This window comes from Photobacterium japonica (assembly GCF_050337005.1).
GTDB classification, from domain to species: domain Bacteria; phylum Pseudomonadota; class Gammaproteobacteria; order Enterobacterales; family Vibrionaceae; genus Photobacterium; species Photobacterium japonica.
Genome location: NZ_JAKJSN010000043.1, coordinates 1 through 52,036, shown reverse-complemented (window position 1 = coordinate 52,036; position 52,036 = coordinate 1). Strand labels below are relative to the sequence as shown.

Here is a 52,036-nt window from a genome sequence, read left to right as displayed (position 1 = left end):
GCATCCGAATGCGGAAGTGGCGAAATTGGTAGACGCACCAGATTTAGGTTCTGGCGCCGCAAGGTGTGAGAGTTCAAGTCTCTCCTTCCGCACCATTCTGCTCTGATTAATAAAGTCTCTGTAAAGAGCATCTGCAGGTCTATCGCCAAGCGGTAAGGCAGCGGCTTTTGATGCCGCCATTCCCTGGTTCGAATCCAGGTAGACCTGCCATATTTTACTTAACGTAGTTATGTATTGATTACTATAATCAACATAAGACGGTAAGTATGCGGAAGTGGCGAAATTGGTAGACGCACCAGATTTAGGTTCTGGCGCCGCAAGGTGTGAGAGTTCAAGTCTCTCCTTCCGCACCATCATTTAGAAACCCACCTTTTGGTGGGTTTTCTTTTATCTGTTGTTTTATTTTCCCGTTCCCCTCTTTTTCTATCTCTATCCTTCTGTTTTTCTCCCTACACACTACACACTACACACCAACAAACACCACACTGTTACACATAGCGTTCTGTTACAAATCACGTTGCCCCATGCTTTACACTTGTGCTCAGGCAAATCACAAACATAAAAAAGCCGAACACTTACGCATTCGGCTTTTCTTTTAATAGCATGAAAGGCTCAGCGGCCGTTCACACGTACCGAGAAACTCACAGCCCCATGCTCACAATCCCATGGCGTACTTCAGTACGTGCTTTTTCAATGGCCCGGTCTGCTCCGCCAGTTTTAATCCCGCATTACGCAAAAACTTCAGTGGCAACAAATCATTACTGAACGTGGTATAGAACAGATCCATCCCCGATTGCATCAACAAATTATCCGGACGGCGACGGCGCTCATACGCCTGCAACACCGCCGGCTGATCCCATTGCTCGCCCGCTTTCTCTATTTCTTCCAGCAACACATTCACATCTTTAAAGCCCAAGTTCACGCCTTGTCCGGCCAAAGGATTGATGGTGTGTGCTGCATCGCCCAGCAAGACCACACGATCAGCACGGTACGTTTGCGCATGACGGCGAGTCAACGGGAAACTGCCGTGATTAAGCACCAAGATCTCGCCCAACTCAGCGGGGAAATGGTGCGTAATATGTTCCGCTAATTGTGTCTGGCTCATGGCGGACAATTGTTTGATCCGCTGTGGGCTGTCATACCACACCAGTGATGCTTGATGCCCGGGTAACGGCAAGAAGGAACGCGGCCCGTTTGGGGTAAACTGCTGCCAGGTAATGTCTTGCTGTGGCAATGCCGTTTCAACATTGATCAGCATACAGTGCTGACGATAATCCCAAGCGGTAATCCCAATACCGGCTTGCTGACGGACTTGCGAATTTGCCCCATCCGCTCCAATCAATAATTGCGCCGCAATCTGCCGACCATCATCAAGCGTGATCACGCGGTGATTTTTCGCGACCGTGGGTGAAACTGAGGTGGCGACCATTTTATGTGGGCAAAACAATGTCAGATTCGGATAGTGCTCAAACTGCTGCCACAAGGCTAACTGAATTACGCGGTTTTCCACGATAAAACCCAGTTGTTCGATGTCCATCTGATCGGCATGAAAGCGAGTGCGGCATTCAGGGTGTTCCCAGGTTTCTAAACGCTTATACGGACACAGGCGCATTGCTTGCATCGCAGGCCACGCCCCTAAACGCGTCAATAGCTCAACCGAATGCGGAGAGATGGCAGACACACGCAAATCCATCGGGGCATCGGCGTCATACGGGGCAGGCGCATGCCCTTCCAGTACTGCCACTCGCATCCCCAGCTGCGCCAGGCCAATAGCCGTTGCAGCGCCAACCATGCCGCCTCCCGCAACGACGACATCAAATCGTTCCATACCGGTTCTCTTCTGTTATGCTCAAAAATCAGACGTGTTCGTCAAACAAACGTTAAACGTTTGTGCAGATTATCACAGCCTGTGTACTGTGGGTTATCATAACAAATTCTGCTGTGCTATCCGTGATCTATCATCACGCCTCCTTCACGGCGTCACCTTTGGAGCCCCCACTGCTGCTATGTTGAGTCGCCTGAAACGTCTGTTGCTTCGCCTCCTGTTTATCCTGCTGCTGATCCCACCGTTATTGGTGGCCGGCGGTATCGTGATTGATCCACCGGTATGGGGCTGGAAAATTTACCGCAGCGTCTTTCCACCTAAAGATTATCCGTCACGCGCCGCGCATGACTGGGTACCACTCAGTCAGATCTCCCCCAACATGCAGCTGGCGGTAATTGCCTCAGAAGATCAGCACTTTCCGACACACCACGGGGTGGATGTGAATGCCATCTTAACGATCCTTAAGCAAACAGGTACGCAAGCCCCCTCGCGTGGCGGCAGTACCATCAGCCAGCAAACCGCCAAAAACGTCTTTTTGTTCCCTTCCCGCACCTTTTTGCGCAAAGGCGTCGAACTCTATTTTACCTTATGGATGGAGCTGCTCTGGAGCAAAGCGCGGATCCTAGAGGTGTATTTGAATGTCATTGAATTTGGCCCCGGCCTTTACGGCGTTGAGGCGGCCAGTCAAACCTACTTCAATCGTTCCGCCAAGCAGCTCACCGCCCAACAAGCGTCACAACTGGCCGCCGTGCTGCCGAACCCGTACCGCATGCAGCCCACGCCCATGACCCCGTATGTGCGCAAGCGTAGCCAGTGGATCCGCCAGCAAATGCGACAACTCGGACAGCAAACCTTGAAGCCGCTCACGCCCTAAGGCGACAGCCGGTAAACCCACAATTTATTCGGGGTGGTGAGGAACTAGTCAGGCAGGGTTTAAAGCAGTACAATACGCGGCTTGCTAATGCTGATGGTCAATAACTGGCCTGAGAGCACAGTGAAGCAATGTAGAATGCAATGAATAAACACGACGAGTGAAGAGTTAGACATGGCTAAAAAACTGCTTATCAAAACCTGGGGCTGCCAGATGAACGAATACGATTCATCAAAAATGGCTGATCTTCTTAATGCAGCCAACGGCTTCGAGTTAACAGAGATCCCAGAAGAAGCAGACGTGCTGCTGCTAAACACCTGTTCAATCCGAGAAAAGGCGCAAGAAAAAGTTTTCCACCAGCTAGGCCGCTGGAAAACACTTAAAGACAAGAAGCCAGATCTTGTGATCGGCGTGGGCGGTTGTGTAGCAACGCAAGAAGGCGATTCTATTCGTAAGCGTGCGCCGTATGTAGATGTGATCTTTGGCCCACAAACCTTGCACCGCCTACCGCAAATGATCAAGCAATCGCAATCGAATGATAAACCGGTCATGGACATTTCTTTTCCTGAAATTGAAAAGTTCGACAACATGCCAGAACCGCGCGCGGAAGGGGCAACAGCGTTCGTTTCAATCATGGAAGGCTGTTCAAAATACTGTACTTACTGCGTGGTTCCCTACACCCGTGGTGAGGAAGTGAGCCGTCCAATTGATGACGTATTGTTTGAAATTGCCCAACTGGCAGACCAAGGTGTACGTGAAGTTAACCTGCTTGGCCAAAACGTAAATGCATTCCGTGGTCCCACCCACGATGGCGACGTAGCAACCTTCGCAGAATTACTTCGCCTTGTGGCCGCGATTGACGGTATCGACCGCATTCGTTACACCACCAGTCACCCGATTGAATTTACTGACGACATCATTGAGGTGTACCGAGACACCCCAGAGTTGGCTGATTACCTGCACCTGCCTGTACAGAGCGGTTCAGATCGTATTTTGACCATGATGAAGCGTCCGCACACGATCCTTGAATACAAGTCGAAAGTGCGCAAGTTGCGTAAAGTGCGTCCGAATATCACCATGAGTTCTGACTTCATCGTCGCGTTCCCGGGTGAAACGGATCAAGATTTCCAAGACACCATGAAACTGATCCGCGATATCGATTTTGATATCAGCTTCAGCTTCATTTTCTCACCTCGCCCGGGTACACCGGCAGCGGATTACCCTTGTGATCTGGCTGAAGATGTGAAAAAAGAACGTCTGTATGAACTGCAGCACCAGATCAATACGCAAGCGATGCGTCACGCCCGCCTGATGCTAGGTACTGAGCAGCGTATTCTGGTTGAAGGTCCTTCTAAGCGTAACATCATGGAATTGCGCGGCCGTACCGACAATAACCGCATCGTTAACTTTGAAGGTGACGCTGAGCTAATCGGTCAGTTTGTTGATGTAAAAATCACCGAAGTGAAGACCAACACACTGCGTGGTGAACTGCTTCGCACAGAAGCCGACATGAACCTGCGTGTAGCGCTATCGCCAAGCGAAATGATGGAAAAAACACGCAAAGAAGATGAATTGGGTGTCGGCGTATATACTCCATAGTAAGCGGTGCGTCTACACGGTTGTAGACCTGCCCTGAACCCAAGGCCACCCAGCTCACTGGGTGGCCCTACTGAGAGGCCAATCTTGAGCAAAGTTATTACCTTAGAATTTAATCTGGAACCCGTCGATAACCAGCGTCTTTCCAGCCTTTGTGGCCCTTTCGACGATAATATCAAGCAACTAGAACGCCGTTTGGGTGTTGAAATTAACCACCGCAGCAGCAGTTTCAGTGTTGTTGGCCAGCCTCACACGGCCACCGCTACGGTCGACATCATCAAATCACTGTATGTCGATACGGCGCCCGTGCGCAATACCATTCCCGATATTGAACCTGACCATGTACACCTTGCGATCAAAGGGTCTGGTGTTCTCGAACAATCGACCGAGTCGAGCATTCCTTACGGCAAAGAAGTGATCATCAAAACCAAAAAAGGGGTGATCAAACCGCGTACACCGAACCAAGCGCAATACATTGCCAACATGGTCCGCCATGACATCACCTTTGGTGTCGGTCCCGCCGGTACGGGTAAAACCTATTTAGCCGTTGCCGCCGCCGTCGATGCCCTTGAGCGTCAGGAAATTCGCCGTATCTTGCTGACCCGCCCTGCGGTAGAAGCCGGTGAAAAACTGGGCTTCTTGCCGGGCGATCTTAGCCAGAAAGTCGACCCGTATTTGCGCCCGCTGTACGATGCCCTGTTTGAAATGCTGGGCTTTGAGCGCGTTGAGAAGCTGATTGAGCGTAACGTGATTGAAGTGGCTCCGCTGGCTTACATGCGTGGCCGTACGCTGAACGATGCCTTTATCATCCTCGATGAAAGCCAGAACACCACGGTCGAGCAGATGAAAATGTTCCTGACCCGTATTGGCTTTAACTCACGCGCGGTGATCACTGGTGATGTCACCCAAATCGACTTACCGCGCGGTGCCCGCTCTGGCTTGCGCCATGCGATTGAAGTGCTGTCAGACGTCGACGAAATCAGTTTTAACTTCTTCCAGGCCGACGATGTTGTCCGTCACCCTGTTGTAGCCCGCATTGTCCTCGCGTATGAAGCGTGGGAAAGCGAAGACCAAAAACAACGCAAGCTGGCCGAACAACGCCGCCGCGAAGAACATACGGCCAAACAAGCCGTCATTGAACCGGAACAAAGCCATTAATGTCTATTTATCTTGATCTGCAAATTGCCACTGAAAATACGGAAGGCATGCCTACTGAGGCGAACTTTCAGCAATGGCTAGAAGCAGCAATTCTTCTTTTTCAACCCAATGCCGAAGTCACTATCCGTTTAGTCGACGAAACAGAAAGCCACACCCTGAACCACACCTATCGCGGCAAAGATAAACCCACCAATGTGTTGTCTTTCCCGTTTGAAAGCCCACCGGGTGTCGAGTTGGATTTGCTGGGTGATATGATCATCTGCCGACAGGTCGTCGAAAAAGAAGCCATTGAGCAGGATAAACCACTCCTTGCCCATTGGGCACATATGGTTGTACATGGCAGCTTGCATCTGCTAGGTTATGACCATATTGAAGATGACGAAGCCGAGGAAATGGAAAGCTTAGAGACAGAAATCATGCAAAAGATGGGCTTTGCCGATCCGTATGCTGCCGAAAAGCTATAATCCCCCCTCGACTGAGTATAAATGGGTGCGGATTTGGCCTCGACCATCGCACCTTACTTTGTGGCACTCGCCACTTAACTGATAGAGAAGTAATTCTTACAAGCAATGAACGAAGATAACTCACAGAATTCTGAAGGTCCGAGTAGAAAGTCCTTCTTTGAACGCATTGGCCAACTTTTCCAAGGTGAGCCACAGAATCGCGAAGACCTCGTAGGTGTATTTCGAGATTCAGAAGAAAACGATTTGATCGACCACGACACCCGCGACATGCTCGAGGGGGTAATGGAAATTGCCGAGATGCGGGTTCGCGACATCATGATCCCTCGCTCACAAATGGTCACCATCGAGCGTTCTCAGAAGCTAGAAGATCTGATTGATTTAATTGTTGATGCCCAGCACTCCCGCTACCCGGTGATCAGCGACGACAAAGATCATGTAGAAGGGATCCTCCTTGCTAAAGATCTATTGCGTTACCTGCAGCCGAGCAGTGAACCGTTCGACATGGACGAAGTATTACGTCCTGCCGTGGTGGTGCCAGAAAGTAAACGCGTAGACCGTTTACTCAAAGAATTCCGCGAAGAGCGCTACCACATGGCGATCGTCGTTGATGAATTTGGTGGGGTATCAGGGGTTATAACCATTGAGGACATCCTCGAGCAAATCGTTGGCGAAATCGAAGATGAATTCGATGACGAAGAAGAGCAGGATATCCGTCAGTTAAGTAAGCATACTTATTCGGTAAAAGCCTTGGCGACCATTGAAGACTTCAATGAGATATTCCACACCCAATTCAGTGACGAGGAAGTCGACACCGTAGGTGGTTTGGTGATGACCAGCTTTGGTCACCTGCCTGCCCGTGGTGAAATCGTTGAATTGGATGGCTACTCATTCAAAGTTACGTCTGCCGATAACCGCCGAGTGATTCAGTTGCAAGTGACCGTGCCTCACGAAGCACATCAACCGACGACTACATCATAACGAATGACAAAAAAAACACTAATGAAGTTGGGACAGCTCTTTGCGGCTGTCCCAGCCGGTGCCTTAGCCACCCTTTCTTTCGCTCCCTATAATTACTGGTACCTCGCTCCCGTTTCCTTGTGCCTCCTGTTTGCCCTGCTCTTGCAACAACCGCCTAAGCGTTCAGCCCTGATCGGTTTTTTGTGGGGATTAGGTCTTTTCGGTACTGGGATCAGCTGGGTCCATGTCAGCATCGCTAATTTTGGTGGCATGCCGTGGTTAGCGGGCTGGTTCCTCATGGCCTTGCTGATCGCCTATCTCGCGTTCTATCCCGCGCTATTTGGGTTCCTGTTCAACCGCTTTAACCGCGGTCGTCCTTTCCACCAACTCATGCTCAGTGGCCCGGTTTTCTGGCTGATCCTCGATTGGATCCGCGGCTGGTTAATGACCGGCTTTCCCTGGCTTTGGATGGGTTACAGCCAAATTGATAGCCCTTATGCCGCCATTGCGCCCATCTTAGGCGTCGAAGGGATCACCCTTGCCTTGGTATTGAGCAGTGCCGCACTTGTCGGTGCCGTCTATTACCGCAACTGGCGCCCGCTAATGGTTGTCGCGCTGGTCGTGGGCATTAGCCTGCTGGCCGGTAAGAAGCAATGGGTTGTGCCTAATCCCGACAAAACTGTGGATGTGGCCATGATCCAAGGCAATGTGCCCCAAGAAATCAAATGGTTGCCAAGCCAACGCTGGCCGACCCTGATGAAATACACGGATCTCACCCGTGAAAACTGGGGGGCCGATTTGATCATCTGGCCAGAAGCGGCCATTCCCGCGCTGGAAACCCAAGTGCCGACCTTCTTGCAGAATCTGGATGCTGCCGCCCGTAATAACCACAGTACGGTGATTACTGGAGTGTTGGATCAAAACGAGCAAGGCCAGTTCTATAACAACATTCTGACCCTTGGGGTGAATGCGGTCGGTCCGTACCAGTACGAACACGCTGAACGCTACAGCAAGCACCACTTGCTGCCGTTTGGGGAATTTGTGCCGTTCGGCGATTTACTGCGCCCTATCGCGCCGTTCTTCAACTTGCCGATGTCATCGTTCAGCCGTGGGGATTACATCCAGCCGAATCTGGAAGCCAATGGCTATTCACTGGCGCCCGCATTGTGTTACGAAGTGGCGTTCAGCGAGCAAGTTCGCCAGAACGTGGACTACGATACCGAGTTCCTGCTGACGCTGTCTAACGACACGTGGTTCGGTAAGTCCATTGGGCCGTTCCAACACATGGAAATCGCCCAAATGCGCGCCCTAGAGCTAGGTAAGCCCCTTCTGCGAGCCACTAACAGTGGATTAACCGGTGTGGTGGATCATAACGGGCACATCATTGCCTCCATCCCCCAATTTGAAACCGCGGTACTGCGTACCAAGGTCACACCAACAGAAGGGATGACACCCTTCACGTCGCTAGGCAGTTGGCCACTGTACATGTATGTACTGTGGGCGTTGACGATGTCGTGGATTTTGGCCCGTCGCCAACAAGGGCGTTTTCGCGATCAACAGCCGGAAATCAATTATCACGATTAATGTGGATACATGACAGATCCTGATGCGTGATGTGCTCCCAAGAGCCTGAATCTAGGCTGACAATCGAACAAAAAAGGTGAAGCTAACCCTTCGCCTTTTTTTTCACCTTGTTAGTATGGAAAGGATCACTAGAACCTGCGCTCAAGGGAAATGCATCGATGAAAATCATTCATAAACTGTTCACCATGCTCTGTGCCGTGGCCCTATTGTGTGTCGCTTCCGGCTCGCTGGCCAAAGAAAGCCTCGAAACACGTGCCGCACTCAACCGCTTTCAAGCCGCCCCACAAACCCAGCCTTTCTTCCAGTCTGCCTATGGCTATGCGGTGTTTCCGTCAGTCGGCAAAGGGGGATTTTGGATTGGCGGTGCTTATGGCACCGGTAGCGTCTATCAACACCATCAACTCACTGGCACTGCCACGTTATTCCAACTCTCGGTCGGCTTACAATTTGGCGGGCAAGCCTATAGCGAGCTCGTTTTTTTCCAAGACAAGCGTGCGTATGAACGCTTTATTAACGGCAGTGTAGAGTTGGACGCGCAAGCCTCCGCCGTCGCCATCAATGAAGGCGCACAAGCCAAAGCCGGAACCGCCGGGTTCAGCGCCAGCTCAGGCCACGATAATTATATCGATGCCAACTACACCAATGGGATCTCGGTCTTTACCTTTGCCAAAGGCGGCATGATGGTCGAAGCCTCGTTAGCAGGCCAAACCTTCCGCTTTGAGCCACTGCCGCTGGCACCCGGCCATGCAGCATCCCACTCACGGCCAGCCCATCCCCCCTCGCAAGCAGCGCCAGTTGCGGTGATGGTCGATACCATTGAGCCACCCGTGCAGTATGAGTAGAAAGAGCAGAATCTAGAAGCGAGTGACTAAAATCTCGGAACTCGGAACTAAATTAGACAATAAAAAACGGGCCGCAGCCCGTTTTTTTCTTTATCAATTATGCTTCATCGCTCATGGCCTTAAGCCGCCCGACTACGGCGACAGCGGCTTACGGGTAAAACGGGTATGCCCGCAGCGTAAGCAGGGCGAAATGGCCTTCACGTGGGTGATTTGCTCATCATGCCCACACTGTTCACACACCAAATGACCCAAGCCGACAATTTCCCCCGCCTCGTAAACTCCTTGGTGTTTAAAATCATCCATCACTTCACGCCATTCAATCTGGGTTTTGTCCGTGGCCTCTGCCAGCCCTTCCCAAATCGTCTCTTTTACCACGCGATAGAATGGGCTCTCCCCAAACGGTTCGGGGCTACTTTCCACATTCTGTGCAAATTCATGAAGATCACGCTTCAGGTAAGCAGAAATCAACGCCAGCTCATCTTTGGTCATGTCACTGGCTGCCTGACGGTACTGCTCGGTGATCGTCGCCCAATGTTTTAATTCATCCGGGCTACGTTTGAGGGCTGCTGTCACCTCTTCAAGCAAGCTCTCATAATCCTTCTTTTGATCCGCCATAACTTCCCCCTCCGTCTCCCCGCCGACCGTAGCAATACGCCGCAAGCCCGCGAGGGTGATGATCAGGCAACAATTCACGGCCGAAATGGCCTCAGCTATTGTTGACACCTTTACCTTTGGTTATTCTATGTCGATTATATTGAATGTGTTTGTACTCAACTCACAAAATCCCGGATGCCATCGATGCAAGAACAATATCGTCCACAGGACATTGAACAGAAAGTTCAGGAACATTGGGACAACAAAAAGACCTTTGTTGTAAGTGAAGACCCAAATAAAGAAAAATTCTACTGTCTCTCCATGTTCCCGTACCCAAGTGGCCGTCTGCACATGGGTCACGTACGTAACTATACCATTGGTGATGTGGTATCACGTTACCAGCGTCTACAAGGCAAAAACGTCATGCAGCCAATCGGCTGGGATGCGTTCGGTCTGCCTGCAGAAAATGCGGCGGTTAAAAACAACACCGCGCCTGCGCCTTGGACATACGAAAACATTGAATACATGAAGAACCAGCTAAAATTGCTGGGCTTCGGCTACGACTGGAACCGTGAGTTCGCAACCTGTACCCCTGAGTACTACCGTTGGGAACAAGAGTTCTTCACTAAGTTGTACAACAAAGGCTTGGTTTACAAGAAAACCTCTTCTGTAAACTGGTGCCCGAACGACCAAACCGTTCTAGCGAACGAGCAAGTTGAAGACGGTTGCTGCTGGCGTTGTGACACGCCTGTCGAACAAAAAGAGATCCCACAGTGGTTCATCAAAATCACTGAGTACGCACAAGAGCTACTTGACGATCTAGATACCCTCGACGGATGGCCTGACATGGTGAAAACCATGCAGCGTAACTGGATTGGCCGCTCTGAAGGCGTTGAGCTTGAGTTCAACGTTATCGGTCAAGACAAACCGCTAGAAGTATACACCACCCGTCCTGACACCCTAATGGGCGTGACGTTCGTGAGCATTGCTGCGGGTCACCCACTGGCAGCACTAGCGGCACAGAACAATGCTGAGCTAGCGACATTCATTGATGAGTGCCGTAACACCAAAGTGGCTGAAGCAGAACTGGCCACCATGGAAAAGAAAGGCATGGCGACAGGCCTAACAGCCGTTCACCCGCTAACAGGCCGTGAAGTGCCAATCTTCGTCGCTAACTTCGTATTGATGGATTACGGCACAGGTGCTGTGATGGCTGTGCCTGCGCACGATCAGCGCGATTACGAGTTTGCGACCAAGTACGCACTTGAAATCATGCCAGTGATCAAACCGGCTGACGACAGCGAGCTTGACGTATCAGCAGTGGCTTACACTGAGAAAGGCGTACTGTTCAACTCGGGTGAGTTTGACGGTCTGGACTTCCAAGCCGCGTTTGATGCAATTGCAGCCAAACTAGAAGCGGAAAACAAAGGCAAGAAAACCGTTAACTTCCGTCTACGTGACTGGGGTGTGTCTCGTCAGCGTTACTGGGGTGCACCCATCCCAATGGTGACCACTGAAGACGGTGTTGTACACCCAGTTCCAGCTGACCAACTGCCGGTTATCCTACCGGAAGATGTGGTGATGGATGGCGTGACCAGCCCAATCAAAGCAGACAAAGAGTGGGCGAAAACTACCTTTAACGGCGAGCCGGCACTGCGTGAAACCGATACCTTCGATACCTTCATGGAGTCGTCGTGGTACTACGCGCGTTACTGTTCACCACAGGCTGACGACATTCTAGACCCAGAAAAAGCGAACTACTGGCTACCCGTAGACCAGTACATTGGTGGTATTGAGCACGCGTGTATGCACCTGCTTTACTCTCGCTTCTTCCACAAGCTACTGCGTGACGCAGGCTACGTGACGTCTGACGAACCGTTTAAGCAGCTACTTTGCCAAGGCATGGTACTGGCTGATGCGTTCTTCTACACCACCGAGAAAGGCGGTAAAGAGTGGGTTGCCCCAACAGACGTAACGGTAGAACGTGATGGCAAAGGCCGTATCGTGACCGCGACCGACAACGAAGGCCGCAACGTTGAGCACTCAGGCATGATCAAAATGTCTAAGTCGAAAAACAACGGTATCGACCCGCAAGAAATGGTCGACAAGTACGGTGCTGACACCGTGCGTCTATTCATGATGTTCGCGTCACCTGCAGACATGACCCTTGAATGGCAAGAGTCTGGCGTTGAAGGGGCAAACCGCTTCCTGAAACGTGTTTGGAAACTGGTGAAAGAGCACACTGAAAAAGGCGACGTTGACGCGCTTGACGTAGCAGCATTGTCTGGCGATCAGAAAGCCCTACGCCGTGACGTACACAAGACTATCGCAAAAGTCAGCGATGACATCGGCCGTCGTCAGACATTCAACACAGCTATCGCAGCGGTGATGGAGCTGATGAACAAGTTGGCGAAAGCATCACAAGACAGCGCACAAGATCGTGCACTGCTTGACGAAGCGCTAAAAGCCATCGTACGTATGCTATACCCAATGACCCCACACATCTGTTTTGAAATGTGGGAAGCACTGGGCGAAAGCAACATCGACAGCGCAGAATGGCCAATGGCTGACGAAAAAGCGATGATCGAAGACGAAAAACTGATCATCGTTCAAGTTAACGGTAAGCTACGTGCCAAACTGACTGTGGCTGCTGATGCAACCAAAGAACAGGTAGAAGCACTGGCTATGGCTGACGAAGGCGTGACCAAGTTCACCAACGATGTGACTATTCGTAAAGTGATCTACGTACCAGGTAAACTGCTGAACATCGTTGCGAACTAATTGCTGCGAACTAAAGCAACGTCCTGATGCCTAAACCTGTGGCTCCTGCGCACTTGCACAGGCGCCACAGATCCTCCGGCTCACACTACCTTTCAAAGTACACCTACGTCAGCCGGTCAGTTTTCACTTATTTTTCATGGAGCAGACTCGGTGAAAGCTTTCTTTTCCCTTAAAAGCACCATCCGAACCTTCTTTGTCGTCGTCATGGCTCTTGCCACGGCGTCTTGTGGTTTTCATCTTCGCGGTAACTATATGTTGCCCGACGACATTGCCAAGCTGTCCCTGACCAGTTTTGACCGCTACGGTCCACTCCAGCGTCAAGTCGCTTCGCAGTTTCAGCTACACGGTATTGAACAAGTCCCACCGTCGAGCACCGTCCCTAACCTCAACCTGATCAGCGAATCCATCAGTGAGCGTACGCTGTCGTTGTACCAGAATGCCCGTGCGGCGGAATACGAACTGACCTACGTGGTGAACTACAGCATTGTGGTGCCCAACAAAGGCATCCAAACCTTTACCACCCGTGTTAGCCGAACCTTCCTGGATAACCCGCTCACGGCGTTGGCAAAATCGGTTGAACGCGACATGATTGAAGAAGAGATGCGCCAGCAGGCCTCCAGCCAAATCATGCGCCAGTTAGCGCGTCTGACCGCCGTGTTTAACCGCATGGAGAAAGACCAATTGGATGCGTTGATCCAAAATAAAGACAACCAAGACACAAACACGTCCATCAGTACGGAAAACGTCAGCGATGAACAGGCCGCTAACACGTTGTCGTACGATGAAACGTCACCAGCGCAGCAGGTTGAAGCAGCGCAATGAGGATCTACCCAGAACAACTGGTGCAGCAACTGACCAAGGGGCTGCGCCCTGCCTATCTCCTGTTGGGCAACGAACCCTTGCTCAAACTGGAAGCCTGCGATCAGATCAAGCAGGCGGCACAACAACACGGGTTTGATGAGCGCCACCGCTTTTCGGTGGATGCCCAGCTTGATTGGAACTTGATCCTCGATTGCTGCCACGCCATGAGTTTGTTCTCTGCACGCCAAATCATTGAACTAGATCTGCCGGACACCGCCCTCAACGCGCAACAAGTTAAGTCACTGCAAGAGGTGATTGACAGCTTGCACGAGGACATTCTGCTGATCATCCAAGGGCCGCGTTTCAATAAGAAACAAGAAAGTGCCAAATGGTTTAAAGCGTTAGAAGCACAAGGGATCTACCTACCTTGCAACACACCGGATGCGCGTCAGCTGCCCCGCTTTATTCAAGGCCGTTGCCAGTCGTTGGGGCTCAAGCCGGATCATGAATCGGTACAAATGCTGGCCCAATGGCACGAAGGTAACTTGCTGGCGTTAGCGCAAAGCCTACAGAAATTGGTCCTGCTCTACCCCGACGGCGAACTGAATGTTGTCCGTTTGGAAAGTGCCCTAAGCCGTCACAACCATTACACCCCATTCCAGTTGGTTGATGCGGTACTGGCCGGACAGGCTAAACGCAGCCAGCGGGTGTTACGTCAGTTACAAGGCGAAGGCATTGAAGCAGTCATCATTCTGCGTACCCTGCAACGTGAAATCACGCAGTTGTATAAAATGCAGGAGATGGGCCAGAAAGGCACGCCACTCAATGTGATTTTTGAAAATTACCGGATCTGGCAAAACCGACGCGAAATGTACATCGGCGCCCTGCACCGTATGCCGCTGAGTGTCATTATTTCGCTGTTACAGCAACTTGCACAAATCGAAGTCCGAGTAAAAACGAATTTTGACTATTCACCGTGGGATGCGCTCGCCACCTTGTGCGCCGAAATGTGTGGGGTACGCACGCATCTGATCCAAAAGCACTAACACCACAAAAGAGTAAGCATGTGCTTACAGGGTGCGCAGGAAAGAGAAAGGGAAAGTGATTCCCTACTTGTCATAAACAAGGACGAGCGTGATATACTGCGCCGCTACAAAGTCACCCGGGTTATCTGGGCGACAAGCAAACAGACCAAATACCTAGATAAGGGGATCCCTTTGCAGCTTCAAGAACTACACGATTTTATTGTTGATAAAGTAGATGACATCAAAGCACAAGACATTGTTACTTTGGATGTACGCGGCAAGTCAAGCATCACTGACTTCATGGTTGTATGTACCGGTACGTCTAACCGTCACGTTGCTTCGATTGCCGATCACGTTAACAAAGAATCTAAGCTAATTAGCTACCCGCCGTTTGGGATCAGCGGTGAAGACGACTCCGAGTGGGTAATCGTCGATATGGGCAGTGTTATGCTACACATCATGCAAAAAGATGCGCGTGATCTGTACCAACTGGAGAAGCTTTGGGGCTAACTGACAATGAAGCTTCAACTGATCGCTGTTGGCACTAAGATGCCCAAATGGGTTGAGGAAGGCTACAAAGAGTATAGCCGTCGCTTCCCCAAAGATATGCCCCTTGAGTTGGTGGAAATTTCTGCTGGCAAACGCGGCAAGAATGCAGACATCGCCCGTATTCTTCAAAAAGAAGGTGAAGCGATGCTGGCGGCTGTGCCGAAGGGCAACCGTATAGTCACCCTTGATATTCCGGGCAAACGCTGGGATACCGAGCAGTTGGCTGAACAGTTAGAAGCATGGAAGCTTGATGCTCGCGATGTGTCTATTCTGATCGGCGGACCGGAAGGGCTATCACCCGCTTGTAAGGCAGCAGCAGAACAAAGCTGGTCGTTATCGCCACTTACCCTACCGCACCCATTGGTGCGCGTTGTTATGGCTGAAAGTTTGTATCGGGCGTGGAGTATCACGGCCAATCATCCGTATCACAGGGAATAAACCACAATGAGACAAAAGCGAACGCAGATCCGCGACCACCGGGCTGAGTCGGCGCTATTTTTTCGCCGGGCTCTTGTCTCATTTATCGGTATTGTCGTGCTGGTCAGTGTCCTGCTCACGAATTTGTACCATATTCAAATTCGTGAACATGATGACTACCAGACACGCTCTAACGATAATCGGATCAAAGTCGTCCCTGTTGCCCCGAACCGCGGTCTGATCTACGACCGTAATGGGGTGCTTCTGGCCGAAAACAGGCCGGTCTACTCGCTGGAAATCACCACCGAAAAAGTCCCCGATCTTGACGATACCTTTGCCCGCCTAAGAACCTTAATGGGCATTACCGATGACCAAATTGCGCGCTTTGATCGCGAACGTCGTCGTACCCGCCGTTTTAAATCCGTTCCGCTGCTCAATCAGATGACAGAAGCACAAGTTGCCCTGTTTTCCGTGAATCAATTCCAATTTCCTGGGGTAGAAGTTAAAGCCTATCTCAAGCGCTACTATCCGTACAGTGAGGCACTGACCCACGTACTCGGCTATGTGGCCAAAATCAATGATCGTGATATCGATCGTCTGGAACGTGAAGACAAGATCAGCAACTACAAAGCAACCCGTGATATCGGCAAACTGGGCGTTGAAAAATATTACGAAGATCTGCTGCACGGCACCTCCGGTTATCAGGAAGTGGAAGTCAACAGCCGTGGCCGGATCATCCGCACCCTGAAATACGTGCCCCCTATCCCGGGCAAAGACATTAAACTCAATATTGATATCGAGCTGCAACTGTACGTGAAAGAGTTGCTGACCGAGCGCGAACTCGATCCCGACACAGGCGAAGAGCTCATCAAGTTCAAACGTGGTTCCGTGGTGGTATTGGATCCACGAGATTCCTCCGTACTGGCGATGGTATCAAGCCCGAGTTACGACCCAAACTTGTTTGTTCACGGCATTTCCGGCAAGCAATACCGCGGCCTGTTAAATAACAAAGATCGCCCTCTGGTGAACCGTGTCACGTTGGGGATTTACCCGCCAGCGTCTACCGTGAAACCGATGATTGCGGTCGCCGCACTGACCGAAGGGGTGATCACGCCACGCACAACCCGTAATGATCCGGGTTACTGGCGTATCCCGAACTCCAATAGCCGTCCGTTCCGTGACTGGTTACGTTGGGGCCACGGGAAAGTGAACATTTACAAAGCGATTGAAGAATCGGTCGATACCTTCTTCTATCAAGTGGCCTACGACATGGGCATTGATCGCCTCTCCACCTGGATGGGCCGCTTTGGTTACGGAGAATACACGGGCATAGATATTCACGAAGAAAGCAAAGCGAACATGCCAACCCGTGAATGGAAACAAGCCCGCTTCCGCCAGCCATGGTATCAAGGTGACACCATTCCTGTTGGGATCGGTCAGGGGTACTGGACCGCCACGCCACTGCAAATTGCCAAAGCCACGACGGTATTGGTGAATAACGGCCGTGTTCAGGCGCCACACTTGCTCAAAGACGTGATTGACGAAAATGTGGAAGTGCCCGCGAAATATGATGATTTCCCGCCGATCGACAATGTGAGTCAGGAAGATTGGGATATCGCGAAAAATGGCATGTACCGCGTACTGTACGGCACTCGCGGTACCGCACGCCGCGCCTTCTATGGCGCCAAATACAAGGCAGGCGGTAAATCCGGCTCAGCACAGGTCTTTGGCTTAGCCGAAGATCAAGAATACAACGCCGATGAGTTGGAAGAGCATTTGCGCGACCACGCCCTCTTCACTGCCTTTGCCCCGTTTGAGAAACCGGAAGTGGTGGTTTCCATGGTGCTCGAAAACGCCGGCGGGGGCTCCTCAAACGGGGGACCGGTGGCACGCAAGATCTTCGACCACATGCTCCTCAAGCCGGGCGAGCAATTGGATCCTTTGGTCGCGATCGTGGACAGAAAAATGGCGGAGGTCACGCAATGAGTGTGATGGCAGCAACCGGACACAAACGGACATTGGGCGATCGCTTGCACTTGGATATCCCCTTACTCTTGGGGATTATCACACTGATGGGCTTTGCTCTGATGGTCATGTACAGTGCCAGCGGGCAAAACTTGGCCATGATGGAACGTCAGGCCGTGCGCATGCTGCTTTCACTCGGGGTGATGTTTATCCTCGCCCAAATTGCCCCGCGCCATTATGAGGCGTGGGCGCCCTACCTGTTTGGGGTGGGGTTACTGCTCTTACTGGGGGTGCTGTTTTTCGGCGAAGCCTCCAAAGGGGCGCAGCGGTGGCTGAATCTCGGCGTGGTCCGGTTTCAGCCCTCCGAGCTCATCAAGCTCGCCGTCCCCTTAATGGTCGCCCGCTTCATCGGCAACCGCCCGCTCCCCCCCAGTTTAAAACATATCGTGATTGCCTTAATCATGGTATTCGTCCCCACCATCCTGATTGCCAAGCAGCCGGATCTCGGCACCTCCATCCTCATCGCCGCCTCCGGTATTTTTGTTCTCTTCTTGTCTGGGATCAGCTGGCGCATCATCAGTGCGTCGGTTGTATTAGTGGGCGCCTTTATTCCCGTCTTGTGGATCTTCCTGATGCGGGATTACCAACGGACCCGCGTGCTCACCTTGTTCAATCCAGAGTCCGATCCGCTCGGCGCAGGCTATCACATTATTCAGTCAAAAATTGCCATTGGTTCCGGCGGGTTAGCCGGAAAAGGCTGGATGCAAGGCACCCAATCTCAACTCGAATTTTTACCTGAGCGCCATACCGATTTTATTTTTGCCGTGATTGCCGAAGAATGGGGCTTAATCGGCGTCACCTGCTTGCTGGCGATCTACCTGTTTATTATCGCCCGCGGCCTGATGCTCGCCAACCGTGCGCAAACCGCCTTTGGCCGCATGATGGCAGGCAGTATCATGCTGAGCTTCTTCGTCTATATTTTTGTTAATATTGGCATGGTCAGTGGCCTATTGCCGGTGGTCGGGGTACCATTACCGCTCGTCAGTTACGGGGGGACCTCCATGGTCACCCTGATGGCCGGTTTCGGCATCCTGATGTCTATTCATACTCACAGAAAAATGTTGTCCAAGGCGACCTAAATGCGCATTACCCCTTTAATTCTTGCCCTGATCCTTGCAGGCTGTAGTTCCACGCCCCCGAACGATGATCGCTATTCGATCGCTGATGATGTGGCGCCGACCTCGTCACCGACATTAGATCATATCGAGGACGCTCAACCACGCTATGAACCTTACAGTTTGGCGGGGAACAAAGACTACACCTTGCGCGGCAAGCACTATCAAATTGTGCGCGGCAACCACGCCTTTACGGAAACTGGCGATGCCTCTTGGTACGGACAAAAGTTCCATGGCCACAAAACCTCGAACGGTGAGATCTACGACATGTACTCCATGACAGCGGCACATAAAACGCTGCCCCTGCCGAGCTACGTCAAAGTCACCAATACTCGCAACGGCAAAGTCGCGATTGTGCGCGTGAATGATCGTGGGCCGTTCCATGACGGCCGTATCATCGACCTGAGCATGGCCGCCGCGACCAAACTGGATGTGATCAAATACGGCACCGCCCCGGTCAAGATTGAGGTTATCCGTATCGATAAACCGGACAATCCGGATGAATGGCAAAGCGCCAACCCTAACGAGTATTTTGTACAGTTAGCGGCGGTGACCAATGCGGAAAAAGCCCAACAAACCGCCAAAACACTGGAAGCCGAATTCAATACCCCTATTGATATTAAAAAAGCCGATAACGCGGAGATCTTCCGCCTTCGCTTGGGGCCTTACATCGACCGTGATGAAGCCATGGCGCAGCGTGACAAGGCCAAAGCCCAACGCTATCCGCAAGCCTTTATCATTACATCGACCCGCGAGTTGGAACCAAAATCCTAAATCCGACTCTGACAAACACCGTGGTCGGTCACCCAGCGTGACCGACCGCACTTTTTTTCACATATTCATGTCAAAAAATGTCAAGAGTCAGCCCGCAATGGTGGATATCCTCGGCCAGTGCTGGCCACTTAATGACAATCTGATATGATGTGTGAAGTTTTTTTGCAATCGACAAATTAAGTTACAACCATCATGAAGAAATCTGCTGCACTTATTCGTTCTGTAGCTGTCTCGGCAACCTTGCTGGCTTCAGTCTCTGCTATCGCGGCCCCAGCCGTTGTTCCCGAAGCCCCGCAAATCGCGGCCAAGGGTTACGTACTTATGGATTACCATTCAGGCAAAATTCTGGCGGGTTACAAAGAGTACGATCAAATTCCACCAGCAAGTTTGACCAAGATGATGACCAGTTATGTCATCGGACAGGAAATCAAACGCGGCAATATCTCTATGGATGATACGGTCGTGGTGAGTAAAAATGCGTGGGCGAAAAACTTCCCGGGCTCATCAAAAATGTTCATTGAAGTGGGCAGCGAAGTGAAGGTCTCTGATCTGAACCGCGGCATCATCATTCAATCGGGCAACGATGCGTGTGTGGCCATGGCGGAACACGTCGCAGGCTCAACGGATTCGTTCGTTGATCTGATGAACGCATGGGCGAAGTCATTGGGTATGGATTCTACTCACTTTGCTAACGTACACGGCTTGGATAATCCGGACCTTTACACCACCCCTTACGACATGGCACTACTTGCGCAAGGTCTGATCCGTGATGTACCGGAAGAGTTCGCGATCTATAAAGAGAAGTCTTTTACCTACAACGGCATTACGCAATACAACCGTAACAGCTTATTGTGGGACAAGAGCCTGAACGTTGATGGCCTAAAAACCGGTCACACCAATAACGCAGGCTACAGCTTGGTCAGTACGGCAACAGAAGGCAAAATGCGCCTGATCTCTGTTGTCATGGGTACCAAGAATCCGAATGCCCGTAAAGCAGAAAGCAAGAAGCTGCTTAACTACGGCTTCCGTTTCTTTGAAACGGTTTCACCACACAAAGCGAATGAAACCTTCGTCACTGAAAAAGTGTGGATGGGTGATGTGAGCGAAGTATCACTGGGTGTCGCAGAAGACACGTACGTGACCTTGCCACGCGGCCAGACCAAAGATTTGGCGGCCAGCTTTGTACTTGAGAAAGAGCTAAAAGCCCCTATCAAGAAAGGCGATGTGGTCGGTAAATTGTACTACCGCGTGGGCGATGAAGAAATCGCACAATACCCGCTGATTGCACTGAATGACGTCAATCAAGGTAGCCTATTTAGCCGTATGATTGATTACATCATGTTGCTATTCAAAGGCTGGATGAGTTAATCCAACCATCAGATATACAACGAAAAGAGGCCGCCCTGCGCGACCTCTTTTTTTTTGCCTCCCTTTTCGGGGCACCGCCCCTTCGCAACATTGCTTGAGAAAAGCGGGCTGAGCCATTAATATGCTCGATTAATATCGCAAAAAAAATGCAATACCTCGGAGTTCAGTATGCAGCAACAAGAACAACCAAAACTTAAAGACCTTTTGGAGTTTCCTTGTAAGTTCACTTACAAAGTTATGGGTTACAACAAGCCTGAGCTCCCAGACTTGGTCGTTGGTGTGATCCAACGTCATGCACCGGGTGACTACATCCCAGATGTAAAACCAAGCGGCAAAGGCACGTACAGCGCCGTCTCTGTGTCAATCCAAGCGACATCTATTGAGCAGGTAGAAACCCTGTATAAAGAGCTAGGCGAAATCGACATCGTTCGCATGGTGCTTTAATTCTAAATCCCCATAAAATTGGCGGCTGAAAATTCAGCCGCCAAGTTTTATAATACCCAACGGTATCCAACACCCATGCGGGGTGTCACAGGTCCAGTCTCTGTTAAATGACAATGTGGGTGTGACTTTGCAAAATACAATCATTATTCGGAACCTTGGTCGTAAAGACTACGAACCTGTCTGGCAAGCCATGCATCAGTTCACGGATGCGCGTACCGCCGAAACAACCGATGAAATTTGGCTGGTTGAACACAACCCCGTGTTTACCCAAGGCCAAGCCGGCAAAGCTGAGCACCTGCTCAACACAGGGGACATTCCTGTGGTGCAAAGCGATCGCGGCGGCCAAGTCACTTACCATGGCCCCGGCCAATTGGTGGCCTACATCCTGATTGATCTACGTAAAAATAAATTGGGTGTGCGCGATCTTGTCTCGCATATCGAAGATACTGTGATCAATACCCTCTCCCATTTTGGGATACAATCAACGGCCCGCCCTGACGCACCGGGTGTGTATGTCGATAATCAAAAGATATGCTCCCTTGGCCTGCGGATCAGACGCGGTTGCTCTTTTCACGGTCTGGCACTTAATATCAACATGGATCTGGCTCCATTTTTACGCATCAACCCGTGTGGTTATGCAGGGATGGCAATGACCCAAACTGCGTTATTAGATGGGCCATCAGAACTAACGGAAGTTCAGCCTGTACTTGTAGAAGAGCTGGTCAAACTGCTCGATTATCAGAGCATTGAGTGGATAACGGAAAGCAATTCATGAGTAAACCAATAAAAATTGAACAAGGTGTCAAATACCGTGATGCCGACAAAATGGCCCTTATTCCGGTGCGCAATGTCGCCGAAGAAGCGCCAAAAGAAGTGCTGCGCAAACCAGAATGGATGAAGATCAAACTGCCCTCTGACAGCAAGCGTATTCAAGACATTAAATCAGCGATGCGTAAAAACAAGCTGCATTCCGTGTGTGAAGAAGCGTCTTGCCCGAACTTGGCAGAGTGTTTCAACCACGGTACCGCCACCTTTATGATCCTTGGTGCGATCTGTACACGTCGCTGCCCATTCTGTGATGTGGCCCATGGCCGCCCACTGCCACCCAACGCGGAAGAGCCAACGCAACTGGCCAAAACTATCGCCGACATGAAACTGCGCTATGTCGTGGTCACCTCTGTCGACCGTGATGATCTGCGTGATGGCGGTGCACAACACTTTGCTGACTGTACCCGTGAAATTCGCACCTTAAATCCTGAAATCAAGATTGAAACCTTGGTACCGGATTTCCGTGGTCGCATGGATACGGCACTGGATGTCTTGCGCGATAACCCGCCCGATGTGTTCAACCACAATCTGGAAACCGCACCGCGCCTATACCGCAAAGCGCGCCCCGGGGCGAACTATCAGTGGTCATTAGATCTATTGAAGAAATTCAAAGAGATGCACCCTGACGTACCGACCAAATCAGGTTTGATGATGGGCTTGGGTGAAACCAAGGAAGAAATCATTGAAGTACTGAAAGATTTGCGTGCACACGGTGTGACCATGCTGACCATCGGCCAGTACTTGGCACCGAGCCGCCATCACCTGCCGGTAGAGCGCTATGTGCCGCCAGCCGAGTTTGATGAACTCAAAGACATTGCGCTTGAGATCGGCTTTACCCATGCCGCGTGTGGTCCGTTTGTTCGTTCGTCTTACCATGCAGACATGCAAGCCCGTGGCGAAGAAGTGAAATAACCCTCACTTCACATTATCGACCACCGCCAAGCAACAAGCATAAAAAAACCGCCACAGGCTTAGCCTTTAGCGGTTTTTTATTGTCATGAATTTGGTGCTGCCAAGCAGAACGCAAACGCAGAATCGTTTTAGCCTTGGTTGGCTTGCTCAATCACAGCGGCCAATACCGGCGCCAAGCTGTTCAATGCTTCTTCAGAGACAGGCTTGCCTTTCGCGTCAGTCACATTGATCGACGTACGGTTACCTAAATCACCCAACTGGATAGTGTAGTCACGGCTATCAAGCTGAAGCGGTTGTGTACCCAGCTCATCCCAGAACGCATCATCCATCGGCTTGTATTTCACCTCAAGGATACCTTGTGAACGGTTGCGACCATCTACGGTAAAGCCCGTTTGGCCTAACAATTCAGGCACGCGCTCCCAGAACACATCGTAAGGAGCACGCGCGATGATAACAGGCAGACCACTGCGGTCTTGTCCCATCGAGATTGGGATCTGCTTCACCAATGCCTGCGCACGCAAACGCGCTTGCTCACGCTCTTGGGCATCGTATTTCGCCGTGACCAAGTTCGTCATCAGAATGCTGTAACGCTCTTTGTTGTCTACCGTGACTGGCTGAGCTTGGCCGCCTTCACGCCAGTCAATCAAGCTGATACTGAACATGTTACGACCGGCATCACTGGATTTCTCAATGCGATAACGGCTGCCAATCTCAGCATCTTCATCGGCATTGTTCCAGCTCACCCAATCGGTTTCTATCACATTTGCAGAAGCACCACGTACACTGATATTTTGCGTCGCGATCAAATCCTGTACCAAGCGCCAAACACGGTTCAGTTCTTCTGGCGAGGCCAACAATAACGTGACCCCTTCGTCATCTTTCACCGAACGCGTACCGGGAATTAACGCCAACACCTGCTGCGGCGGACGAATATCAACCTCGGCCCCCACCGCACCAGAATAATCTCGCGCAGGAATAGCGTATTCCGTCCCTTGCGAAGGCGTCGCGCCCGCAGGCAGCGTCCATGTTTCTAGCGGTGTCGTTTCGAGGTAATTGAAATCTTGATTAGCCTGACGACGGCGTTCCGCACCGTCAGAGCAGCCAGCCAGTGTTACGACAGCGACCGCCGCCGCCACCAGCTTATACTTGTAATTCATTCCGCTTCTGCGCTCCTACGCTCTAGCAAATTACAGCAGGACGTTGGCATCCTTCAGAGCCGCCATCACTACTGGTTGGGCTGATTCGCTCAGCTCGGTCAGCGGTAAGCGTAAATGACCCTGCTTAATCAAACCGAGTTGATGCGCCGCCCATTTTACGGGGATCGGGTTCGATTCAACAAACAATTGCTGATGCAAAGGCATCAAACGTTGATTGATCGCATTCGCCGCCGTGAAATCCCCGGATAAAGCTAACTTAAACATTGTTGCCATTTCGTTCGCAGCAACGTTAGCGGTGACCGAGATCACACCGTGGCCACCTTCAGCGACAAAATCCAAACCGGTTTCATCATCACCGCTAAGTTGGATAAACGCATCGCCACAAAGTTCCCGCGTTTTCTTCACACGAGAAATATCGCCCGTGGCATCTTTGATCCCAACAATGTTGTCGATGCTCGCCAGGCGCGCCACGGTCTCTGGCAACATGTCCACGCCTGTACGGCCTGGCACATTGTAAAGCACCTGGGGTAGATCCGTCGCTTCTGCGATGGCTTTAAAATGCTGGTATAAGCCTTCTTGCGTTGGCTTATTGTAATAAGGGGTAACGGTTAAACAGCCCGCAATACCCGAGCCTGAAAACAGTTTGCTAAAAGTGATGGCTTCATGAGTAGCATTGGCGCCCGTACCTGCGAGCACGGGGACGCGTCCTTGCGCATACTCTAAGGTTTTGAGTACGACTTTTACGTGTTCATCAACCGTCAATGTGGCTGACTCACCGGTAGTGCCCATTGCGACAATGGCATCAGTGCCTGCTGCAATGTGGTATTCCACTAATGATGCTAAACTGGCGTAATCCACTTCACCTGCATCATCGAGCGGTGTAATTAGTGCTACCATGCTTCCTGAAAACATGTCCATCTCCCCCTGTATAAACCGATCTTGGCTGCGTTAAGAACTATATGGATAAACCGAATAAATAAGGCTACCAAGTCAAACCATACTACTTTTCAGTTACAGTAAACTCAAGACAACTCTGTGTAAATCCGTGATGACGCACTGTCTGCCAAAAGCTTAATTTTACATCTTAGATTACTTGGCTCGGTCACTGTCTGTGCTACCATGCTGAAGGTCTTCATTAAGTGATGTAATAAAATATGGAACATTATCTCGTCGTTACAGCTGTCGGTACGGATCGCCCGGGGATATCCGATGAAATTACACGACTGGTCACCCATTGTGATTGCAACATTGTTGATAGCCGTCTTGCCATCTTTGGGCGAGAGTTCACGCTAATCATGTTGCTCTCTGGAACCGCGAATGCCATCACCCGGGTGGAATCGACGCTACCGCTCAAAGCCCAAGAGCATGACTTGCTCACCATGATGAAACGCACGAGCAAGCATGAGTTTCGCTACTTTCCTTATACCGCAGAATTTCACATTGAAGCCGACGACAGCCCTGGCCTCATTGAACAATTCACCCGCTTTTTGGCCTCCCGTGGGATTGATATCGGCTCATTGAGCGCCCATACCCATGAGAGTAAACAGTCCGAGGTACCGAACACGTTTATGCTACAGATCAGCACAAACTTACCCGAAGGGTGCAACCTCATGACACTCCAAGAAGAATTCGAAGCCCTTTGCCAGCAACTGAATGTCAGTGGCAACGTGACGTTCGTCGGCCATAATCAATAAGGAAAACCCCATGAACACATTAACGGCAGGCACACCCGCCCCTGCGTTTACTTTGCTCAACCAAGACGGTGAACCCGTCAGCCTGAGCGATTTTAAAGGGAGAAAAGTCCTCGCTTATTTCTACCCAAAAGCGATGACACCCGGCTGTACCGTGCAAGCTTGTGGCCTGCGCGACAGCAAAGCTGACCTCGACGCCCACAATATCGTGGTATTGGGGATCAGTATTGACCCGGTAAAACGTCTACCAAAGTTCATTGAGCGCGATAACCTGAACTTTACCCTGCTGTCAGACGAAGACCACGCTGTGGCCGAGCAGTTTGGCGTATGGGGTGAGAAGAAGTTCATGGGGAAAGTGTATGACGGCCTGCACCGCCTCAGCTTCCTGATCGATGAAAACGGCACCATTGAACACGTGTTCAATAAGTTCAAAACCAAAGATCACCATGAAGTGGTCATGAACTACTTACAAGCTGCGCAATGATCCGTTGTCTGTGTATGACACATAAAAAAGGCCGCATTCACATGCGGCCTTTTTCTTTGTTTTTCGAAATATTTTTCTTTGCCATAGCCGGATATGGCGTTTCACCGGTCGCGCGGCGTTAGAGCGTCATATCTTGTGATTCTTGCGGCTCTGTCGCACGTAGTGCATTCCAAACCGCTTTCACCAAGGTTGCCAATGGAATGGCAAAGAAAACGCCCCAGAAGCCCCACAAGCCGCCAAACACCAGTACCGCAACAATGATCGCCACCGGGTGCAAGTTCACCGCCTCGGAGAACAACACCGGCACCAGTACGTTACCGTCCAAGGCTTGAATAATGCCGTAAGCCACCAGCAACCACCAGAAGTCAGGGCTGATCCCCCACTGGAACAAACCGACCATCGCGACGGGTATGGTTACCGCGGCGGCCCCAATGTACGGGATCAATACCGAGAAGCCCACCAACACGCCTAACAGTACCGCATAACGCAGATCCATCACCTCGAAAGTGACATAACTGGCGATACCCACAATGAAAATCTCGGTCACTTTACCGCGAATGTAGTTAGAGATCTGCTCGTTCATCTCCACACCGACCTTGCTAGCCAAACGGCGATTACGCGGCAACAAACCGCTCAAGGTCGCCAGCATTTCTTCTTTATCTTTTAGCAAGAAAAACACCAGCAAGGGCACTAAAATCAAATACACCGCCAAGGTGGCTAAGCTCACCAAAGAAGCCAATGAGCCTTTTACGGCGCTCTCCCCCATGCCCAGTACTTTCACGCGCAGCGCATCCATAAAGGTGACCACTTGGTGTGGTTGCACGAAGTCAGGATAACGCTCAGGCAAACTCGAGACGTACGCTTGCAGCCCATTGAACATGTTTGGCACGTCCGCCAACAAGTTTCCGACCTGATGCCAAATGGTCGGCACCAAACCAAAGATCGCCATCACCATCAGACCAGCAAAAATCAGCAACACGCCCATCACTGACAAGGTGCGCGGTAACCCAAGGCGGGTCAGTTGCACCACTGGCCATTCCAGTAAATACGCCAGAACAATGGCGACCAGCAATGGGGCGATTAAGTGCCCAAAGAAATAAATGGTCAAGAAGCCACCCAACAGGATAGCCACCAAACTCACCGCGTGGGGATCAGAAAATCGACGCTGATACCAGCGGTTAAGCATCTCTAACATAAACAGTTATCGCCTTTGGTCACAGTGATTGCCAGTACGTGATGGCTATCCATCAACACCTCAATGGCCATTCCTTGGGTGGAGAGGTAACGAGGAATATCTTGCCTCGCGCCTGCGTCAGTCATATGAATTTCCATTTTTTCGCCTTTTTTCAGCGCATGGGTGGCCCTTTTTGCCAAAAGCAGTGCCATCGGGCAACGTTCTGCGGTCAAATCAAGCATTGCCTGTTCCCTTCCGATATACTGACAATTGACATTCATCGGGTTATTGTAAAGGACATCCTAACGACAAAAAAGAAACCTGTCGCAGGTTTCGTTGTCAGAAGGTCTTGTTAATTCCCCCCAAGTGACCCCACGCTGCAGGATTCAGCCGTCACTTAGGTAGCGACCCATCTAGCCTCGCGGTAGAGCGGTATGAAGAAGACGCAACAGAAGGCGGTACCCATTATTAGCATGATTCCCTTTGCCAAATTTCTTGAGATGCCACGCCGATTTGCTCCGGTTTGTGTGCTGGTTGGCGCCCTGCTCGGCGCAAACAATGCGTCTGCGACCAACAGTCTCAATCAGTTGCCCGAAATCGGCACCGCCGCCGCGGCGACATTAAGCATTGAAAAAGAGATGGAATACGGGGATGCCTACATGCGGATGCTGCGTGCCAGCATGCCAATCATCAGCGATCCTCTGTTGGCGGAATACATTCAAGATCTCGGTCACCGATTGGTCGCCAATGCCAGTGATGTCCGCACGCCGTTTAGCTTTATTCTGATCCAAAACCGCAATATTAACGCCTTTGCTTTCTTTGGTGGTCATGTGGCCATTCACTCGGGGCTGTTTCTTCATGCCCGTAATGAAAGTGAATTGGCCTCGGTCGTTGCGCACGAAATCGCACACGTTACCCAACGCCATTTAGCGCGCAGTATGGAAGATCAAGCCAAAAGATCACCAGCCACGTTGGCCGCTTTAATTGGCTCAATGATGCTGGCCATTGCCGCACCGGAAGCCGGTATTGCGGCCATTCACGCCACCACGGCAGCCTCAGCGCAAGGGCAAATCAACTACACCCGTAGCAACGAAAAAGAGGCCGATCGGATCGGCATTGCCACGCTGTCCAAATCGGGCTTTGATGTGCAAGCCATGCCCCGCTTTTTTGGCCGCTTAGCGGATCAATACCGCTATACCAGTAAACCACCGGCCATGCTACTGACGCACCCCTTACCGGAATCCCGGATCACGGACAGCCGCAGCCGTGCCGCCCAGTACCCCAAACATACCGTGCCACCTTCGGCGCGTTATCAATTAGCACGCTCGCGTATTATTGCGCGTTATGCCGGGCTTGAAAGCAAAGCGGCACTGGATTGGTTTGCACGTGAACTGAAAAGAAACGATCCGGCTCGCCGTGATGCGCTGCATTATGGACAAGCCTTGGTGTACATCGATTCAGAACAATATCAACAAGCCCATGCGCTGCTTGCTCCGCTGCTCGCGAAAGATCCCACCAATCGCTTTTATATCGATTCCGCGACCGATCTCGATTTGCACCAGAAGCACTACAGCAAAGCCATCTCGCGACTAGAAACCGCCCTGAAAAGGCACCCCAACCAAAAAGTGTTGAACTTGAATTTGGCGAATGCCCTGCAAGAAGCCAATCGTAACAAGGAAAGTATTCCGATCCTGACCCGCTATACCTATGATCACCCTGACGATCCCAATGGTTGGCACCTGCTGGCACAAGCACAGGCTGCTGATGGTCGCCGTGATGCCGAGTTGGCCGCTCGGGCTGAATTGCTAGCGTTACGCGGCGCCTGGGAGAAAGCGATTCAGATGTATATTCAAGCCAGCCAAATGGTCGAAATCAACTCGCTCGATCAAGCCCGCTATGATGCCCGGATTGATCAGCTGCGCTTGGCACGCCAGCGATCCTCAAGCCTTTGAGGAAAAAGCGTTTATTCTGCCCTTATCTATACCCACTGCGCGGGCAAACACGACGGCAAACCGTTTCTTCTTGATGACAGTTGCTCTACAATGGAGCAACATCATCAAAACACCGGTGACGACATCTGCGATCACCGGCTGAATAAAGGAAGTTTGTATGTCTGTCGTGATTTACCATAACCCTCGCTGCTCAAAAAGCCGTGAAACGCTGGCACTCCTTGAAGACAAAGGCCTGACGCCAACCATCGTGACCTACCTCACTGACACACCGTCGGTTGAGCAACTGCAAACCCTATTCCGCCAACTGGGCTTTGCGACGGTTCGTGACATGATGCGCACCAAAGAAGCCCTGTATAAAGAGCTGGCACTGGGTGACGACGCGGTGACTGACGCCCAATTGTTTGGCGCAATGCACGCGAATCCCAAACTGATCGAGCGCCCAATCGTAGTGAACGGTGATAACGCGGCGATGGGCCGTCCGCCGGAAAACGTACTGACCGTACTCTAACAAGGACATCCGCCATGCATTCCCTTTTGGTGCTCTATTACAGCCGCCACGGCAGCACTCGCCAACTAGCGCGACACATCGCCCGGGGGATCGAGCAGGTCAACGGCTGCGAAGCCATTCTGCGCACCGTGATAGACATTGATAGCCAAGGTAATCTCATGGCGGATGACGGACGCGATCCGGTCGTGTCCCGCTCCGATCTGGAACAGTGCATCGGGCTGGCAATGGGCAGCCCTGTGCGTTTTGGCAATATGGCGGCCCCACTGAAGCATTTCATCGACAGTACCAGCGCACAATGGCTACAAGGCACGCTGATCGGCAAACCAGCCTGTGTGTTCACCGCCTCGTCATCGCTGCATGGTGGCCAAGAAACCACCTTACAGTCAATGATGCTGCCGCTGCTGCACCATGGCATGCTCATTGTCGGGTTACCGTATTCTGAGCCGGCCCTGCACACCACCCGCTCTGGCGGCACCCCCTATGGTCCCTCTCACTTTCACCATGACAATGGCGCAGCGCTAAGTCAGGAAGAGTGTGAATTGGCTCAAGCCTGTGGCAAACGACTGGCTGAAGCGGCCCTTAAACTGCGCTAACCGAACTAAGCCACCACACCGTCGGACGCGACAGCGACATTTTCACGGAGGAAATATGCCTGCTCCTGCTATGCACACAACAACCCGTTTACTACATTATGCCGCCCTCAGTGCAAATCTGGGGCTGATCGGCTGGGTGATCCTGTGGCAAACGACCTTATCCCCCCACCCGCATCTGAATCCTTGGATCATGGCCGGAGTCTGGGTGATACCGATGTTACTCCCATTACCGGGACTGCTCGCGGGGCGTCCGTATACCCATGCGTGGGCGAATTTCATTTTGATGTTTTATTTTCTTCATGGCTTCACGCTGCTGTGGGTCGATGAGGGGGAACGCTGGCTGGCAGTTGTGGAACTGCTGATCACCACCCTTGCCTTTATCTGCAACATTCTGTTTGCCCGTCACCGAGGCCGTGAATTAGGGATAAAACTGAAACGCTTGTCACAGGTAGAAAAAGAAGAGAAAGCCCGCCACGAAGCCACTGAATCATCACCCGCTCAACGCGATTGATGGCATCAGGTTGATAGCACCTCGTTGAGGATACCAAAGTGGTGGTGGCAATAGACATAAACAGAGACAGAATGCAGAGATAAAAAAACGGTGGGCAAGCCCACCGTTTTTATTGCGTCGTGTTTAGAATAAACGGTACCGTTATAACGCGAGGGTCGCTTCCGACGTAGTGACCACCTCTGGCGTAACAGCACGAGCAGGGGCAGGCACGGCACGCGGTACCCACTCAAAGACTGCCGTTTGTTTCACTGGCAGTGTCTCGACCGGTGGCACCGCGAGCGCGTCTGTCGCAGACACATCTACCTCAGCGGTCGAAATCGCACTCACTAACCCTTCAGCTGGCGTATTGGCCGTAGCCACACTCGCCCCCTCATTCGCGTTAGGCGCTTCCGTCATGGTGGTGGCAGGCGTAATTATCGTCGCAGGGGCAGCATCTGAAGCCTCCTCTGGTACTGTCGATAACGGCGTGATCGCATGGGGATCAACCACAGGGGCTTCACTGCTTTCCCACGCAGGCATTGGTGCAGGGGCGGCGACCGCTGATAAGCGGCTGTCCTGACTCAGCTCTTGCTTGAAAGCCTCTTCAGAGCTTAGCAACTGCACGTTAAATTCCACGTTATCACCCTGAATACGGTACGCATTCACTGCCGCTACCGAGGTCAAGTTTGTCACCAAACGCTCTAACGTAAAGAAGTCTTTAGAGGAAGCAATGTTCCCAACCACCACCGACATGGTGTTATTTAAATCGCCACCCAATGGCACGGCATATTTCGCGGCTAACTGATCCGCCACACTGTCCATCATCTGGTTAATGGTTGATACTGCCGTTCCCGATAAACGGCCTTCAATCGGCGCCACTTGTGAAGCCGCCAAGGCTTCAGGACGATTGGCAAACAACTGCCAGTTCACACTGATCTCATCCGTGCCTTGTTTGCGAACACGGGCCACCAAAATGGCTTCCGGCTGGTAACGCAAGCTCGCCGTAGATATAGGCTGAACAAAACCGCCCCACAGATCCGGTGAGCTGATGGCTGTGACATCTTCAAAATCACCGATAGGCACAGAGACCGGTAAACCACGACGTTCTGCAGCTTGCTTCACATCCGTGAGTAACTGACTACCTGATTGATCCCACAGAATATTGCGGTCACGGCCATCATCTTCCACCATCCACACCAAGGTGGTTGGGCGCTGCTCACTCCAGAAGCTCGATTTGGCTTGCGCCAGCAAGGTACGAACTTGGCGCGGATCAAACGTCAGCGCCAACGTGCGCTGTCCATCCAAATTACCGTAACCAAATTGGCTGACATACTGCCCGCTGTGAGTCAGTGCTTTCGCGACCACTTCGTTTTGGCCAATCGCGCTTTGCCCTGAGACTTTGATCAGTACTTGCTCCAGCGCCTGTTGACGAGCTACCTGCTCTGACTGCCGGTCAGTATCCGGCAGCACTACCTGCGCCTGATACAAGTTGGTCATGGTGGCAGCCTGAAGCGGCAGTGCCAATAACGCCATGAAAAGTAACGTAACACGCAACATAAAAAACTCATTTATCACTTAAGTAATGTTCGATCATAAATTGAACATATCGTGCTCGGCAACTGCTTCCAGCACAAAATCAAGGGTTCCCTCGTATTTTTATGTGGCACAACACACTAAGACACTGTTTTTAACACTATTTATGGGTCAACCCATTGTCACATTTTTGCGAATCACCGCACCAAACTCTTCCTTACATGGGGTTTGCAAATTATTCCTCGCCAACGTTAGGCAATCGATTACTTCCATGCTAATATTCCGCGATTTTTTTCTAGCCAAGGTGGATATATCACATGTTGCAGGTCTTACAGGGTGCTCAAATGCTGTTTGTGGCATTTGGAGCGTTAGTTTTAGTGCCACTGCTCACGGGACTGGATCCCAACGTTGCTTTCTTCGGTGCCGGTATCGGTACACTGCTTTTCCAAATTGTCACTAAACGTTCTGTTCCTATCTTCCTTGCCTCTTCTTTCGCTTTTATTGCACCAATTATGTTCGGTGTCCAAACGTGGGGCATTCCTGCGACCATGGGCGGCCTGATGGTCGCAGGTGTGGTCTACGTGTGCATGGGCGCACTGATCAAAGTCCGTGGCGTTGGCATCATCCATAAATTACTTCCACCTGTGGTCGTTGGCCCAGTCATCATGGTGATCGGCCTAGGCCTGGCCCCTTCTGCGGTCAATATGGCACTGGGTAAATCGGGTGACGGTGCCGTGCAACTTGTGAATGCAGATGCGGCGCTGTGGATTTCATCAGTATCCCTGCTGGTGACCATAGGCTTTAGCGTGTTTGGTAAAGGCTTCTTCAAGCTGATCCCTATCATGGCCGGTATTGTGAGTGGCTATGTCCTCAGCCTGGCGTATGGCGTGGTCAACTTTGTGCCTATCCAAGAAGCGGCATGGTTCGCCATCCCGAACTTCACCTTCCCAGAGTTTAATATCAACGCCATTTTGTTCATGATCCCTGTTGCGATTGCGCCGGCAGTCGAGCACGTGGGTGACATGCTGGCAATTTCTAACGTAACCGGTAAAGACTACCTGAAAAAGCCCGGCCTGCACCGAACTATGGCGGGTGACGGTATCGCGACAATGGCCGCTTCAATGTTTGGCGCGCCACCGAATACCACGTATTCTGAAGTCACCGGTGCGGTGATGCTGACCAAAGCCTTCAACCCCGTGATCATGACATGGGCGGCGGTAACGGCGATTGTGCTTGCATTCGTGGGTAAATTGGGCGCAGTACTACAAACGATTCCAGTCCCGGTCATGGGCGGGATTATGATCCTGCTATTCGGTTCCATTGCGACCGTCGGTCTTAACACCCTGATCAAAAACCAAGTGGATCTGCACAAAGCCCGTAACTTGGTGATTGTGGCGGTGACACTGGTCTTTGGTATTGGCGGCATGGCATTTGGTATTGGCGGCTTCAGCCTACAAGGGATCAGCCTGTGTGGTATCGTGGCGATTCTGCTGAACCTGATCTTGCCTGACGACCTAGGTGAAAACCACGTGGTCGACAAAGCGCAAATCGACGCGTGTAACGACAAGTAATCACACGGTCAACATCACGCTGAACCGCATAAAAACAGGGCGAGATATTCGCCCTGTTTTTTATCTGCGATACACCGAACCGATCTCTCCACGTATTACAGGCATAAAAAAAGCCGGATTTTCATCCGGCTTTTTACTGTCTTTAACCCGCTTGAAGCAGGAAACGATTACTTCGTACCGAAGATCTTGTCACCTGCATCACCAAGACCCGGAACGATGTAACCTTTATCGTTCAGCTTCTCATCGATAGCGGCTGTGTACAGCTCAACGTCTGGGTGCGCTTTTTCAAGTGCTTCAATGCCTTCTGGCGCAGCCACCAACACTAACACTTTAAACTGCGTACAACCCTGCTCTTTCAACAAATCCAGTGTCGCAATCATCGAACCACCGGTTGCCAACATTGGGTCAACCACTAGCGCAATACGCTCGTCGATGTTTGAAGCCAGCTTATTGAAGTATGGAACAGGTTCAAGGGTTTCTTCGTCACGGTAGATACCGACCACGCTGATACGGGCACTTGGCATATGCTCAAGTACGCCGTCCATCATGCCTAGACCAGCACGCAGAATTGGCACAACAGTGACTTTTTTACCTTTGATTTGGTCAATTTCAACGGGACCATTCCAACCGTCAATGGTCACTTTTTCCGTTTCAAAGTCTGAAGTCGCTTCGTATGTCAGCAAGCTACCAACTTCTGTTGCTAGTTCGCGGAAACGCTTAGTGCTGATGTCGCCTTCGCGCATAAGACCGATCTTATGTTTTACCAGTGGGTGTTTAACCTCAACGACTTTCATCTTTGACTCCTAAGCAGGCTAAATAAAAAAAATCGTATTATTATACACCATGCTAGAGCGCTTCGGATAGGATCCCTAGGTTCGTTTGCTCACGAAACCACCAGCGAGATTTATTGACGCAAACGTTTCCCTTTCCGCCCTGACTGCTGTTATCATACCCTCGCTTTTTTACTTTAATACGTTGAGGGACCTCCTGTGAGCGGCAATAACTCTTCTCTTAGTTACAAAGATGCTGGTGTTGATATCGATGCAGGTAATGCATTAGTTGATCGTATTAAAGGGGTGGTAAAACGCACACATCGCCCTGAAGTCATGGGTGGAATTGGTGGTTTTGGTGCACTTTGCTCACTACCGACCAAATACAAGGAACCTGTGCTGGTATCAGGCACAGACGGTGTGGGTACCAAACTGCGTTTGGCAATGGATTTGAACAAACATGACACCATCGGTATCGATTTGGTGGCCATGTGTGTGAATGACTTGATTGTACAAGGCGGCGAGCCGCTGTTCTTCTTAGATTACTACGCCACAGGCAAACTGGATGTCGATACCGCCGCAGCGGTCGTTGCCGGCATCGGTGAAGGCTGTCTCCAAGCCGGTTGTGCATTGATTGGCGGTGAAACCGCTGAAATGCCAGGCATGTACCACGGTGAAGACTATGACGTCGCAGGCTTTTGCGTCGGCGTGGTCGAAAAAGCCGACATCATTGATGGCAGCAAAGTCCAAGCAGGCGATGCCCTGATTGCTGTGGCCTCTAGCGGTCCTCACTCCAACGGCTTCTCTCTGGTTCGAAAAATCATTGAAGTGTCTCAAGCGGATCTGAATCAAGAGCTCGACGGCAAAACACTGGCTGATCACCTGCTTGAACCGACCAAAATTTATGTGAAATCGACGCTAAAAATGATGGAAAGCTGTGACATTCACGCCATTTCCCACATTACTGGCGGCGGCTTCTGGGAAAACATTCCTCGCGTATTGCCTGAAGGGGCGAAAGCCGTGGTCGATGGCAACAGCTGGCAGTGGCCTGCGGTATTTAACTGGCTACAGCAAGCCGGTAACGTCGATACCTACGAAATGTACCGCACCTTTAACTGTGGCGTTGGCTTAGTTATTGCCCTACCACAGGCACAAGCAGAACAAGCGATCGCTATCCTTAATGCAGAAGGCGAAAACGCATGGCTGCTGGGTCACATTGCTGATGCAGCTCAAGGTGAAGAGCAGGTGGAGATCCTGTAAACGATGAAGAATATCGTTGTACTGATCTCAGGCAGTGGCTCTAACCTTCAAGCGATCATGGATGCCTGTGAATCAGGCATCATCGCTGAGGCGAAAGTGGCCGCCGTGCTATCCAATAAAGCCGATGCCTATGGCTTGACCCGTGCCCACGCGGCTGGCATTGCTACCGAGCACCTTGCAGCCAACGACTACGCTGACCGTGAGGCTTTTGATCGGGCATTAGCTGAGCACATTGACCGTTACCAACCGGATTTGGTGATCCTTGCGGGTTACATGCGGATTCTGAGTGGCGAGTTTGTGCGTCACTACAACGGGAAGATGATCAACATTCACCCTTCCCTGCTGCCGAAATACACCGGACTCAACACCCACCAACGGGCGATCGATGCCGGTGATAGCGAGCATGGCACCAGCGTGCATTTCGTGACGGAAGAGTTGGATGGCGGCCCTGTCATTTTGCAGGCCAAAGTACCCATTTTTGCCGATGACAACGCGGACGACGTCATGGCTCGGGTGCAAGAGCAAGAGCACCGTATTTACCCGCTGGTCGCACATTGGTGCTTACAGCAACGGGCAGTCATGCAAGGTAATCATGCCTATTTTGATGGCGCATGCTTGCCGGTATCGGGCTATGCCAGTGATGACGAGTAAATCACACGTCATCTTGGTTTAGACGTAAGAGTTTAGGCTTAAAAAAACGCGACCTCATGGTCGCGTTTTTCATTTTTATCTTACACCTGATATATGATACCGAATACCTTATACCAATCGGCGTATCACTCACCCACGGGCAGCACGCGGTGATACATCGGCTCGCCCAACAGGAAGGCCGTAAACTCACCGGGTTGCATCTTATGCCACTGCTCATCGTTGGTCAGAGGCTGCGTCGCAATCACCGTCACCACGTCATTGGGCGTGGTTTCCTGTTGGAAATCAATCATCACGTCTTCATCAATCAAAGACGCTTTACCAAACGGCGCACGACGTGTGATCCAATGCAGGTTGTTGGTGCAATAGGTAAGTACATACTCACCATTGCTCAGCAACATGTTATAGACCCCTAGCGCACGCAGGATGTCACAACTTTCAGCCATGAACTGATACACGGCCGTCCAATCCGTTGGAACCGCAGGAAAGGCGGTATCAAGTCGGTTCAACAACCAGCAGAACGCCTTTTCACTGTCCGTATCCCCAACAGGCGTAAAACGGCCGGTATCAAGCTCTTCATACCCGGTTAACTGACCATTGTGGGCAAAGGTCCAGTATTGCCCCCACAACTCACGCGTAAAGGGATGGGTATTTTCCAAGCTCACACCGCCCCGGTTGGCTTGACGAATATGGCTGACGACCGCGCAACTTTTTATCGGGTAACGTTGTACCAACTCGGCAATCCGTGACTGACAGCTTGGGTTAGGATCTTTAAATGTTCGGAAACCTTTTCCTTCATAAAACGTGATCCCCCAACCATCACGGTGCGGGCCAGTATTGCCCCCACGCTGCATTAAGCCCGTAAAGCTAAAACAGATATCGGTTGGCACATTGGCACTCATGCCAAGTAATTCACACATAGTCCTTTATGCCCTTTCTTGATGACGAACCACTGACATGCAGGGTTATGCCGCCATTTCTTTTTCAACCAACATGATCAAGATATGGATGATCTTGATATGCACTTCCTGAATACGATCAGCATAGCCAAAGTGTGGCACGCGAATTTCAACATCCGCCAACCCCGCCATTTGGCCACCGTCTTTGCCGGTCAACGCAATCACGCTCATGCCTTTGGCTTTTGCTGCTTCAATGGCTTTTAGGATATTGCCCGAATTGCCCGACGTCGACAGGCCAAACAACACATCGCCTTTTGCGCCAACCGCTTCGAGATAACGCGAGAACACATACTCATAACCGAAGTCGTTACTGACACATGACAAGTGGCTCGGATCAGAAATCGCAATCCCAGGATAACCTGGACGGTTTTCACGATAACGCCCCGTCAGCTCTTCGGCAAAATGCATCGCATCACAATGCGATCCACCATTACCACAAGACAACACTTTGCCGCCTTGTTTGAACGCGTCAGCCAACAACTTGGCCGCCGCTTCAATATCCGCAATATTTTTATCATCACTTAAAAAGTGGTTCAGTACATCTGCTGCTTCAGTCAATTCTGCACGGATCAAATCTTGGTACATAAGCTACGCTCTAATTATTTTGAATAAAAAACGGAGGCCAAGGCCTCCGCTGATTTACGCCTTATAAGGCAGTGTACAAAGAAATGCTTAAAGGTGTCGACTCTTAAGACGGAACATTGTGCGACGTTGACGCTAAACGCTCACGTAATGACGCGACTGATTCGACCAACGCCACATTGTCTATTGCCAATACACCCGCTGTGGTCAATTTTGCCGCTACATGCGGTGCCACACCCAGCAGGTACACCGGATAATCACGGACGCGATCCAACGCATTCTCAAACGCATGAATCGCCGTAATGTCGACCGTGGTCACATCGGTAAAGTCCATCACCACCGCGCGAGCGTCTAGCGCAATGCGATCAATCACTGACAAGGCTTTCTCACTCGCAGCAAAGAACAAAGGACCGTTGATGTCATACACCACCACATCGTCACCCAAATTCAGGTGTGGGTGATTACCTTCAACACGATTCACAGAAGTCAGTGACGCAATACGCTGGATAAACAGCAAACCTGCCAGCAATAGGCCGACAACCACGGCCACCACCATGTCAAACACCACGGTTAAAGTGAAACAAGTCAACAATACCGCCACATCACGGCGTGGGGCTACTTTGATGGTGTGAACGAAATGCGGGGCTTCCGACATGTTCCACGCCACCATAATCAGCAAGCCAGCCAAGGCACTCATCGGCACGTAAGACAGCATGGGTGCCAGGGCAATCATCGCCGCTAAGACAAACAACGCATGCACAATCGCCGAAATCGGTGAAAACGCACCAGCACGGATATTGGTCGCCGTACGCGCAATCGCCGCTGTCGCAGGAATACCGCCAAAGAACGGGACCACCATGTTGGCCAAGCCTTGGCCGACAAGTTCAGCGTTAGGGTTATGCTTCGTTCCCGTCATCCCATCGGCGACCACTGCACACAACAGTGATTCAATGCAACCCAGCATCGCAATGGTGAACGCCGCTGGTAGCAATTCAATCACCAATGACCATGAGAAGCCGTCATGCTGCCAAGGCAACATAAATTGCGGCAGTACCTGTGGGATCCCCTGACCAATCAAGTCACCGATTTGGTAATGGAATTTTTCACCCAGCAAGCTGACATGTGCGCCACCCAAATGATTCAGCACCAGTGCCACCAAGGTGCCCACCACTAACGCGACCACGTGTGCAGGCACTTTGGTTTTCAGTTTTGCCCAACCAATAAAGACAGCAATCGTAATGATCCCCACCAAGGTATCAGACAAGTTAATGCTCGGCATTGCCGTCGCGTAAGCCACAACTTTTTCAGGAAAATGGATAGGGTTTGTCGCAACGGTTAAACCCAATAAGTCTTTAAGTTGTAGAAACGCAATGGTCAAGCCAATACCCGCCGTAAAACCGGTTGTGACTGGGTACGGCACGTAAGCCACCAGCTGCCCCAAGCGTAACACGCCCATCAGCAACAAAATCACACCCGACATCAAGGTCGCCAGCATCAAACCGGTCAAGCCATACTGTTGGGTAATTGGCAGCAAAATAACCACAAAGGCCGCCGTTGGCCCGGTAATGTTAAATCGCGAACCACCAAGCAGGGCCGCCAGCAAACCCGCAACAATCACGGTATACAAACCGTGCTGTGGAGGCACGCCGACCGCAATCGCCAACGCCATCCCTAATGGAATAGCCACCACGCCCACCGTAATACCGGCGATCACATCAGCACGTAAAGTAGATAACGTGATCCCTTCCCGCCATGCCTGTTTTAATGCATTAAATATCAACACGGATAACCCCTTGCTTATTGAACGGAAACGCCAAATCCCAAACATAGAACCGTTCGGATTATTGAAGTAAAAAAATGAAGAGCTGTCATCCCGAGATGGGGATCCGGCGGGCATGTGTCAGTCGGAGGTCGGGAAAGGCAACATGGGTTATCGTTGGCATTGCGCCACCATAACACCAGTATTTGCTCACGATAATGCGTGTTTCACTGTCTATAAAGACAGCAATTCGTGAACAATGTCACACTATGTTAATAGGGTGAGAATTTTTCGCAAGTCGTTTTTCGGCTCTCGCTGATCTCGATCAAACCGCTTGTTTCCTGCGCTTCGGCCAGACATCTTTCCGTAACCATGCCCTTTCACAATAGAAATTTATTTCACACTTTGTTAAACAATCCATTACACTCATTACAAGTGGTTAGACCTCTTACCTTATCAATCTTATCTTCGAGCCAAAGAAGGAGGTGAAACATGGTAACACTTGTATACCTGTTAGGATTATTCAGTGTCATTGGCGTACTGGCCTACCATCGCGTGAACCTACGCACCTTTACGGTCGTCGTCGCTGTCACATTGACTCTCGGCACCTTGTTGGATGTCATCGGTCAATACAGTTGGCTGCTGTTTCTCGTGATCGCCTTGCCGCTCAATCTCCCCTCCGTGCGCAAGACGTTGCTCAGTCGCCCCGCACTGACTGCCTTTAAAAACCAAATGCCAGAAATGTCACGGACAGAAAAAGAAGCCATCCATGCGGGCACCGTGTGGTGGGAAGCCGACCTTTTCCGTGGTGCTCCGGACTGGGACAAACTGCACGACACACCCGCCCCCCAACTCAGTGCCGAAGAAAAAGCCTTCCTCGAAGGCCCAGTAGAGGCCATTTGTCGTCAAGTGAACGACTTTCACGTGACCCACGAACGGGCCGATCTGCCCCCTGAAGTGTGGCAATACCTCAAAGATCACAAATTCTTCGCCATGATCATCGACAAACAATACGGTGGCTTGGCCTTTTCCGCCTACGCCCAATCGCTGGTGCTGCAAAAGTTGAGTGGCGTGTCCGGCGTACTATCATCCACCGTCGGCGTTCCGAACTCCCTCGGTCCGGCAGAACTGCTGCAACATTACGGAACGGAAGCCCAGAAAGCGCATTACCTGCCTCGCCTTGCAGAAGGCAAAGAAATCCCTTGCTTTGCCCTCACCAGCCCTGAAGCCGGATCCGATGCTGGCGCAATCCCTGATTTCGGCCTCGTCAAAATGGGCAACTGGCAGGGAGAAAATGTGCTGGGCATGGAGCTCACATGGAACAAACGCTACATCACCTTAGCGCCCGTCGCCACCGTACTGGGATTAGCTTTCAAGTTATACGATCCTGACCACCTACTCGGTAGTAATGAGGAATTAGGGATCACCTGTGCCCTGATCCCCACTGACTTAGCGGGCGTACACATCGGCCGTCGTCATTTTCCGCTCAATGTCCCGTTTCAAAATGGGCCCACGCAGGGAAGCAAGGTCTTCGTTCCGATTGACTTCATCATTGGCGGACAAGAAAAAGCCGGTCAAGGCTGGCAAATGCTGGTTGAATGTTTATCGGTCGGGCGCGGGATCACTCTGCCAGCAAACACCACGGGCGGACTCAAAACCGCCGCATTAGCCACCGGAGCCTACGCGCGGATCCGCCGCCAATTCAAACTGCCGATCGGTAAAATGGAAGGCATTGAAGAGCCATTAGCGCGATTAGCGGGTAATGCCTATGTGATGGATGCGGCCAGCACCCTGACTGCCGCAGGGATCGACTGCGGTGAAAAACCCTCCGTGATTTCCGCTATCGTCAAATACCACTGCACCCACCGGGGCCAACGCAGCGTGATCGATGCGATGGACATTGTCGGCGGCAAAGGAATTTGTTTGGGGCCCAATAACTTTTTGGCCCGTGGCTACCAAGGCGCCCCTATTGCCGTGACGGTCGAAGGCGCCAATATTCTTACTCGCTCCATGATCATCTTTGGCCAAGGCGCGATCCGCTGTCACCCGTATGTGTTAACCGAAATGGAAGCCGCCTACGATAACGACCCCGACAAGTCGCTTGCCACTTTTGATAACGCCTTGTTTGGTCACCTCGGGTTTGTGTTCAGTAACCTCGTGCGCTCACTGTGGCTCGGCCTGACCGATGGACGCGGTTCATCAGCACCATACAGCGATGCCACCACCCGCTACTATCAGCAACTCAACCGCGACAGTGCCAATCTTGCCTTACTGGCGGATATTTCCATGGCGTTGCTGGGTGGCTCACTCAAACGCAAAGAGCGCCTGTCTGCCCGCTTGGGGGATGTACTGAGCCAACTGTATTTGGCGTCAGCCACATTGAAACGCTTCAGTGACGAAGGCCGTCAGCCCAATGATCTCCCTCTCGTTCACTGGGGTGTACAAGATGCGCTGTATCAATCTCAAGAGGCACTGGATGCCTTCTTACGTAATTTCCCACACCGCTGGGTCGCCATCGTGCTTCGTCCACTCCTCTTGCCTTTTGGATTGCGTCGCTATCGCCCCGCCGATACCTTGGATCATCAAGTCGCCCGTTTAGTGCAAACCCCTTGTGACACACGCTGTCGTCTGGGGCGCCACCAATACCTGACACCCGATGAAAGCAGTCCGGTTGGCATGATCGAAGCCGCACTCAAAGACATTCTGGCCGCCGAGCCCCTTTATGATCGCGTCTGTCAGGCGGCAGGTAAAAAAATGCCATTCATGCAGCTCGATAGGGTCGCCGACTGTGGATTGGCCCTGAATGTGATCAATGAGGAAGAAGCCACGCTGCTACGCCGGGCTGAAGTGGGTCGACTGCGCACCATTAATGTCGATGATTTTGACCCTGATGCCCTCGCGGCTCATGCGCGACCTCGCGCTAATAAAGACATCGCCGCATGATAATCCCCATAAACACACAATACATACGCAATAAATACGCAATAAATACGCAATAAAAAAGGGGAAAGCCTCGGCTTTCCCCTTCTTCTGATATTTAGGTTGTTTACTGACACGGGCGATGCTCTATCAGATTAACAAGCCAAAACAGCGATTACTGCTCAGGCACTTCTAACCCTGAACTGTCCAGCATGCGTTTTACGCGTCGCTTACGCCACAGCACCACGCCACCGATCACCAGCACAATCACCGCAAGGTTCAGCGCCATAATGATCTTGACCGCTTTGGAGCGTGCGGCGGCCTGTTCGACTTCAAGGCGGGCAATCTCCGCTAATCGGGCTTTCTCTGCTTGCTGCTCGCGGAAGTACGCCAAGTTACGATCCAGCTGTAACTCTGCCATCACTGCAAAATGGCTTTCCGGTAAACGAAAAATCAATTCACGATCACTGAAGTTGTCGGTGGCATACAACCACCCTGACCATGTATAACGCCCCGGCAATTCACCATTGGGTAACCAGACTTTTAAACTGCCTTCATCCGGTAACGACGCCTGTTGGCTGATCGTGACGGATCCGTCAGCACTCACTTGTGTGATATGCGCTGCGAGTGAGCCCGGCTTAATCGCGCCATCTTCTGCCGTCACCACCACCTGATGACGTTCATTGTTGCCGCGACCTTGAATGAAGTTCGCATGCAGAGGAGGCGGATATACCAACAGCACTTGCTCTTGAGTGCGCAGGAAAATCCCATTTCCCGAGCTGATCCTAACCCGGTATTTACCCGGAGGTAAATCAACCTGCATCGCCACCGTGAACACGCCATCTCCCGGAAATTCATCAAACTGACGCCCGTCATCAACGAACTCACCTTGTGAAATGGGCACCGGTAAGGCTTCTTTCGGCAGCGTCTCTACGTTCTCAACGTATTCGTAAAACACCACCGACAATTTCACTCTATCAAGGAAATCACGCAGGGTGAGCGGTTGGCCATCGTGTGACAAACGCGCGGTAAATTTGATGGTTTCCGATTGGTAAACGCGATCAGGCAGATCATCGACAGACAAGGTCAAATCCGACAGCACCACAATTTTATTGGTGGGCGTGATACTCCCGATCGCCTGCCACGGCCCCGGCATCGGGTTTTCGATCGAAATAATATCGATCCCCGGCTCTTCATACCACGCGACATGCTCAGGATGACGCCACGCGTAATATTTATGACCGTCAGGGCGCACGATAACCACTGCATTGCTTTGACTATCGCGCTTCACCACAAAGGAGACTTGCTTCACTGTGGGATCAACCCGAAAACGGTTATCGAGCCACGAGGTTTCGCTCAAGCTGCTGGCCCACGACCATAACGGCAGCAACATGACCAACCACCATAATCGCTTCATCGTTCTCCTACAGACGCCAGAGGACGTCATCCTTCTTACCAACCAAATCCAATCGCGCATCATGCGCTTGTATTTCATCGGCAGAAGCACGGATAACCTTTAGTGCTTTTCTTCCTGTCGCCAAACGACGGATCGCATTTTCAGCGCCGCTTTCCCCTTCATTGTTGCCCGCATTCAGTGCCAATGATGTCTGGCCACCGGTCATCATCAGATAAACGTCGGCCAAGATCTCGGCATCGAGCAAAGCGCCGTGCAGGGTACGGTGGGAGTTATCTATGCCATAACGGGAACACAAGATGTCCAAGTTATTTCGTTTACCCGGAAACAGGCGCTTGGCCATTTCCAAGGTATCGGTCACCTTGCAGAAGTCTTCCGTCTTCCCAATACCGGCATTGATCTTGGTGAACTCGTAGTCCATGAAGCCGATATCGAAGGGCGCGTTGTGCGCAACCAGTTCGGCCCCTTGAATAAAGTCCATGAATTCTTGGTGGATCTCACGGTAAGTTGGCTTATCCCGTAAGAACTCATCGGTAATACCGTGTACTTCAATCGCTTCAGGATCGATGGTGCGATCCGGCTTGATGTACACATGGAAACTGTTGCCCGTCAGTTTACGATTGATGATTTCAACCGCACCGATTTCAACAATACCATGGCCCTCATAATGGGGGCCGGTCATGTTCATACCGGTTGTTTCTGTATCGAATACGATTATGCGTTCATTAGTGGCTTTCATAGTAGCGATTGTGTCAGACTAAAGGTTTCAACTAAGGCGAATACTACCCTATATGACCAAGCAGGTAGAGATTTTCACAGACGGATCGTGCCTCGGAAATCCGGGGCCAGGTGGCTATGGTACCGTGTTACGGTATAAACAGCATGAAAAAGAATTGAATGAGGGTTTTTTCATGACCACCAATAACCGCATGGAACTATTGGCCGCCATTGTTGGCCTGGCTAGCCTGAAAGAATCATGCCATGTGGATCTCACCACCGATAGCCAGTATGTCCGCCAAGGGATCACCCAGTGGATCCATAATTGGAAAAAACGCGGCTGGCAAACCGCCGATAAAAAGCCGGTAAAAAATGCCGACCTGTGGCAACGATTAGACACGGAAACCCAACGCCATCACGTCAATTGGCATTGGGTGAAAGGCCATGCTGGCCACCCTGAAAATGAGCGTTGTGATGTATTAGCGCGTACGGCAGCCGAAGCCCCGACGCAAGAAGATACGGGTTACAACGCCAGTTAATTAATCACGCGTTACCGCTGCCGCTACTTAACACTCACGTTTATCGCTGGCGTTCGTGCGGCAGTTCACCCCCAACGGCGTTAATTGACGACGCAATTTCCACGTCGGTTTAATCGGTCTTAACGGTATCGTGCGTTTACGCGCCACGATCAAATACATGCTACCAATGCCCGCGCAACTGTCCGACAGCATCCCTTCAGCCCAGGCTGAACAAGCCTGATGTTTTGTCGCCGGCACAATGGCGAAATTCTCGTGAAACACCACTTCATAGTTGAGCACCCCCAACCAATCTTTGATCCGCATCGGCATAAACATACGGCCAAGCCACGGGTAGCGTTTCCGATTCCAAGGCAAGCAACCACGTAAGCCCAATAAACTGATGGGGTTTGATCCACTGATCAACAAATAACCGTCATCCACCGTCACCCTATCTAACTCACGCAATAAACGATGAGGATCCGAGCAGTAGTCCAATTGATGGGCAATCACACAAGCATCAAACGATTTTTCGATAAACGGCAGCGCAAAAGGATCAGCGACCACATTATGCAGAGGGTTGAACTTATCAATGCAAATCTGGTGTTGAATGTTACAATGTCCGCTGGCTAACTCACAACTTAAACCACCCAGCTTCAGCATGTGGTATCCAAAAAGCTTCGGCCACCACTCATCAAGCTGCGCCTGCAGTAATTCTGCTGCCCATTCGCCATTTGTCACTTGTGACCAGGTGTAAGGGGGATCAATTTGTTTTAATATGCGGGCTGGCTTCATAGCAATTCCAAATAAAATCAATGCTCAACAATATAAAGCTGGAGAACAAACTATGCTGACTGTCCAAAGCATACCCGCATTTGATGACAATTACATCTGGCTGATTCACACTCCAGATAACCGCTGTGTGGTCGTCGATCCTGGCGAGGCCGCCCCTGTCATCAAGGTACTTGAAACACAGCAGCTTCAGCTTGAGGCTATTTTGATCACCCACCATCACCACGACCACATTGGCGGGATCAGTGAACTGAAACGCCGCTACCCGAACATCAATATTGTCGCCCCCGGCGCCGAGCCCATCCCAGGGGTTTCACAGTCGGTAGAAGATGGCGATCAGGTCGAAATTTTTGATGAACGCTTTATGGTCATTGGCGTACCAGGCCACACCGCAGGGCATGTTGCCTACGTCGGTGATGAGAAACTCTTTTGTGGTGACACTCTTTTCTCTGCCGGTTGTGGTCGCCTGTTTGAAGGCACCGCCGCACAAATGTATCACTCTCTACAGAAGCTCGCGGCTCTGCCGGATGAAACCCAAGTCTATTGCGCTCATGAATATACCAGCAGCAATTTGGCCTTTGCGTTAGTCGCAGAACAGGATAATCCCCACCTGCAACGCTACCGTGAAGAAGTCAGCCGCCTGCGCGCACAAGGGATCAGCACCATTCCTAGCACGTTGAAACAAGAAAAATTGATCAATCCTTTCTTGCGCTGTGATCAGCCAAGTATCAAAAAGTCCGTTACAAACAGAGCGGTAGATGAGAGTGATGTAGAGACCTTCGCTGCCCTACGTCGCTGGAAAGACGAATTTTGACCTAGGTCACTTGTAACCAAGGTAGTTGGGCAAGTATTATCTCCCACTATTTTGGCTATGGGCTAGACACATGAAATCTCGATTTTTTTTAGCGAGTGCGCTATTACTGGCTGGTTGCCAAATTAACAATACAACAAAAACAGTAGACACACCGACAAACACGCCGCCGAAAGAAGTCCCTGCGGCACCGGCTACCCCTGCTGTTACGCCCATTGTGGTTGCCCCGCAACCACAACCACCGGTTGTTGCTCCCGTCATACTGCCTACGCCACAAGAACAAGAAAACCTTTGGCTGCGGATCAGTATGCAACTAACGGCTGACGTGCCTGACAATAAATCTGTCAATTATTACCGAAACTGGTATCTGCGCCACCCTGGTCACCTACAGACGGTCGCTAACCGTGCACAGCCTTTCCTGTTTCTGATCACCGAAGAAATTGAAAAGCGCAATATGCCCTTAGAGCTCGCCCTGCTACCGGTGGTCGAAAGCTCTTTTGATCAGTTTGCGTATTCACATGGCCGCGCCGCGGGGTTGTGGCAAATCACCCCGCCGACCGGACGTTCCTTTGGTTTGCAACAAGACTGGTGGTATGACGGTCGTCGTGATGTGGTGGAATCCACCCGTGCAGCCTTAGATCTGCTGGAGTACCTCAACCGTAAATTCGACGGTAACTGGTTACACGCGCTCGCCGCCTACAATACCGGTGAAGGCCGTGTCTTCCGTGCAATTCGCAAAAATAAAGCCGCAGGTAAACCGACTGATTTTTGGCATTTAGATTTGCCAAAAGAAACCAGCGGCTATGTACCGAAACTGCTGGCCGTAGCTGATGTGATCAAGAACCAGCAAAAATACGGTATTGAGATCCCTGAAATTGCTAACAAACCGGCGGTACAACTTGTCAAACCTGGCACACAGATGGACTTGGCAATGGCGGCACAATTTGCCGGTATTTCACTGGATAAAATGCAAAGTCTGAACCCGGGTTACAACCATTGGGCAACCGCTCCGGATGGTCCAAGCCACCTGCTTTTACCGATCAACCGCGTTGAACCTTTCAATACGGCATTCGCCGACAATGGCCGCCGTGGGATGAAAGTGATCCGTTATAAAGTCCAATCCGGTGATAGCCTCAGCGTGCTGGCACATAAATACAAAACCACCACGAAACAAATTCAGCGTGCTAATAACATGAGCAACGCGAACATTCGCGTGGGTCGCCATATTTTGATCCCTGTCGCGATGAAAGAGGGCGATACCATTGCGATGCGCCTTGAAAGCAAAACACAACGTAGCCATGGCAGCGGTTACCGCACCGATTACATCGTGAAAGGCGGCGACAGCTTGTGGAGCATCGCGCGCAACCAAAAAGTGGCTATCGATGCACTGGCGAAATGGAATGGGCTCAGCAAAAAATCGACCTTGCGCGTCGGTCAAAAGCTCACGCTATGGAAAGATTCAGCCAGCGGTGGTGTGATCCGTACGGTCTACTACAAGGTGCGTTCGGGGGATAACCTGAGCTCCATTGCCCAGCGTTACAAAGTGAAAGTGTCTGACTTGGTGAAATGGAACCAGATCAGCGGCAAAAAATACCTGAAACCAGGCCAGCAACTGAAGCTGTATGTGGATGTCACGAAGGTGAGTGTATGACACCGTCCCGCAACCCCGTTATCGCCCTACTCGACACCTTTCGTTCACCGGTGGACTGCTTTGCTGCCGTTCATCAGCGTCCCAAATGGGCTTTTTTACCCTATTTACTGGTGATCGTCGGGCCGTTCTTTTTCTGGGGAACGTACTTTAATCATGTTGATTTGGCGTGGTTACAGCAAAGTTTACTGGCACAACTGCCGGTAGTGGATGAGCAGATCCAAGCTGATTGGCTCACTAAAGAAGTGCTGTTAGCTGGGGAGGTGTTCAGTGATATTACAGGTCGTACCGCCTGTATTTTCATGCTGGCACTATGGCTGAACCTCTCAACGAAGAGCAGCAGCTACCCACATGGCTACGGTAAATGGCTGGCGGCAGCTTGCTTTATTATGCTGCCTGCAGTGATCGGGGATATCGCAAGCTATCTCAATGCGCTGTTTAACACCAGTCCGATCCTCCCGAATGCGGCGGATTTGAATAGCCTGAATGGGTTACTCAAGCTGCCGTTAAACAGCCCATGGTCAGCCTTTACGACGTCTATTCCATTACTTACGCCATGGTATATCGCCCTGAGCTACGCCGTAGTGGGCGCATGGACAGACTACGATCGTGCGAAATGCATTATCGTCGCCAGCTTACCCTGGGTAATGACCATCGTATTATGGCCAATCCTGATCATTGCAGCGTAAATTGCGCAATGATCGGATTATGATCAGAGGCATCCGTGGCGGGTGCCTCTGCTTTCACTAAATCCAATTGACGGTAATACAGGTGATCCAGCGGCTTACCAAACACTTTGATCCGTTGATCGTGTGCCAACTGCACATCCACCAAACCTAAACTCTCAGCAAACTGCGTCACCACATCCAAACGCCCCTGTCGCCACGTATTGAAGTCTCCCGCCAAAATAATCGGCCCGATGTGCTTATCCAGCACCTTTTTCAGCTTGTTAAACTGCGCTTTATACTCATCTAAACCGACCGAAAAATTAACGCCGTGCAGATTCACCACGGCCAATGTCTGCCCATTGGAGAGATTAAACTCCGACAGCAACGCCGATTTAGGTAAGCGAAGCCAAGGTTCTACCGCCAAATACGCACAGGTACTTTTGGCATTCACACTCGATAAGTTCATCACCCCTGCAGGCGTATTAAGGAAACGAAATGCATTAGCCATGCGCACTTTCCAGTGTGCAGTATCTAAGTAATTTTTTAGCGGTACATTCAAGCTCGCTTCTTGTAATAACACTAAGCGGCTATCTTGCGTGACTTTTTCCAGCTCACTACGCCAGTTGTCTTTTTGCTGTTTATAGATGTTCCACACAGATACCGTTAAATCACCATGGTCATCCAACGGTTGCGCCATTTCACTGTGAATACAGGTGTAAGAAAACGTCGGAGCCAACACATTGGCGCTCACTTCTGGCACTTCTGAAACATCAAACGACCAATTTAATGCACTGATCCCTAATGCGCCAGCAATGGCACCTATGCCAGCCGCTACTTTGGTATAACGCGCCATGCTTTACCTATATTCAATAATCAACAACGAGGGAAATAAACGGAGAGATAACACCAAGACACAATTAATAGTGTTGGCCGTTATCGTAATACGCAAAGGGGGTTAACGGGGTGAAGATCACCGCGACATCTAACTGAGGCTCATGCAGTGCCTGTCGCACAGCGGCGGTGATCAGCTGCGCGACCTCATCTTGCACCGCTTGGCCACGATCAAACCACAACACTTCCACAAACGGGTAAGCTTCTGATACATCACCATCAAAGATAAAGGTAGTGGTAATATGTTCTAGCGTAAAATCCTCACGCGGACACGCCATCAGTGGCAGCAAATCATCCACTAACTGAGTTGATAAGACTTTTAGATGATCAAATTCTACGGCTCGAAAACGAAGATGCGGCATGGTTTAGCCCCTTTTTTCTAACGCGGAAAGGCCACACCTTACCATTTAACACGCCTTTTCTGCAGTCCATTTTGTCATTTCTCCGTTAATTCACCACTCATTATCCTGCAAAATCATGCGCTCAAGGTGCTTTTTGTAAGAGTAAATTCATGATTTAGCACGACCTTTAGATGTGTGCCATCGCGTCTGCGATTCAATCTCACACGTTACTGCACACTAAGATCGCATTATTAGATAGAGAAAGAGAGGGAGAGAGCCGAATGCCCGACACGCGCTGATCGTCGGTATGGCGGAATCCRCGGCTCTGCCATTTGGCGAGACACTCGACAAAACGYCTAAACGTGAAAAAGCCCCAGCATTTCTGCTGAGGCTTTAAAGGTGGCAGGGGTGGACTGGGCTGGCATTCCAGAGATTCGACCGGGCTGGCGTTCCAGCACCCAACACGTGCTGATGTTCGGTRTGGCGGAATCCRCGGCTCTGCCAATTTCTGAAATATTCACCACAAAACACCAAACGTGAAAAAGCCCCAGCATTTCTGCTGAGGCTTTAAAGGTGGCAAGGGTGGACTGGGCTGGCATTCCAGAGATTCGACCGGGCTGGCGTTCCAGCACCCAACACGTGCTGATGTTCGGTGTGGCGGAATCCGCGGCTCTGCCAATTTCTGAAATATTCACCACCACAAAACACCAAACGTAAAAAAGCCCCAGCATTTCTGCTGAGGCTTTAAAGGTGGCAGGGGTGGAGAGATTCGAACTCCCAACACGCGGATTTGGAATCCGCTGCTCTGCCAATTGGAGCTACACCCCTGTAGTTGTTTTAAAGACTTAACTTTGTCTGAATAAAGTGGCGGAGCGGACGGGACTCGAACCCGCGACCCCCGGCGTGACAGGCCGGTATTCTAACCAACTGAACTACCGCTCCACACGGAGATAAARCTTTCKYTTTATCCGACACCTGTCGTTCAGAACAAGTATCTTAAGTTTGAAGCCTGGCGATGTCCTACTCTCACATGGGGAGACCCCACACTACCATCGGCGCTGTTACGTTTCACTACTGAGTTCGGCATGGGATCAGGTGGGTCCATAACGCTATGGTCGCCAAGCAAATTCGGTTTATTTACCGCCTCAYGGCCGTAAATAGCAATCTGGAAAAGTTAACTAGTTTTGTTCTCAATACACGATTCAAGTGTTTGTGGAGTCCGTCGTCTCTTGCGAGATAAAACCCCTTGGGTGTTGTAT

Annotated in this window: 49 protein-coding genes, 5 tRNA genes and 1 rRNA gene; 36 read left to right on the top strand and 19 right to left on the bottom strand. The window is 51.2% G+C overall.

What is annotated here, in order from left to right; translation table 11 throughout:
* Nucleotides 1-10 precede the first annotated feature (10 nt).
* The 3 genes from L4C36_RS16630 (at nt 11) to L4C36_RS16620 (ending at nt 353) form a co-directional block, all read left to right on the top strand.
* A tRNA-Leu gene (locus tag L4C36_RS16630) sits at nt 11-95 on the top strand.
* A 40-nt stretch (nt 96-135) separates the two neighbouring features.
* Nucleotides 136-210, top strand: a tRNA-Gln gene (locus tag L4C36_RS16625).
* Between the two features lie 58 nt (nt 211-268).
* Nucleotides 269-353: transfer RNA gene (locus L4C36_RS16620), tRNA-Leu, on the top strand.
* Between the two features lie 302 nt (nt 354-655).
* Here the strand turns inward: L4C36_RS16620 and L4C36_RS16615 are convergent.
* Entirely contained in the window at nt 656-1,828 is a 1,173-nt protein-coding gene (locus L4C36_RS16615; protein WP_428478922.1) for a 2-octaprenyl-3-methyl-6-methoxy-1,4-benzoquinol hydroxylase, read from the bottom strand.
* 178 nt (nt 1,829-2,006) lie between these two features.
* On the opposite strand from L4C36_RS16615, the gene mtgA reads away from it, so the two are divergent.
* The 7 genes from mtgA to L4C36_RS16580 all read left to right on the top strand — a co-directional run bounded on the left by mtgA (nt 2,007) and on the right by L4C36_RS16580 (nt 9,297).
* A complete protein-coding gene (gene mtgA, locus L4C36_RS16610) occupies nt 2,007-2,699 on the top strand; it encodes a monofunctional biosynthetic peptidoglycan transglycosylase (RefSeq protein ID WP_428478921.1) in 693 nt (230 codons plus the stop codon).
* Between the two features lie 171 nt (nt 2,700-2,870).
* On the top strand, nt 2,871-4,295 hold the full coding sequence (miaB, locus tag L4C36_RS16605; RefSeq protein WP_428478920.1) for a tRNA (N6-isopentenyl adenosine(37)-C2)-methylthiotransferase MiaB: 1,425 nt from the start codon (nt 2,871-2,873) through the stop codon (nt 4,293-4,295).
* Between the two features lie 84 nt (nt 4,296-4,379).
* Nucleotides 4,380-5,450: a PhoH family protein gene (locus L4C36_RS16600; protein ID WP_428478919.1), complete on the top strand. Its 1,071-nt coding sequence runs from the start codon at nt 4,380-4,382 to the stop codon at nt 5,448-5,450.
* Complete coding sequence (gene ybeY / locus L4C36_RS16595) at nt 5,450-5,914, top strand: rRNA maturation RNase YbeY (protein WP_428478918.1); 465 nt, start codon at nt 5,450-5,452, stop codon at nt 5,912-5,914. The genes L4C36_RS16600 and ybeY overlap by 1 nt, the downstream gene beginning before the upstream one ends.
* A gap of 105 nt (nt 5,915-6,019) precedes the next feature.
* Nucleotides 6,020-6,892, top strand: coding sequence for a CNNM family magnesium/cobalt transport protein CorC (gene corC, locus L4C36_RS16590; RefSeq protein WP_428478917.1), 873 nt, complete (start codon nt 6,020-6,022; stop codon nt 6,890-6,892).
* A 3-nt stretch (nt 6,893-6,895) separates the two neighbouring features.
* The gene (lnt, locus tag L4C36_RS16585) at nt 6,896-8,455 is read left to right on the top strand and encodes an apolipoprotein N-acyltransferase (RefSeq protein ID WP_428478916.1); all 1,560 of its coding nucleotides are present in this window, start codon (nt 6,896-6,898) and stop codon (nt 8,453-8,455) included.
* A gap of 158 nt (nt 8,456-8,613) precedes the next feature.
* Nucleotides 8,614-9,297 (top strand): lipid-binding SYLF domain-containing protein, encoded by a 684-nt coding sequence (locus L4C36_RS16580; protein ID WP_428478915.1) that lies wholly within the window; start codon nt 8,614-8,616, stop codon nt 9,295-9,297.
* 132 nt (nt 9,298-9,429) lie between these two features.
* Here L4C36_RS16580 and L4C36_RS16575 read toward each other — a convergent pair whose 3' ends face one another.
* Nucleotides 9,430-9,912 carry a zinc ribbon-containing protein gene (locus L4C36_RS16575; protein WP_428478925.1) on the bottom strand — a complete coding sequence of 161 codons (483 nt, stop codon included), beginning with the start codon at nt 9,910-9,912 and terminating at the stop codon, nt 9,430-9,432.
* Nucleotides 9,913-10,095: 183 nt separating this feature from the next.
* Between L4C36_RS16575 and leuS the strand changes: the two genes are divergently transcribed.
* From leuS to lipA, 12 genes are all read left to right on the top strand, one after another.
* Nucleotides 10,096-12,672: a leucine--tRNA ligase gene (gene leuS / locus L4C36_RS16570; protein ID WP_428478914.1), complete on the top strand. Its 2,577-nt coding sequence runs from the start codon at nt 10,096-10,098 to the stop codon at nt 12,670-12,672.
* Between the two features lie 150 nt (nt 12,673-12,822).
* Nucleotides 12,823-13,494 (top strand): LPS-assembly lipoprotein LptE, encoded by a 672-nt coding sequence (locus tag L4C36_RS16565; RefSeq protein WP_428478913.1) that lies wholly within the window; start codon nt 12,823-12,825, stop codon nt 13,492-13,494.
* Nucleotides 13,491-14,519, top strand: coding sequence for a DNA polymerase III subunit delta (holA, locus tag L4C36_RS16560; protein WP_428478912.1), 1,029 nt, complete (start codon nt 13,491-13,493; stop codon nt 14,517-14,519). Before L4C36_RS16565 ends, holA begins: the two co-directional genes overlap by 4 nt.
* Before the next feature lie 171 nt (nt 14,520-14,690).
* Complete coding sequence (rsfS, locus tag L4C36_RS16555) at nt 14,691-15,008, top strand: ribosome silencing factor (protein WP_428478924.1); 318 nt, start codon at nt 14,691-14,693, stop codon at nt 15,006-15,008.
* A 6-nt stretch (nt 15,009-15,014) separates the two neighbouring features.
* Nucleotides 15,015-15,485: a 23S rRNA (pseudouridine(1915)-N(3))-methyltransferase RlmH gene (rlmH, locus tag L4C36_RS16550; protein WP_428478911.1), complete on the top strand. Its 471-nt coding sequence runs from the start codon at nt 15,015-15,017 to the stop codon at nt 15,483-15,485.
* A gap of 6 nt (nt 15,486-15,491) precedes the next feature.
* Nucleotides 15,492-17,450, top strand: coding sequence for a penicillin-binding protein 2 (gene mrdA / locus L4C36_RS16545; RefSeq protein WP_428478910.1), 1,959 nt, complete (start codon nt 15,492-15,494; stop codon nt 17,448-17,450).
* On the top strand, nt 17,447-18,568 hold the full coding sequence (rodA, locus tag L4C36_RS16540; protein WP_428478909.1) for a rod shape-determining protein RodA: 1,122 nt from the start codon (nt 17,447-17,449) through the stop codon (nt 18,566-18,568). The genes mrdA and rodA overlap by 4 nt, the downstream gene beginning before the upstream one ends.
* Nucleotides 18,569-19,378, top strand: a complete 810-nt coding sequence (locus tag L4C36_RS16535) for a septal ring lytic transglycosylase RlpA family protein (protein ID WP_428478908.1) — start codon at nt 18,569-18,571, stop codon at nt 19,376-19,378.
* Nucleotides 19,379-19,570: 192 nt separating this feature from the next.
* On the top strand, nt 19,571-20,746 hold the full coding sequence (locus L4C36_RS16530; protein WP_428478907.1) for a serine hydrolase: 1,176 nt from the start codon (nt 19,571-19,573) through the stop codon (nt 20,744-20,746).
* A gap of 168 nt (nt 20,747-20,914) precedes the next feature.
* Nucleotides 20,915-21,190: a DUF493 family protein YbeD gene (gene ybeD / locus L4C36_RS16525; protein ID WP_428478906.1), complete on the top strand. Its 276-nt coding sequence runs from the start codon at nt 20,915-20,917 to the stop codon at nt 21,188-21,190.
* Nucleotides 21,191-21,317: 127 nt separating this feature from the next.
* Nucleotides 21,318-21,965, top strand: a complete 648-nt coding sequence (lipB, locus tag L4C36_RS16520; RefSeq protein WP_428478905.1) for a lipoyl(octanoyl) transferase LipB — start codon at nt 21,318-21,320, stop codon at nt 21,963-21,965.
* Nucleotides 21,962-22,930: a lipoyl synthase gene (gene lipA / locus L4C36_RS16515; RefSeq protein WP_428478904.1), complete on the top strand. Its 969-nt coding sequence runs from the start codon at nt 21,962-21,964 to the stop codon at nt 22,928-22,930. The genes lipB and lipA overlap by 4 nt, the downstream gene beginning before the upstream one ends.
* Nucleotides 22,931-23,058: 128 nt before the next feature.
* Here the strand turns inward: lipA and bamC are convergent, their stop codons facing one another.
* Together bamC and dapA are read right to left on the bottom strand one after the other, a co-directional pair.
* A complete protein-coding gene (bamC, locus tag L4C36_RS16510; protein ID WP_428478903.1) occupies nt 23,059-24,087 on the bottom strand; it encodes an outer membrane protein assembly factor BamC in 1,029 nt (342 codons plus the stop codon).
* A gap of 30 nt (nt 24,088-24,117) precedes the next feature.
* Nucleotides 24,118-24,999 carry a 4-hydroxy-tetrahydrodipicolinate synthase gene (gene dapA, locus L4C36_RS16505; protein WP_428478902.1) on the bottom strand — a complete coding sequence of 294 codons (882 nt, stop codon included), beginning with the start codon at nt 24,997-24,999 and terminating at the stop codon, nt 24,118-24,120.
* A 242-nt stretch (nt 25,000-25,241) separates the two neighbouring features.
* Here dapA and L4C36_RS16500 point away from each other — a divergent pair, with 242 nt between their 5' ends.
* On the top strand, nt 25,242-25,781 hold the full coding sequence (locus L4C36_RS16500; RefSeq protein WP_428478901.1) for a glycine cleavage system transcriptional repressor: 540 nt from the start codon (nt 25,242-25,244) through the stop codon (nt 25,779-25,781).
* 10 nt (nt 25,782-25,791) lie between these two features.
* Nucleotides 25,792-26,262: a thioredoxin-dependent thiol peroxidase gene (gene bcp, locus L4C36_RS16495; protein ID WP_428478900.1), complete on the top strand. Its 471-nt coding sequence runs from the start codon at nt 25,792-25,794 to the stop codon at nt 26,260-26,262.
* A gap of 118 nt (nt 26,263-26,380) precedes the next feature.
* Here bcp and L4C36_RS16490 read toward each other — a convergent pair whose 3' ends face one another.
* Together L4C36_RS16490 and L4C36_RS16485 are read right to left on the bottom strand one after the other, a co-directional pair.
* Entirely contained in the window at nt 26,381-27,457 is a 1,077-nt protein-coding gene (locus tag L4C36_RS16490) for an AI-2E family transporter (protein WP_428478899.1), read from the bottom strand.
* Complete coding sequence (locus L4C36_RS16485) at nt 27,451-27,678, bottom strand: sulfurtransferase TusA family protein (RefSeq protein WP_428478898.1); 228 nt, start codon at nt 27,676-27,678, stop codon at nt 27,451-27,453. Before L4C36_RS16485 ends, L4C36_RS16490 begins: the two co-directional genes overlap by 7 nt.
* A gap of 258 nt (nt 27,679-27,936) precedes the next feature.
* Here L4C36_RS16485 and bepA point away from each other — a divergent pair, with 258 nt between their 5' ends.
* The 4 genes from bepA (at nt 27,937) to L4C36_RS16465 (ending at nt 31,000) form a co-directional block, all read left to right on the top strand.
* Nucleotides 27,937-29,388: a beta-barrel assembly-enhancing protease gene (gene bepA, locus L4C36_RS16480; protein ID WP_428478923.1), complete on the top strand. Its 1,452-nt coding sequence runs from the start codon at nt 27,937-27,939 to the stop codon at nt 29,386-29,388.
* 157 nt (nt 29,389-29,545) lie between these two features.
* The gene (gene arsC, locus L4C36_RS16475; RefSeq protein ID WP_428478897.1) at nt 29,546-29,896 is read left to right on the top strand and encodes an arsenate reductase (glutaredoxin); all 351 of its coding nucleotides are present in this window, start codon (nt 29,546-29,548) and stop codon (nt 29,894-29,896) included.
* A gap of 14 nt (nt 29,897-29,910) precedes the next feature.
* Nucleotides 29,911-30,489: an NAD(P)H:quinone oxidoreductase gene (gene wrbA, locus L4C36_RS16470; protein WP_428478896.1), complete on the top strand. Its 579-nt coding sequence runs from the start codon at nt 29,911-29,913 to the stop codon at nt 30,487-30,489.
* Between the two features lie 55 nt (nt 30,490-30,544).
* Complete coding sequence (locus L4C36_RS16465) at nt 30,545-31,000, top strand: DUF2069 domain-containing protein (RefSeq protein WP_428478895.1); 456 nt, start codon at nt 30,545-30,547, stop codon at nt 30,998-31,000.
* Between the two features lie 141 nt (nt 31,001-31,141).
* Here L4C36_RS16465 and L4C36_RS16460 read toward each other — a convergent pair whose 3' ends face one another.
* On the bottom strand, nt 31,142-32,536 hold the full coding sequence (locus L4C36_RS16460) for a DUF2066 domain-containing protein (protein WP_428478894.1): 1,395 nt from the start codon (nt 32,534-32,536) through the stop codon (nt 31,142-31,144).
* 293 nt (nt 32,537-32,829) lie between these two features.
* On the opposite strand from L4C36_RS16460, the gene L4C36_RS16455 reads away from it, so the two are divergent.
* The gene (locus tag L4C36_RS16455; protein ID WP_428478893.1) at nt 32,830-34,083 is read left to right on the top strand and encodes a uracil-xanthine permease family protein; all 1,254 of its coding nucleotides are present in this window, start codon (nt 32,830-32,832) and stop codon (nt 34,081-34,083) included.
* Between the two features lie 167 nt (nt 34,084-34,250).
* On the opposite strand, the gene upp is transcribed toward L4C36_RS16455, so the two are convergent.
* The gene (gene upp, locus L4C36_RS16450; RefSeq protein WP_428478892.1) at nt 34,251-34,877 is read right to left on the bottom strand and encodes a uracil phosphoribosyltransferase; all 627 of its coding nucleotides are present in this window, start codon (nt 34,875-34,877) and stop codon (nt 34,251-34,253) included.
* Nucleotides 34,878-35,072: 195 nt separating this feature from the next.
* Between upp and purM the strand changes: the two genes are divergently transcribed.
* The gene (purM, locus tag L4C36_RS16445; RefSeq protein WP_428478891.1) at nt 35,073-36,113 is read left to right on the top strand and encodes a phosphoribosylformylglycinamidine cyclo-ligase; all 1,041 of its coding nucleotides are present in this window, start codon (nt 35,073-35,075) and stop codon (nt 36,111-36,113) included.
* Nucleotides 36,114-36,116: 3 nt separating this feature from the next.
* Nucleotides 36,117-36,764 carry a phosphoribosylglycinamide formyltransferase gene (purN, locus tag L4C36_RS16440; protein ID WP_428478890.1) on the top strand — a complete coding sequence of 216 codons (648 nt, stop codon included), beginning with the start codon at nt 36,117-36,119 and terminating at the stop codon, nt 36,762-36,764.
* Nucleotides 36,765-36,889: 125 nt separating this feature from the next.
* Here the strand turns inward: purN and L4C36_RS16435 are convergent, their stop codons facing one another.
* From L4C36_RS16435 to dauA, 3 genes are all read right to left on the bottom strand, one after another.
* Nucleotides 36,890-37,681, bottom strand: a complete 792-nt coding sequence (locus tag L4C36_RS16435; protein WP_428478889.1) for a class II glutamine amidotransferase — start codon at nt 37,679-37,681, stop codon at nt 36,890-36,892.
* Nucleotides 37,682-37,726: 45 nt separating this feature from the next.
* A complete protein-coding gene (lpcA, locus tag L4C36_RS16430) occupies nt 37,727-38,305 on the bottom strand; it encodes a D-sedoheptulose 7-phosphate isomerase (RefSeq protein ID WP_428478888.1) in 579 nt (192 codons plus the stop codon).
* A 103-nt stretch (nt 38,306-38,408) separates the two neighbouring features.
* Nucleotides 38,409-40,085, bottom strand: coding sequence for a C4-dicarboxylic acid transporter DauA (dauA, locus tag L4C36_RS16425; RefSeq protein ID WP_428478887.1), 1,677 nt, complete (start codon nt 40,083-40,085; stop codon nt 38,409-38,411).
* A 468-nt stretch (nt 40,086-40,553) separates the two neighbouring features.
* On the opposite strand from dauA, the gene fadE reads away from it, so the two are divergent.
* A complete protein-coding gene (fadE, locus tag L4C36_RS16420) occupies nt 40,554-43,004 on the top strand; it encodes an acyl-CoA dehydrogenase FadE (RefSeq protein ID WP_428478886.1) in 2,451 nt (816 codons plus the stop codon).
* 151 nt (nt 43,005-43,155) lie between these two features.
* Here fadE and L4C36_RS16415 read toward each other — a convergent pair whose 3' ends face one another.
* Nucleotides 43,156-44,397 carry a TIGR03503 family protein gene (locus L4C36_RS16415; RefSeq protein WP_428478885.1) on the bottom strand — a complete coding sequence of 414 codons (1,242 nt, stop codon included), beginning with the start codon at nt 44,395-44,397 and terminating at the stop codon, nt 43,156-43,158.
* A gap of 7 nt (nt 44,398-44,404) precedes the next feature.
* Nucleotides 44,405-45,133, bottom strand: a complete 729-nt coding sequence (gene dnaQ / locus L4C36_RS16410; RefSeq protein WP_428478884.1) for a DNA polymerase III subunit epsilon — start codon at nt 45,131-45,133, stop codon at nt 44,405-44,407.
* 52 nt (nt 45,134-45,185) lie between these two features.
* On the opposite strand from dnaQ, the gene rnhA reads away from it, so the two are divergent.
* Nucleotides 45,186-45,650: a ribonuclease HI gene (rnhA, locus tag L4C36_RS16405; RefSeq protein WP_428478883.1), complete on the top strand. Its 465-nt coding sequence runs from the start codon at nt 45,186-45,188 to the stop codon at nt 45,648-45,650.
* 27 nt (nt 45,651-45,677) lie between these two features.
* On the opposite strand, the gene L4C36_RS16400 is transcribed toward rnhA, so the two are convergent.
* Nucleotides 45,678-46,421: a class I SAM-dependent methyltransferase gene (locus L4C36_RS16400; protein WP_428478882.1), complete on the bottom strand. Its 744-nt coding sequence runs from the start codon at nt 46,419-46,421 to the stop codon at nt 45,678-45,680.
* 52 nt (nt 46,422-46,473) lie between these two features.
* On the opposite strand from L4C36_RS16400, the gene gloB reads away from it, so the two are divergent.
* The 3 genes from gloB (at nt 46,474) to L4C36_RS16385 (ending at nt 49,566) form a co-directional block, all read left to right on the top strand.
* Nucleotides 46,474-47,232 carry a hydroxyacylglutathione hydrolase gene (gloB, locus tag L4C36_RS16395; protein WP_428478881.1) on the top strand — a complete coding sequence of 253 codons (759 nt, stop codon included), beginning with the start codon at nt 46,474-46,476 and terminating at the stop codon, nt 47,230-47,232.
* 70 nt (nt 47,233-47,302) lie between these two features.
* A complete protein-coding gene (locus L4C36_RS16390; protein WP_428478880.1) occupies nt 47,303-48,880 on the top strand; it encodes a lytic transglycosylase in 1,578 nt (525 codons plus the stop codon).
* Entirely contained in the window at nt 48,877-49,566 is a 690-nt protein-coding gene (locus L4C36_RS16385; RefSeq protein ID WP_428478879.1) for a YIP1 family protein, read from the top strand. The genes L4C36_RS16390 and L4C36_RS16385 overlap by 4 nt, the downstream gene beginning before the upstream one ends.
* Here L4C36_RS16385 and L4C36_RS16380 read toward each other — a convergent pair.
* From L4C36_RS16380 to rrf, 5 genes are all read right to left on the bottom strand, one after another.
* The gene (locus L4C36_RS16380; protein WP_428478878.1) at nt 49,553-50,398 is read right to left on the bottom strand and encodes an endonuclease/exonuclease/phosphatase family protein; all 846 of its coding nucleotides are present in this window, start codon (nt 50,396-50,398) and stop codon (nt 49,553-49,555) included. The genes L4C36_RS16385 and L4C36_RS16380 overlap by 14 nt on opposite strands.
* Before the next feature lie 64 nt (nt 50,399-50,462).
* On the bottom strand, nt 50,463-50,798 hold the full coding sequence (locus tag L4C36_RS16375; RefSeq protein ID WP_428478877.1) for a DUF1904 domain-containing protein: 336 nt from the start codon (nt 50,796-50,798) through the stop codon (nt 50,463-50,465).
* A gap of 730 nt (nt 50,799-51,528) precedes the next feature.
* Nucleotides 51,529-51,605 (bottom strand) — tRNA-Trp (locus L4C36_RS16370).
* Nucleotides 51,606-51,642: 37 nt separating this feature from the next.
* Nucleotides 51,643-51,719 (bottom strand) — tRNA-Asp (locus L4C36_RS16365).
* A gap of 65 nt (nt 51,720-51,784) precedes the next feature.
* Nucleotides 51,785-51,900, bottom strand: a 5S ribosomal RNA gene (rrf, locus tag L4C36_RS16360).
* Nucleotides 51,901-52,036 lie beyond the last annotated feature (136 nt).

Bases quoted from the DNA above. Each gene is read 5' to 3' on its own strand.
- L4C36_RS16465 (WP_428478895.1), top strand. From the start codon at position 30,545: ATGCCTGCTCCTGCTATGCACACAACAACCCGTTTACTACATTATGCC.
- L4C36_RS16380 (WP_428478878.1), bottom strand. From the start codon at position 50,398: ATGGCGCGTTATACCAAAGTAGCGGCTGGCATAGGTGCCATTGCTGGC.
- rodA (WP_428478909.1), top strand. From the start codon at position 17,447: ATGAGTGTGATGGCAGCAACCGGACACAAACGGACATTGGGCGATCGC.
- L4C36_RS16490 (WP_428478899.1), bottom strand. From the start codon at position 27,457: ATGTTAGAGATGCTTAACCGCTGGTATCAGCGTCGATTTTCTGATCCC.
- lipA (WP_428478904.1), top strand. From the start codon at position 21,962: ATGAGTAAACCAATAAAAATTGAACAAGGTGTCAAATACCGTGATGCC.
- upp (WP_428478892.1), bottom strand. From the start codon at position 34,877: ATGAAAGTCGTTGAGGTTAAACACCCACTGGTAAAACATAAGATCGGT.
- ybeY (WP_428478918.1), top strand. From the start codon at position 5,450: ATGTCTATTTATCTTGATCTGCAAATTGCCACTGAAAATACGGAAGGC.
- leuS (WP_428478914.1), top strand. From the start codon at position 10,096: ATGCAAGAACAATATCGTCCACAGGACATTGAACAGAAAGTTCAGGAA.
- L4C36_RS16460 (WP_428478894.1), bottom strand. From the start codon at position 32,536: ATGTTGCGTGTTACGTTACTTTTCATGGCGTTATTGGCACTGCCGCTT.
- arsC (WP_428478897.1), top strand. From the start codon at position 29,546: ATGTCTGTCGTGATTTACCATAACCCTCGCTGCTCAAAAAGCCGTGAA.
- gloB (WP_428478881.1), top strand. From the start codon at position 46,474: ATGCTGACTGTCCAAAGCATACCCGCATTTGATGACAATTACATCTGG.
- L4C36_RS16485 (WP_428478898.1), bottom strand. From the start codon at position 27,678: ATGCTTGATTTGACCGCAGAACGTTGCCCGATGGCACTGCTTTTGGCA.
- miaB (WP_428478920.1), top strand. From the start codon at position 2,871: ATGGCTAAAAAACTGCTTATCAAAACCTGGGGCTGCCAGATGAACGAA.
- lpcA (WP_428478888.1), bottom strand. From the start codon at position 38,305: ATGTACCAAGATTTGATCCGTGCAGAATTGACTGAAGCAGCAGATGTA.
- bamC (WP_428478903.1), bottom strand. From the start codon at position 24,087: ATGAATTACAAGTATAAGCTGGTGGCGGCGGCGGTCGCTGTCGTAACA.
- L4C36_RS16415 (WP_428478885.1), bottom strand. From the start codon at position 44,397: ATGAAGCGATTATGGTGGTTGGTCATGTTGCTGCCGTTATGGTCGTGG.
- L4C36_RS16455 (WP_428478893.1), top strand. From the start codon at position 32,830: ATGTTGCAGGTCTTACAGGGTGCTCAAATGCTGTTTGTGGCATTTGGA.
- L4C36_RS16530 (WP_428478907.1), top strand. From the start codon at position 19,571: ATGAAGAAATCTGCTGCACTTATTCGTTCTGTAGCTGTCTCGGCAACC.
- rlmH (WP_428478911.1), top strand. From the start codon at position 15,015: ATGAAGCTTCAACTGATCGCTGTTGGCACTAAGATGCCCAAATGGGTT.
- L4C36_RS16400 (WP_428478882.1), bottom strand. From the start codon at position 46,421: ATGAAGCCAGCCCGCATATTAAAACAAATTGATCCCCCTTACACCTGG.
- rnhA (WP_428478883.1), top strand. From the start codon at position 45,186: ATGACCAAGCAGGTAGAGATTTTCACAGACGGATCGTGCCTCGGAAAT.
- L4C36_RS16575 (WP_428478925.1), bottom strand. From the start codon at position 9,912: ATGGCGGATCAAAAGAAGGATTATGAGAGCTTGCTTGAAGAGGTGACA.
- L4C36_RS16390 (WP_428478880.1), top strand. From the start codon at position 47,303: ATGAAATCTCGATTTTTTTTAGCGAGTGCGCTATTACTGGCTGGTTGC.
- purN (WP_428478890.1), top strand. From the start codon at position 36,117: ATGAAGAATATCGTTGTACTGATCTCAGGCAGTGGCTCTAACCTTCAA.
- dnaQ (WP_428478884.1), bottom strand. From the start codon at position 45,133: ATGAAAGCCACTAATGAACGCATAATCGTATTCGATACAGAAACAACC.
- wrbA (WP_428478896.1), top strand. From the start codon at position 29,911: ATGCATTCCCTTTTGGTGCTCTATTACAGCCGCCACGGCAGCACTCGC.
- L4C36_RS16435 (WP_428478889.1), bottom strand. From the start codon at position 37,681: ATGTGTGAATTACTTGGCATGAGTGCCAATGTGCCAACCGATATCTGT.
- ybeD (WP_428478906.1), top strand. From the start codon at position 20,915: ATGCAGCAACAAGAACAACCAAAACTTAAAGACCTTTTGGAGTTTCCT.
- dapA (WP_428478902.1), bottom strand. From the start codon at position 24,999: ATGTTTTCAGGAAGCATGGTAGCACTAATTACACCGCTCGATGATGCA.
- holA (WP_428478912.1), top strand. From the start codon at position 13,491: ATGAGGATCTACCCAGAACAACTGGTGCAGCAACTGACCAAGGGGCTG.
- L4C36_RS16580 (WP_428478915.1), top strand. From the start codon at position 8,614: ATGAAAATCATTCATAAACTGTTCACCATGCTCTGTGCCGTGGCCCTA.
- corC (WP_428478917.1), top strand. From the start codon at position 6,020: ATGAACGAAGATAACTCACAGAATTCTGAAGGTCCGAGTAGAAAGTCC.
- fadE (WP_428478886.1), top strand. From the start codon at position 40,554: ATGGTAACACTTGTATACCTGTTAGGATTATTCAGTGTCATTGGCGTA.
- bcp (WP_428478900.1), top strand. From the start codon at position 25,792: ATGAACACATTAACGGCAGGCACACCCGCCCCTGCGTTTACTTTGCTC.
- bepA (WP_428478923.1), top strand. From the start codon at position 27,937: ATGCCACGCCGATTTGCTCCGGTTTGTGTGCTGGTTGGCGCCCTGCTC.
- L4C36_RS16500 (WP_428478901.1), top strand. From the start codon at position 25,242: ATGGAACATTATCTCGTCGTTACAGCTGTCGGTACGGATCGCCCGGGG.
- mrdA (WP_428478910.1), top strand. From the start codon at position 15,492: ATGAGACAAAAGCGAACGCAGATCCGCGACCACCGGGCTGAGTCGGCG.
- L4C36_RS16615 (WP_428478922.1), bottom strand. From the start codon at position 1,828: ATGGAACGATTTGATGTCGTCGTTGCGGGAGGCGGCATGGTTGGCGCT.
- L4C36_RS16375 (WP_428478877.1), bottom strand. From the start codon at position 50,798: ATGCCGCATCTTCGTTTTCGAGCCGTAGAATTTGATCATCTAAAAGTC.
- L4C36_RS16385 (WP_428478879.1), top strand. From the start codon at position 48,877: ATGACACCGTCCCGCAACCCCGTTATCGCCCTACTCGACACCTTTCGT.
- L4C36_RS16535 (WP_428478908.1), top strand. From the start codon at position 18,569: ATGCGCATTACCCCTTTAATTCTTGCCCTGATCCTTGCAGGCTGTAGT.
- lnt (WP_428478916.1), top strand. From the start codon at position 6,896: ATGACAAAAAAAACACTAATGAAGTTGGGACAGCTCTTTGCGGCTGTC.
- mtgA (WP_428478921.1), top strand. From the start codon at position 2,007: ATGTTGAGTCGCCTGAAACGTCTGTTGCTTCGCCTCCTGTTTATCCTG.